Annotated in this window: 56 protein-coding genes, 2 pseudogenes, 1 riboswitch and 1 other annotated feature; of the genes and pseudogenes, 12 read left to right on the plus strand and 46 right to left on the minus strand. The window is 41.5% G+C overall.

The features are described 5' to 3' along the window. The 24 genes and pseudogenes from safA to CHH58_RS06075 form a co-directional block, all read right to left on the minus strand. Window positions 1–591, minus strand: a 591-nt coding sequence (gene safA, locus CHH58_RS18165; protein ID WP_141235087.1) for a LysM peptidoglycan-binding domain-containing protein, incomplete at its 3' end; no start/stop codon positions are given. Window positions 592–680: 89 nt separating this feature from the next. Continuing rightward, on the minus strand, window positions 681–1,544 hold the full coding sequence (pheA, locus tag CHH58_RS05965) for a prephenate dehydratase (RefSeq protein WP_095226823.1): 864 nt from the start codon (window positions 1,542–1,544) through the stop codon (window positions 681–683). 18 nt (window positions 1,545–1,562) lie between these two features. Then, window positions 1,563–2,012 carry an ACT domain-containing protein gene (locus CHH58_RS05970; protein WP_038561641.1) on the minus strand — a complete coding sequence of 150 codons (450 nt, stop codon included), beginning with the start codon at window positions 2,010–2,012 and terminating at the stop codon, window positions 1,563–1,565. A 28-nt stretch (window positions 2,013–2,040) separates the two neighbouring features. Continuing rightward, window positions 2,041–3,321: a GTPase ObgE gene (gene obgE / locus CHH58_RS05975; protein ID WP_095226822.1), complete on the minus strand. Its 1,281-nt coding sequence runs from the start codon at window positions 3,319–3,321 to the stop codon at window positions 2,041–2,043. 9 nt (window positions 3,322–3,330) lie between these two features. Beyond that, window positions 3,331–3,864, minus strand: coding sequence for a Spo0B domain-containing protein (locus CHH58_RS05980; RefSeq protein ID WP_170937539.1), 534 nt, complete (start codon window positions 3,862–3,864; stop codon window positions 3,331–3,333). A gap of 129 nt (window positions 3,865–3,993) precedes the next feature. Then, on the minus strand, window positions 3,994–4,284 hold the full coding sequence (rpmA, locus tag CHH58_RS05985; RefSeq protein ID WP_038561650.1) for a 50S ribosomal protein L27: 291 nt from the start codon (window positions 4,282–4,284) through the stop codon (window positions 3,994–3,996). Window positions 4,285–4,298: 14 nt separating this feature from the next. Further along, complete coding sequence (locus CHH58_RS05990) at window positions 4,299–4,628, minus strand: ribosomal-processing cysteine protease Prp (RefSeq protein ID WP_095226820.1); 330 nt, start codon at window positions 4,626–4,628, stop codon at window positions 4,299–4,301. A gap of 8 nt (window positions 4,629–4,636) precedes the next feature. Beyond that, window positions 4,637–4,945, minus strand: coding sequence for a 50S ribosomal protein L21 (gene rplU / locus CHH58_RS05995; protein WP_038561656.1), 309 nt, complete (start codon window positions 4,943–4,945; stop codon window positions 4,637–4,639). Window positions 4,946–4,956: 11 nt separating this feature from the next. Then, window positions 4,957–5,025: a sequence feature (ribosomal protein L21 leader region), on the minus strand. 36 nt (window positions 5,026–5,061) lie between these two features. Then, on the minus strand, window positions 5,062–6,474 hold the full coding sequence (locus CHH58_RS06000) for a ribonuclease E/G (protein ID WP_095262179.1): 1,413 nt from the start codon (window positions 6,472–6,474) through the stop codon (window positions 5,062–5,064). Window positions 6,475–6,482: 8 nt separating this feature from the next. Then, window positions 6,483–7,337: a M50 family metallopeptidase gene (locus CHH58_RS06005; RefSeq protein ID WP_095232891.1), complete on the minus strand. Its 855-nt coding sequence runs from the start codon at window positions 7,335–7,337 to the stop codon at window positions 6,483–6,485. Next, window positions 7,324–8,088, minus strand: a complete 765-nt coding sequence (locus CHH58_RS06010) for a M23 family metallopeptidase (protein ID WP_095262180.1) — start codon at window positions 8,086–8,088, stop codon at window positions 7,324–7,326. The genes CHH58_RS06005 and CHH58_RS06010 overlap by 14 nt, the downstream gene beginning before the upstream one ends. Window positions 8,089–8,187: 99 nt before the next feature. Then, window positions 8,188–8,936 (minus strand): annotated as a pseudogene (locus tag CHH58_RS06015) (class I SAM-dependent methyltransferase). Window positions 8,937–9,092: 156 nt separating this feature from the next. After that, window positions 9,093–9,698 carry a trimeric intracellular cation channel family protein gene (locus tag CHH58_RS06020; RefSeq protein ID WP_095262181.1) on the minus strand — a complete coding sequence of 202 codons (606 nt, stop codon included), beginning with the start codon at window positions 9,696–9,698 and terminating at the stop codon, window positions 9,093–9,095. 75 nt (window positions 9,699–9,773) lie between these two features. After that, on the minus strand, window positions 9,774–10,571 hold the full coding sequence (minD, locus tag CHH58_RS06025) for a septum site-determining protein MinD (RefSeq protein ID WP_095260737.1): 798 nt from the start codon (window positions 10,569–10,571) through the stop codon (window positions 9,774–9,776). Beyond that, the gene (minC, locus tag CHH58_RS06030; RefSeq protein WP_095226814.1) at window positions 10,564–11,250 is read right to left on the minus strand and encodes a septum site-determining protein MinC; all 687 of its coding nucleotides are present in this window, start codon (window positions 11,248–11,250) and stop codon (window positions 10,564–10,566) included. Before minC ends, minD begins: the two co-directional genes overlap by 8 nt. Before the next feature lie 35 nt (window positions 11,251–11,285). Next, a complete protein-coding gene (mreD, locus tag CHH58_RS06035; RefSeq protein ID WP_095226813.1) occupies window positions 11,286–11,825 on the minus strand; it encodes a rod shape-determining protein MreD in 540 nt (179 codons plus the stop codon). Beyond that, the gene (gene mreC / locus CHH58_RS06040) at window positions 11,825–12,721 is read right to left on the minus strand and encodes a rod shape-determining protein MreC (protein ID WP_095226812.1); all 897 of its coding nucleotides are present in this window, start codon (window positions 12,719–12,721) and stop codon (window positions 11,825–11,827) included. The genes mreD and mreC overlap by 1 nt, the downstream gene beginning before the upstream one ends. 12 nt (window positions 12,722–12,733) lie before the next feature. After that, window positions 12,734–13,774 (minus strand): rod shape-determining protein, encoded by a 1,041-nt coding sequence (locus CHH58_RS06045; protein ID WP_095226811.1) that lies wholly within the window; start codon window positions 13,772–13,774, stop codon window positions 12,734–12,736. A 246-nt stretch (window positions 13,775–14,020) separates the two neighbouring features. Then, window positions 14,021–14,695, minus strand: a complete 675-nt coding sequence (gene radC, locus CHH58_RS06050) for a RadC family protein (RefSeq protein ID WP_038565854.1) — start codon at window positions 14,693–14,695, stop codon at window positions 14,021–14,023. A gap of 165 nt (window positions 14,696–14,860) precedes the next feature. Next, window positions 14,861–15,688 carry an SPOR domain-containing protein gene (locus CHH58_RS06055; protein WP_095232894.1) on the minus strand — a complete coding sequence of 276 codons (828 nt, stop codon included), beginning with the start codon at window positions 15,686–15,688 and terminating at the stop codon, window positions 14,861–14,863. A gap of 228 nt (window positions 15,689–15,916) precedes the next feature. Further along, window positions 15,917–16,675 (minus strand): prepilin peptidase, encoded by a 759-nt coding sequence (locus tag CHH58_RS06060; protein WP_095260739.1) that lies wholly within the window; start codon window positions 16,673–16,675, stop codon window positions 15,917–15,919. Between the two features lie 278 nt (window positions 16,676–16,953). Next, the gene (locus tag CHH58_RS06065; RefSeq protein WP_095226739.1) at window positions 16,954–17,481 is read right to left on the minus strand and encodes a YceI family protein; all 528 of its coding nucleotides are present in this window, start codon (window positions 17,479–17,481) and stop codon (window positions 16,954–16,956) included. Window positions 17,482–17,587: 106 nt separating this feature from the next. Then, a complete protein-coding gene (locus CHH58_RS06070) occupies window positions 17,588–19,327 on the minus strand; it encodes a sensor domain-containing diguanylate cyclase (protein ID WP_095262182.1) in 1,740 nt (579 codons plus the stop codon). Between the two features lie 53 nt (window positions 19,328–19,380). Beyond that, a complete protein-coding gene (locus CHH58_RS06075) occupies window positions 19,381–20,616 on the minus strand; it encodes a bifunctional folylpolyglutamate synthase/dihydrofolate synthase (RefSeq protein WP_095262183.1) in 1,236 nt (411 codons plus the stop codon). 113 nt (window positions 20,617–20,729) lie between these two features. On the opposite strand from CHH58_RS06075, the gene CHH58_RS06080 reads away from it, so the two are divergent. From CHH58_RS06080 to CHH58_RS06100, 5 genes are all read left to right on the plus strand, one after another. Further along, window positions 20,730–21,623 (plus strand): ATP-grasp domain-containing protein, encoded by an 894-nt coding sequence (locus CHH58_RS06080; protein ID WP_095262184.1) that lies wholly within the window; start codon window positions 20,730–20,732, stop codon window positions 21,621–21,623. Then, window positions 21,620–22,483, plus strand: coding sequence for an ATP-grasp domain-containing protein (locus CHH58_RS06085; protein ID WP_095262185.1), 864 nt, complete (start codon window positions 21,620–21,622; stop codon window positions 22,481–22,483). The genes CHH58_RS06080 and CHH58_RS06085 overlap by 4 nt, the downstream gene beginning before the upstream one ends. Further along, window positions 22,471–22,983, plus strand: a complete 513-nt coding sequence (locus CHH58_RS06090) for a 2'-5' RNA ligase family protein (protein ID WP_095262186.1) — start codon at window positions 22,471–22,473, stop codon at window positions 22,981–22,983. Before CHH58_RS06085 ends, CHH58_RS06090 begins: the two co-directional genes overlap by 13 nt. Before the next feature lie 119 nt (window positions 22,984–23,102). Continuing rightward, the gene (locus CHH58_RS06095; RefSeq protein ID WP_095262187.1) at window positions 23,103–23,894 is read left to right on the plus strand and encodes an ABC transporter ATP-binding protein; all 792 of its coding nucleotides are present in this window, start codon (window positions 23,103–23,105) and stop codon (window positions 23,892–23,894) included. A 301-nt stretch (window positions 23,895–24,195) separates the two neighbouring features. Next, window positions 24,196–24,465 carry a phospholipase gene (locus CHH58_RS06100; RefSeq protein ID WP_095232901.1) on the plus strand — a complete coding sequence of 90 codons (270 nt, stop codon included), beginning with the start codon at window positions 24,196–24,198 and terminating at the stop codon, window positions 24,463–24,465. A gap of 166 nt (window positions 24,466–24,631) precedes the next feature. Here CHH58_RS06100 and CHH58_RS06105 read toward each other — a convergent pair whose 3' ends face one another. The 4 genes from CHH58_RS06105 to CHH58_RS06120 form a co-directional block, all read right to left on the minus strand. Beyond that, entirely contained in the window at window positions 24,632–25,264 is a 633-nt protein-coding gene (locus CHH58_RS06105) for a response regulator (RefSeq protein ID WP_095262188.1), read from the minus strand. Window positions 25,265–25,277: 13 nt separating this feature from the next. Next, window positions 25,278–26,078: a sensor histidine kinase gene (locus CHH58_RS06110; protein ID WP_249275051.1), complete on the minus strand. Its 801-nt coding sequence runs from the start codon at window positions 26,076–26,078 to the stop codon at window positions 25,278–25,280. Between the two features lie 250 nt (window positions 26,079–26,328). Then, entirely contained in the window at window positions 26,329–27,105 is a 777-nt protein-coding gene (gene liaF, locus CHH58_RS06115) for a cell wall-active antibiotics response protein LiaF (RefSeq protein ID WP_095226729.1), read from the minus strand. Window positions 27,106–27,119: 14 nt separating this feature from the next. Then, window positions 27,120–28,385, minus strand: coding sequence for an MFS transporter (locus CHH58_RS06120; protein WP_095262189.1), 1,266 nt, complete (start codon window positions 28,383–28,385; stop codon window positions 27,120–27,122). Window positions 28,386–28,611: 226 nt separating this feature from the next. Here CHH58_RS06120 and CHH58_RS06125 point away from each other — a divergent pair, with 226 nt between their 5' ends. Together CHH58_RS06125 and clpP are read left to right on the plus strand one after the other, a co-directional pair. Further along, complete coding sequence (locus tag CHH58_RS06125; protein ID WP_095226727.1) at window positions 28,612–29,250, plus strand: sigma factor-like helix-turn-helix DNA-binding protein; 639 nt, start codon at window positions 28,612–28,614, stop codon at window positions 29,248–29,250. 81 nt (window positions 29,251–29,331) lie between these two features. Continuing rightward, complete coding sequence (gene clpP / locus CHH58_RS06130; protein ID WP_095226726.1) at window positions 29,332–29,913, plus strand: ATP-dependent Clp endopeptidase proteolytic subunit ClpP; 582 nt, start codon at window positions 29,332–29,334, stop codon at window positions 29,911–29,913. An 89-nt stretch (window positions 29,914–30,002) separates the two neighbouring features. On the opposite strand, the gene CHH58_RS06135 is transcribed toward clpP, so the two are convergent. The 7 genes from CHH58_RS06135 to CHH58_RS06165 all read right to left on the minus strand — a co-directional run bounded on the left by CHH58_RS06135 (window position 30,003) and on the right by CHH58_RS06165 (window position 35,075). Further along, window positions 30,003–30,257 (minus strand): hypothetical protein, encoded by a 255-nt coding sequence (locus CHH58_RS06135; protein WP_249275052.1) that lies wholly within the window; start codon window positions 30,255–30,257, stop codon window positions 30,003–30,005. Window positions 30,258–30,276: 19 nt separating this feature from the next. Next, window positions 30,277–31,620, minus strand: a complete 1,344-nt coding sequence (locus CHH58_RS06140; protein ID WP_095262190.1) for a TRAP transporter large permease subunit — start codon at window positions 31,618–31,620, stop codon at window positions 30,277–30,279. A gap of 48 nt (window positions 31,621–31,668) precedes the next feature. Further along, entirely contained in the window at window positions 31,669–32,562 is an 894-nt protein-coding gene (locus tag CHH58_RS06145) for a DUF1932 domain-containing protein (RefSeq protein ID WP_095262191.1), read from the minus strand. A 12-nt stretch (window positions 32,563–32,574) separates the two neighbouring features. Further along, on the minus strand, window positions 32,575–33,246 hold the full coding sequence (locus tag CHH58_RS06150) for an RraA family protein (RefSeq protein WP_095226723.1): 672 nt from the start codon (window positions 33,244–33,246) through the stop codon (window positions 32,575–32,577). A 146-nt stretch (window positions 33,247–33,392) separates the two neighbouring features. Beyond that, entirely contained in the window at window positions 33,393–34,244 is an 852-nt protein-coding gene (locus CHH58_RS06155) for a MurR/RpiR family transcriptional regulator (RefSeq protein ID WP_095226722.1), read from the minus strand. Window positions 34,245–34,422: 178 nt separating this feature from the next. After that, the gene (locus tag CHH58_RS06160; RefSeq protein ID WP_095226721.1) at window positions 34,423–34,737 is read right to left on the minus strand and encodes a DMT family transporter; all 315 of its coding nucleotides are present in this window, start codon (window positions 34,735–34,737) and stop codon (window positions 34,423–34,425) included. Then, on the minus strand, window positions 34,737–35,075 hold the full coding sequence (locus CHH58_RS06165; RefSeq protein ID WP_095262192.1) for a DMT family transporter: 339 nt from the start codon (window positions 35,073–35,075) through the stop codon (window positions 34,737–34,739). Before CHH58_RS06165 ends, CHH58_RS06160 begins: the two co-directional genes overlap by 1 nt. A gap of 67 nt (window positions 35,076–35,142) precedes the next feature. Then, a riboswitch (guanidine-I (ykkC/yxkD leader) is annotated at window positions 35,143–35,239 on the minus strand. Window positions 35,240–35,396: 157 nt separating this feature from the next. Between CHH58_RS06165 and CHH58_RS06170 the strand changes: the two genes are divergently transcribed. Then, window positions 35,397–36,035 (plus strand): DUF1349 domain-containing protein, encoded by a 639-nt coding sequence (locus CHH58_RS06170; protein ID WP_095262193.1) that lies wholly within the window; start codon window positions 35,397–35,399, stop codon window positions 36,033–36,035. Between the two features lie 253 nt (window positions 36,036–36,288). On the opposite strand, the gene CHH58_RS06175 is transcribed toward CHH58_RS06170, so the two are convergent. The 4 genes from CHH58_RS06175 to CHH58_RS06190 form a co-directional block, all read right to left on the minus strand. Further along, on the minus strand, window positions 36,289–37,140 hold the full coding sequence (locus CHH58_RS06175) for an aldo/keto reductase (RefSeq protein ID WP_095262194.1): 852 nt from the start codon (window positions 37,138–37,140) through the stop codon (window positions 36,289–36,291). Window positions 37,141–37,344: 204 nt separating this feature from the next. After that, window positions 37,345–37,944 carry a histidine phosphatase family protein gene (locus CHH58_RS06180; protein ID WP_095226717.1) on the minus strand — a complete coding sequence of 200 codons (600 nt, stop codon included), beginning with the start codon at window positions 37,942–37,944 and terminating at the stop codon, window positions 37,345–37,347. Between the two features lie 213 nt (window positions 37,945–38,157). After that, window positions 38,158–38,415: an HPr family phosphocarrier protein gene (locus CHH58_RS06185; RefSeq protein ID WP_095262195.1), complete on the minus strand. Its 258-nt coding sequence runs from the start codon at window positions 38,413–38,415 to the stop codon at window positions 38,158–38,160. Window positions 38,416–38,576: 161 nt separating this feature from the next. Continuing rightward, a complete protein-coding gene (locus CHH58_RS06190; protein ID WP_095226715.1) occupies window positions 38,577–39,617 on the minus strand; it encodes an NAD(P)-dependent alcohol dehydrogenase in 1,041 nt (346 codons plus the stop codon). 257 nt (window positions 39,618–39,874) lie between these two features. Between CHH58_RS06190 and CHH58_RS06195 the strand changes: the two genes are divergently transcribed. Both CHH58_RS06195 and CHH58_RS06200 read left to right on the plus strand, forming a co-directional pair. After that, entirely contained in the window at window positions 39,875–40,291 is a 417-nt protein-coding gene (locus tag CHH58_RS06195; protein WP_095226714.1) for a MerR family transcriptional regulator, read from the plus strand. Window positions 40,292–40,490: 199 nt separating this feature from the next. Continuing rightward, complete coding sequence (locus CHH58_RS06200) at window positions 40,491–41,237, plus strand: SDR family oxidoreductase (protein WP_095226713.1); 747 nt, start codon at window positions 40,491–40,493, stop codon at window positions 41,235–41,237. Between the two features lie 60 nt (window positions 41,238–41,297). Here the strand turns inward: CHH58_RS06200 and CHH58_RS06205 are convergent, their stop codons facing one another. Next, on the minus strand, window positions 41,298–42,194 hold the full coding sequence (locus tag CHH58_RS06205; RefSeq protein WP_095262196.1) for an AraC family transcriptional regulator: 897 nt from the start codon (window positions 42,192–42,194) through the stop codon (window positions 41,298–41,300). A 183-nt stretch (window positions 42,195–42,377) separates the two neighbouring features. Between CHH58_RS06205 and CHH58_RS06210 the strand changes: the two genes are divergently transcribed. Then, window positions 42,378–43,358 (plus strand): aldo/keto reductase, encoded by a 981-nt coding sequence (locus tag CHH58_RS06210; protein WP_095262197.1) that lies wholly within the window; start codon window positions 42,378–42,380, stop codon window positions 43,356–43,358. Window positions 43,359–43,710: 352 nt separating this feature from the next. Here CHH58_RS06210 and CHH58_RS06215 read toward each other — a convergent pair whose 3' ends face one another. Then, window positions 43,711–44,559: an STAS domain-containing protein gene (locus tag CHH58_RS06215; protein ID WP_249275053.1), complete on the minus strand. Its 849-nt coding sequence runs from the start codon at window positions 44,557–44,559 to the stop codon at window positions 43,711–43,713. 171 nt (window positions 44,560–44,730) lie between these two features. Between CHH58_RS06215 and CHH58_RS06220 the strand changes: the two are divergent. After that, window positions 44,731–44,973: pseudogene (locus tag CHH58_RS06220) on the plus strand (IS3 family transposase); the annotation flags it as partial. Window positions 44,974–45,098: 125 nt separating this feature from the next. Here the strand turns inward: CHH58_RS06220 and CHH58_RS06225 are convergent. The 5 genes from CHH58_RS06225 to CHH58_RS06245 form a co-directional block, all read right to left on the minus strand. After that, window positions 45,099–45,902 carry an ABC transporter ATP-binding protein gene (locus CHH58_RS06225; protein ID WP_095262198.1) on the minus strand — a complete coding sequence of 268 codons (804 nt, stop codon included), beginning with the start codon at window positions 45,900–45,902 and terminating at the stop codon, window positions 45,099–45,101. After that, entirely contained in the window at window positions 45,902–46,933 is a 1,032-nt protein-coding gene (locus CHH58_RS06230; RefSeq protein ID WP_095226708.1) for a FecCD family ABC transporter permease, read from the minus strand. Before CHH58_RS06230 ends, CHH58_RS06225 begins: the two co-directional genes overlap by 1 nt. After that, window positions 46,930–47,901, minus strand: coding sequence for a FecCD family ABC transporter permease (locus tag CHH58_RS06235; RefSeq protein ID WP_430980828.1), 972 nt, complete (start codon window positions 47,899–47,901; stop codon window positions 46,930–46,932). Before CHH58_RS06235 ends, CHH58_RS06230 begins: the two co-directional genes overlap by 4 nt. 49 nt (window positions 47,902–47,950) lie before the next feature. Further along, window positions 47,951–49,012 carry an iron-siderophore ABC transporter substrate-binding protein gene (locus CHH58_RS06240; protein WP_095262200.1) on the minus strand — a complete coding sequence of 354 codons (1,062 nt, stop codon included), beginning with the start codon at window positions 49,010–49,012 and terminating at the stop codon, window positions 47,951–47,953. Between the two features lie 274 nt (window positions 49,013–49,286). Next, window positions 49,287–50,651 (minus strand): amino acid permease, encoded by a 1,365-nt coding sequence (locus tag CHH58_RS06245; RefSeq protein WP_095226705.1) that lies wholly within the window; start codon window positions 50,649–50,651, stop codon window positions 49,287–49,289. Between the last annotated feature and the right edge of the window lie 243 nt (window positions 50,652–50,894).

A 50,894-nucleotide genomic window follows, 5' to 3' on the forward strand; every position in this document is an offset into this window, starting at 1 on the left:
GTTCCAGTCACCTTGCATCTGGCCTGGATGCATTCCTGGCATATTCCCGCCCCCATGCATCGGCATGCCGCCATATCCTGGCTGCTGTATCAGCCAGCTTCCGTGCTGCGGCTGCTGCCAGGCTCCTTGATGGGGCTGCTGATAAGATGGAAAGCCTTGCATCTGCTGACCTTGATGCATTTGTTGAATCGGCTGCATTGGAAGTGCTCCCGTATAAGCCTGCTGTTGCGGCATATTAGGATAGGAGCCTCCCCCTTGACCTGGCATAGAGATTTGCGGCATCTGCGGCATAATAGGATATGGAGTAGCAGACATGTCATCTTCTTGGATGGCCGGTGTATTATGGAACGTTTGAGCAGGTGTTTGTTGTCCTGTGTTTGCAGGCGGCGTGCTTCCTCCAGCTTCAGAGCGCAGAACCGCTTCCTTTGCTACTGCTTTTGTTGTTGACGGTATCTTCAGCTTCATCCCTGGCACCGCAAGCTCCGGCTCACGGATATGCCCGTTCAATTCCCGCAATTCGTCAAAACTGACACCATATTTTCTCGCGATACTCCACATCGTATCACCTTTTTGTACAATATGAATCTTCAAAACTGAAACTCCCCTTTCATGAACTCACGCACTACTCCACCATCTTATGCAGCAGATTCAAAAAGGTTGAAATAGAAAAAGCCGGCACGCTATAAATTCGCGCCGGCTTTTTTCTCATATTGATGAATCGGGTAGCTCCCAAGTACCGTGAGACTGCAGCCTAAAGCTGTTAGCTCCTGTTGTACACCTTGGAAGAGGATATCCTCCGCTTCACACGTAACATCCATAATGAAGAAATAATTCCCTAGTCCGGTTTTCATCGGTCTGGATTCGATTTTCGACATATTGATATTGCGCCAAGCAAAAGCTGCCAACACTTGATGCAGCGCACCTGCGTAATCACGAGGAAGAGTTACATATAAAGACGTTTTTCTGTCAGTACTTGAAACGATCGTTTCAGGTACTTTCGCTGCAGGGTCTGCCAAAATGAAGAAGCGCGTATGATTATTTGCATAGTCATGGATATCTTCTTGCAGGATCGTCAGACCGAACTCTTTTGCAGCCAGTTCATTGCCGATTGCCGCTGCAGGCTCTTCCATATCAGCAACCATCTCAGCCGCTGTACCAGTGGAGGAAGTTGCATGGGTAACTGCTCGTGGGAGCTTTGTATGCAAAAACTGATGACATTGTGCAATTGCATGACTATGCGAGTACACCGCTTTAATCTCACTTAACTCCAGCTCATTCTTCGTCAGTAAATGCTGACGTATCGGAATGACAATCTCGCCGACAATCGGCAGTTTCGCTTGATGGATCAGATAATCCATCGTAATAGGCACTGTACCTTCAATCGTATTTTCGACTGGAACGACACAATAGTCCATTTCCCCATTTGTGACAGCATCCATGCATTGCGGGATTGTCGCATAGCTATATGCTTCTTCACCAGGGAATAACGCATCTACAGCCATTTTCGTGAATGTTCCCTTTGGTCCTAGATAACTGATCTTCATCTTCCTCTGCTCCCTTGCCTAAGCTTCCGAACTCAAAATCTCTACTTTATCTACATATGCTAATGCTCTCAGTTCATCCAGCAACGACTGGATATCTGTATGCATGCCAGCTGTATTCAATGATATGGTGACGTTGGCTCTTCCTTGCAAGGGTATCGTCTGATGAATTGTCAGGATGTTACCCCCTGATCTTGCTACGATGGCCAATAGCTCGGACAGCGTACCAGTCCTATCCTCTAAGTGGAAGAAAAGAGTGATCATCCGCTGCTTCACCATGGCGCGGAACGGGAATACAGCATCCCGATACTTGTAAAACACACTGCGGGAAAGGTCAACCTGCTGCACTGCATCGAAAACAGAAGCAACCTTTTTGCGCTCCAGCAGTTCCTTTGCCTGCAATGTTTTTTTCATCGATTCCGGCAGTACATCACTGCGCACGAGATAAAATTGTTCTTCCTTCTCTGCCATGCTATTTCCCACCTTGGCTCACACAGAATCAATCGATAAATTCGAACTCTAATTCCAATAGACGGATAATATCGCCGTCTTTGGCTCCGCGCTTGCGCAATGCCTCATCTACGCCCATAGCGCGCATTTGTCTGGAGAAGCGTCTGGCAGCTTCATCTCGGTTGAAATCTGTCATCTTAAACAGCTTCTCGATCGGTTCTCCATACAATACATACGCTCCATCCGGATCACGAGTGATTTCAAATTGTTTCTCTGATTCTTCAAAACGATACACAACACGCTCTGTTTGTTCCTCAACCGGTTTTTCGTTTTTCGGAATCTGATCGAGCTTGTCCGCAATAGCGTACAATACATCCTGAAGACCATCACGAGTAATGGCAGAAATCGGAAATACATCAATATCTGCTGGTATTTTCTCTTTGAAAACGACCAAGTTCTCTTCTGCTTCTGGAATATCCATTTTGTTGGCAATGATAATTTGCGGACGGGTTGTTAGATCCTCATTATATTTCAAGAGTTCTTCATTAATCGTCACATAGTCATCGTACGGATCACGGCCTTCAGTAGAAGCCATGTCAATCACATGGACAATGACACGAGTTCGCTCTACATGACGCAGGAACTGGTGTCCCAGTCCAATCCCTTCATGCGCTCCTTCGATCAATCCTGGTAAGTCAGCTAATACGAAGCTGCGCTGATCTTGCGTTTCTACAACACCCAAATTAGGAGCAAGCGTTGTAAAATGGTAATCCGCAATTTTCGGTTTTGCCGCACTTACGACAGATATGAATGTGGATTTACCTACACTTGGGAAGCCGACTAAGCCGACATCAGCAATCAACTTAAGCTCAATCTGAAGATTACGCTCTACACCTGGTTCACCATTTTCAGCAAAGTCAGGAGCAGGATTACGCGGTGTTGCAAACCGTGAATTTCCACGACCGCCGCGGCCACCTTTCGCTATAACTGCTTCTTGTTCATGTTTCGTCAAATCCGCAATTACTTCACCTGTGTCTTCGTCACGAACGATCGTGCCTGGTGGTACCGGCAAGATAAGCGGCTCTGAATTTTTTCCATGCTGCCCTTTACTCATACCATTTTCACCGCGTTTTGCTTTGAAATGGCGCTGATAACGGAAATCCATTAATGTGTTTAAACCTTCGTCAACCTTAAAAATGACATCTCCGCCATTTCCGCCGTCCCCACCTGCTGGACCTCCAAGTGGAATATACTTTTCTCTGCGGTAAGCAACTATACCATTACCGCCATCGCCTGCTTTTACAAATACTTTGACCTGATCTACAAACATGGTTTCACCTCATATATTGCACGCCAGTACGATAGTACAGCGTGATTTCTTCTCTGGCAATGATTCAATTTTCACTTCTCGGACATAATCTTTCTGACCGATCAGCTGTAAATTATCCCAGCCCGTAAACGTTCCGACAAACGACATTTCTATGACTGGCTCTTCCTCCCGCGTCTTTATATGGAGCAAGCCTTCATACAATTCCATCTCCTGCGCACTTTCAGTTAATGCATCCACTACTGCTTCTAAGTTTTCTCGAATTCTCTTGTCATATTCCCAAATCTTCGGTATAGACTCTTCCACTTGGAATTTAATTCGAAATTGAGAGTAGGTCCAGTTGAAAGAAAGAATCCACACAAAAGTCTCTGGAATGTTCAGATTGGACAGCTTTCGCTCTTCATCTGCCAAGTGAATGGCTTCCTCGATTTTTTCCTGTACCTTTTCATCCTTACCTAATTTGGAATAGCTATGTAGGAGTTGGAGCCGATTCATCCATTCATGGCGTGTAAATCCTAACAGCGTTATCACTTCATGATATTCCAACTGTATTCCTCCTTCACGAAAAAGCAGTTGAGAGGGCAACTCCTTCTTCATACTCAACAATATGTGGTGCAAATAGATGTGGATTAGAAAAAAGACTCTAACCCGAAGGCTAGAGTCTCTCTACAAACATTAAGCTTCTTGAGCTACCGGATATACGCTGACCTTTTTACGGTTACGGCCATAGCGTTCGAATTTAACAACACCGTCGATCTTAGAGAACAATGTGTCGTCTCCTCCTTTTCCAACGTTTGTTCCTGGGTAGATTTTCGTACCGCGTTGACGGTAAAGAATGGATCCGCCAGTTACAAACTGACCATCAGCGCGTTTTGCGCCTAGGCGTTTGGATTCAGAGTCACGTCCGTTTTTGGAGCTACCAACACCCTTTTTGGATGCGAAAAACTGCAAATCTAAACGTAGCATAGTGGTGCACCTCCTTATTGTTCGATGATTCTTATATGCTTCCCATAGTCCTGTTCAATCGTTTGGAGCGAGACGAGCATACCTTCAAGCAGAAGAGAAGCTTTATCAAGCTGCTCCTCGGACAAATGATCGGGAAGTACTACTCGTAGATACCCACCGTCGCCGCCCTGCTCTACCTCTGGCTCAAACTCCCCGAGAACGAAAAGGCTGTTCACTGCTCCGAAGCTGACTGCCGAAACAGCTGCACACACAAGATCATAGCCATAAGGGCCGCTCTCCGCATGTCCACTAAGCTCAAAGCTGTGAATATCCTCTTCAACACGGTTTATTGTAACAGTTATCATGGTTCGCCTTACGCGTTGATTTTGCCGATTGTCAATTTAGTGTAAGGTTGACGATGGCCTTGTTTGCGTTTGTAGTTTTTCTTCGCTTTAAACTTGATCACGTTGATCTTTTTAGCGCGGCCTTGCTTCTCAACAGTTGCAGTAACCGTCGCACCTTCAACGAATGGAGCACCGATTTTAACATCGTCGCCACCAACTACCAATACTTTGTCAAAAGTAACTTCTGCACCGTTCTCTCCGTCCAATTTCTCAACGTAGATAGTTTGTCCTTCTGTTACTTTAACTTGTTTTCCACCAGTTTCAATAATTGCGTACATAACGCACCTCCTCTTAAACTCAGACTCGCCATCACAGGCGCACTAGGCTTGTAACCTGATCTGCGCGGTTGTAGCACGGGTGCTAACCTCGTGTAACATACTGATGTTATCATACATCAAAAAAGATTGTCAAGACTATCTAACCCATCTCTTCTTACAGTTTCCGTATCTGTCTCCCTCAGCTTGATCTCATTTGTATCCTGGAATTTTACAAATACGGCTGCATTGGCAGAATTGCAGCCTGTCAGCTTAAGAAAATGCTTGATGTGTTCCATTTTACCAGAGAGTATATATGTTTTTTCTGGTGACAGACTGATGATTTCTCGCTCCAGCTGAAAGCATCTCGTCTCAAAGGAAAGATTCTTGTGAATCGGCGCTTGCAGCTGCTCCATCAAAGACGGTCGTTCCCGTTTCCGCGACATTTCCAAAAGTCCAAGCTTCGTGAATCCATAGACTTCTGTCCGCTGCGTATCCTGCTGAAGTGCTTGGCGGAAAGTTTGCAGAACAGCGCGCTGCTGATCCGACCGTTTCATGGACACAAAATCAATCAGTATGATTCCGGACAAATTGCGAAATCGAATTTCCCGGGCAATTGCCTTTGCAGCCAGCTGATTGACCATAACAGCTGTCTGGTTCTTATCGGAATGCCCTGTGTAGCCGCCACTGTTCACATCAATCACCGTCAACGCTTCTGTTTGATCGATATGCAAGGTGATCCCTCTGTCAATGTTCGTAACCGGCGCAACTAGCTGCTCCCAAATCGCAGACAGCGGCTGAGGCAGAAGTGTTTCTGCCCCTCGTTCCCACCTGACCTTCTCGCCAAGCTCTGGAAACTGCTGGCGAATCTGTCCCGCTTCAAATCCATCATCCACCACGATTTCATCTAAATGTCCTGCAGGCAAGCGTCGGAGCAGCTGATCCGGGATAAGGGCATCCTGGTAGATAACCGCAGGTGGGGCAGCATTCTTTACTGATAAAGTGTGCCACTTTCCTCGAAGCCGCTCCAATTCTTCTAATAGTACTTCTTCTGGTAATTTATCCGCTTCCGTACGTACAATGACTCCCTCTCCTGGGGTTAGCAGGTCCGTCATCTGCTCTTTCCATTTCGCTGCTCTTTCTTCCGGCAATTTCCTAGAGACAGCTACATAGTTCCCATTCGGCAAATAAACGAGAGCATTACCTGGAATAGTGATAATAGCGGAAAGCTTCGCCCCTTTTGTACCATAAGCGTCTTTTTGGACTTGAACGAAGAGTGTCTGCCCTTCCTGGATCGCCTGCTCGATACGGAGAGATTGATCTTGTTTGCACGCCGGAACTTCTTCACGCTGCAAAAATCCTTGCCGCTCGTCTCCAAAATCGACGAAGGCCGCCTGCAAACCATGATCCACATGTCGAACGATACCTTTAAAGATGCTTCCCACTTTCGAATCCATTCCAGGGCGGTCCAAGAACACTTCCTGCACTTGCCCACGCTTCACTGTTAGAGCTACTTTTTCTGTTCCTCTGAAAAACATATATAATGATAGCATTGCTTTCCTCACTGTCTGTTTTGTTGCAGAATATCCGCTACTGTACAATGTGCCTGTTTCTGCTTAAAGTACATATCACTGCATTGCTGTTCGTCCAATAATGCATTTTTCCCCTTCACTACAATTATATGCCGCCTGTTTCTCCTGTATTGGGACAGTACGTCCAGAAGAGCCGTTTCCGATGTAGCGAAAATCGGAGTGCTGATTCCAGCATTCGTTCCGTATGTAGCACGTTGCAGCAGGAACCGCAGAAACACATAATAGCGTCGTTTCCATTCTAGCCGATTTTCCCACAATAGAAAACAGAGAAGGCTGACTGTACTTAATGTAAAAGGCATGGCTATACACACATACAGAAGAACAGCTGCCCCGATTATCCAGCTGACAATGATAAGAATTGTATGAGCCTTCCGGTAAGGCAGCTGCAAGGAAAGTAATAATCCAATTAGTTTTCCGCCATCAAGCGGCCAGATAGGCAGCAGGTTAAAAAGAAGAATGGTCATATTATACATATAAGCTGTCTCCAGCACTGCTTCCGGTGTGGACGTGGCAGAAAGGCCGTATAGAGCCACAAATATAATAAGGTGGACGGCTGGTCCTGACAAGATGACGATCGCTTCTTCCAGAGCTCGTCGATTTCCCTGTTCATCGGTTTCCATTACGCCACCGAAAACCCATAGCATGATACGGCGGATACGCCAGCGAAAATGGCGCGCCGCCAAATAATGCCCCATTTCATGCAGCAGTACAATGATGAATAAGATAAGTACTTCCATGAGCATCCCGGTCAATACAGCAAGCAGCAGAAACCCCCAGAATACCGGATGTAAGTGAATAGGCGGGAGCCAATTAAGGCGCGTCAACTGGCGCCTCCTGGATTGGGTTCAAATACTTGCTCCCCTGCTGCAAGGCGAAATAGACAGACTGGGCATTTTCTGCATTCGGTACAAATTCACCAATCTTTTCATTGGCTCCGATCCGCTGGTATTGGTTTACCTCAATAGCATGCAGGTGACCATAAATGCTCTTGCTCTTATCTGCGTGCTGCAGAATGATAGTCTTCCCCGTTTCCTGATCATTGCCTGCGAAAATGACAATTCCTTCGTCTACCGCTACCACATCTGATTGCTGCGCTGATTCAATCAAAATACCTTCTTTTGATTCCTCAAATGGCTGTACTACTGTTCCATTTACCGGCATCGCCTGAGCTTCTGCTGTATCCGCACTATCTCCACCAGGGCTCAGTGCCACCGGATCGCCGAATCGCTCCTGGTACCAGCTATTCACGGTAGCAAAGGGAAACTCCTCCGTCAATGCTGTCAGTACAGTTCCCTTCGTCTTTTCGATAATTGGATGGTCAGCTTGCAAATAGATGGCTGTACCAAAAAACAGACTGGCAGATACTATCAGCCGGAACATGAACCGTGAAGCAAACTTCGAATTTTCCTGCGAACTAGGCGGTTCATATTTTGGATGCGGCGGAAACCCATGAGATTCTTCTTCATCTACATTAAAAGGCCTAACCGTATTGGCCATACCTTTCTGAATTTGTTCCCCTTTCAGACGTTTCCGTTCAGCAATCCCTTTCCGTACCGAATGCAGATTCTTGCCCATAATAAGAACCCCTCTCTCCTTCTTTGTACAAGTCTATGAAGAAAGAGGACGAGTTATTAAAACAAGCGAAAAAAGCCTCCCAGTAAAGGAGGCGGTAATTCACTTCGGTCTAGCAGCTAAAAGGAACCGATGCTGTCGCACGTCTAAGAACCCCTTTTTCTCTATAAAAAGATGCAATTCATATAAAGCTTCCCGGTAAGTATCTGCTGTGAACTGCGGCACTTGCCAAGGAATTGCCTTCAAATAATAGATAACCGCTCCAATGTCATAGAAACGCATGGACGGAAATGCTTCTGTCGACTCTAACACGTTAAACTGACCTTCCAGTTCCTCAGCCGCTGTCTGGAGATTCCAATTCTGGTACATTGGATTGAGCGACGCACCCAACAGCTGATTGAGTTCAACACAATCTGTTCCTCCTACTTGCTGAGTGAGGAAGACAGCATTTTGTTTCAACACTCGTCTTACTTCGGTTACATCGTAAGATTCATGTTTGTTTAGAATAACTTCAAATGACTCATCCATGAATGGTAATTGATCGTCTTCCTTGATTTGGACGACTTCTACTCCTAATGGAGCAAGTCTCTCCCTGGCAATTGGCACATTCGGCAAGTAGCTTTCTGTCGCCAAAGTGTAATCTGGTAGTGGCAGCAGCTTAGACAAAAATTCCCCGCCGCCCGTTCCCATATCAAGCATACTTTTTGCTCCGAAAAGATATTTCCGCGCTTTACTGCCATATGACCAGGGCAAAAGTTCAGATTGTACCTGCCAGTATCCTCTATAAAAGAAAAGTCCCATCCTGTAAAGGCTTTGTTGCTGTCTTCTAATAACTGATCGAATAGATTCATCGTTTTTCCTCCTTTTACTTGTTAGTTAGAGTTCAAGTAAAGCGGGAGGAGAGCGTATGTTGTACTCGTCCCGTTGTTATGGATGATGCTCCTTGTTCATAACCATTCTCCTTTTTTCCTTATTATAACAAAAAAAGATCAGCTATTTGCTGATCTTCATTGATAGTGCATTTTTGGTACCGGCAGCTGCCATTTCTGATGGAAGGAAAAAATACGCAGGGAAATGATGGCTGCAAACAAAACATAAAGCAAGATAGGATGATCAGAAGCTCCAAGCCCAATGACAAGTCCCGCCAAAGCTGCCCAAGTTCCGTATATCTCAGCCTTGAACACATACGGTTTCCTGCCAGCCAGCACATCCCGAAGTATGCCTCCTCCGCTTCCCGTAAGGAATGCAGCAACCATTATTGCAAGCATGCTATGATCCAGACTGGCGGCATGCAGCGCTCCTTGTATGGCGAATGCAGCCAAACCGATTGCATCCGCATACAAACCAGCCTTTTTCCATGAATAAGTCATCAGCTTTGGAAAAATCAAGATGATAGTAATGGAAATAAGTGATATATAGAATAAAGTCGTTTGAGACCATAAATAAGAGACCGGCAATCCGATTAATAAATTACGAATCGCCCCTCCTCCAAATGCAGTCACAAAACCTAATATATAAACGCCGAACACATCATACTTCTCGTCCATGGCGACGAGGGCACCACTGATCGCGAATGCCGCAGTACCAATAATACTGAAAATATCCCATGTCATGTTGTACATTCCCCTTGTTTATAATGGACATAAAAAACTCGCAACTCTTTCCAGAGCTACGAGTTTACCATAAGTTCATTTACTTTTGGAAAAAAGTTTTTTCAAACGGCTGAACATACCTTTATCACTCTCAAAGCTCATAAGCGGTACTGATTCACCAAGAATACGTCGTGCGATATTACGATAGGCAATACTCGCTTTCGTATTCGGATGAAAAGCAACTGGCTCCCCGTGATTGGAAGCTTTGATGACTTCGTCGTCGTCTGCAACAATACCGAGCAAATCGATCGACAGCACTTGGACAATTTCATCGACTTCCAGCATGTCGCCTTCTTGCACCATATGGTTACGGATACGGTTGACGATTAGTTTTGGAGGTTCGATATCCTCCTGCTCCAGCAAGCCGATAATGCGGTCCGCATCACGTACACTCGGTTTTTCCGGTGTGGTGACGACAATCGCTTTATCCGCTCCTGCTACAGCATTTTTATAGCCCTGCTCGATACCGGCCGGACAATCAATGATGATGTAATCGAATTCCGGCTTCAGCTCGGCTACGATTTTCTCCATCCCATCGGGTGTCAAGTCCGTTTTATCGCTTGTTTGGGCAGCTGGCAGTAAGTAAAGATGATCGAAACGCTTGTCTTTGATCAACGCCTGCTTCAGCGCGCATCTGCCGACAATTACATCGATAATGTCATAGATGATTCTATTTTCAAGACCCATCACAACATCCAGGTTCCGTAGACCGATATCCGTATCAATCAAACATACTTTTTTCTCCATCAGTGCAAGCGCTGTTCCCAGATTGGCAGAAGTTGTAGTCTTTCCTACTCCTCCCTTACCGGATGTAATAACGATTGCTTCACCCATTTAACATTCTCCTCTCGAAACTGCTGATGCCCGGACGTTTGCGAATCACTGCCTGCAAACGGTCAATGATAATCTTTTCCTGTTCATCATCGATATGTCCGCATTCCATATAAACACCATCTGTCTCATGATCGGGAGCGCGGCTGATATAATCCGCTATTCGAAGCTGCGTCGGATTCATATATGAAGCAGCGATGACAGCATCAGCGTTGCCATCCTTGCCGGCATGCGCTATCCCAAGCAGATTCCCCATGACGAAAATATTTCCGGTAGCTGTCACACAGCCCCCGGGATTCACATCACCAAGCAGCAGTAAGTCACCCTTTACTTCCAGTACCTGACCAGAACGGACGACGCGGCTGACAGCCTTCACTTCTGCTTCTTCCTTCCACTCATTTGCCGCTTGTTTCGTAATGACATCAGAATGGATGGATTCAATTCGTAATCGCTGTTTACTCGTAATCATCTTACAGAGGATATCCTCCTGCTCCTTGTACAAATACCTGTTGCCTAATTGAATATGTACACCTACTAGGTGATCAGCCGAATCAATACGATTAGCATCAAGCTTCTCTTCCAATTCCTTCAGCAAATCCTCGAAAGAGCAGGCATCATCCATATGCAAGGATAACCCTTCACGGGTACCTTTGATCGTGATGATTTGTTTGTTTCCAATCAAGATGGTCACCTCCGTTCGTCGTCTGATTTTCTTCTCTATAAGCTAGTCGTTCTTCTAAGCTGCGAATCGGACCATTTCTGCAGAGGCTTGTTGAAAATCAGATACAAGATTACAAGCATGATAAGGTTGGCGCCAAGCGTCGGCAAGAGACGGTGCACTAGATATGTACCGAATCCAATAGGCGTGATGCCAATTAAATGATAGATAAAATAGCCGATCATATCGGCAAAAACAATCGACAGCATCCCCAGTAATGCAGCTACAAGAATATTACCATGCAGCACTCTGCGCAGTTCCAGGATCAAATAGATACTGAATCCATATGTGAACATATAGACGCCAAGCATATCTGTATAGACGATATCTTTCAGCAGCCCGAAGATAAGTGCGTATAACAGACTGTAATACGAATTATCCAAATCATAAAGCATAGCAATCAGCACAAGGAACAAAAGGCTCCAATGCGGAATCAGCCAAGTGTCACCGCCAACGAACTGCTCTGGCAGCATGGCGGTGGCAACTCCTTCAAAACAAACGATCAAAAGTATGATCAGGGGCAAGTATAGCTTTTTCATCACAGACCCTCATCTCCGTTACTCGAAGAAGCGTCTTCAGAAGCAGCATCTATAACTAAAACCTTATCGATGTCATAGAGGTCTGCAGTAGGTTTAACGTGAACCGTTTGAGATAAACCATACTCATCCAGTTCGACCGAGTCCACTTCTCCGATAGAGAGAGCTTCTGGGAATACTCCACCAAGACCAGAAGATGTAACTAATGATCCTTTTTTAACTTCTAAATCTGGTTTTACTCCTGTAAATAGCAGCATGCCATCCTTCTCATCATAGCCTTCAATCAAACCGAATATGGGATCCTGAGCGTCTCCGTCTTCATTTTCTCCTCCGTCAATCTTAGCAGATATGCGGTTGGTTTCATTAAACCCACTTAATAATTGGACAGATGCCGTGCTGCGGCTTACGTCTTCTACTTTTCCAACTAAACCGCTCGCTGTCATGACTGCCATGTTCGTGTCAATGCCGTCGTCGGATCCTTTATCAATTGTCAGCTGATCGAACCATCCCTCCGGACTGCGGACAATTACATCAGCCGGAATCGGGTTGTAATCCATCGAAGTGTACTGATTAAACTTGTCGATTGTCTGCTGCAATTCATCGTTCTGGTGTTCCAGTTCCTGATTGCGGGACATTAAGCCTTTGTAATCGTCCACTTTCGATTTAAGCACCTGATTTTCTTCATAAGTGTTCTTAAGATCTTTAATATTTGTCATTACCGTAGAGGTGAATTGTGCAGGTTTGGAGAAAATATTCTGCACGAACCCTACGGTATCACTAATTATTTGTTCTGGTAATGTTTGGCTGCTCCGATCCCTGGTTGAAAAGCCGATTAATCCGACTAAGATGATGATTGCAATCAGGAATAAGAACATCCTTTTTTTCTTAAAGAAATTCATAACTCACCCAACTTAATTTTTAATAGCTTTGGAAAACACATGTGGATGTGAACGGAAATGCTCGATGAACTCCAGTGATTTACCTGTACCGATAGCTACACTGTCAAGCGGGTTTTCCGCAACAAAAACTGGCATTTTTGTTTCTTCGCTGATAACACTATCCAAGTTACGAAGCAATGCGCCGCCACCTGAAAGAACAATACCGCGGTCCATAATATCAGCAGCCAATTCAGGCGGTGTTTTTTCTAATGTAAGTTTCACAGCATCTACAATCGCGCTGACTGTATCTGCTAAAGCACCAGAAATTTCCTTTGCGCTCACACTGATTGTCTTTGGAAGACCAGTCAACAGATCACGTCCGCGAATTTCTGTTTCTTCATCTGGCTCTGGTACTCCAGCATGACCAAGATCCATCTTCAATTGTTCCGCTGAGCGTTCACCGATCATAAGGTTGTAAGTTTTGCGGATATAGTGGATGATAGCTTCATCCATATCATCTCCGGCTGTGCGGATAGACTGACTTGTTACGATACCACCTAAGCTGATAATAGCAACTTCTGTTGTACCACCGCCGATATCAACGATCATACTTCCAGTTGGTTCCCATACAGGAAGTCCTGCACCGATTGCAGCAGCGAATGGCTCAGCAATTGGGAAAGCATCCTTTGCACCTGCTTGTTTTGTTGCATCGATAACCGCACGTTCCTCAACCATTGTGATACCAGAGGGTACACATACCATTACGTTCGGCTTTTTCGCGAAGGAAGAACGATTACGCTGTGCTTGCTTGATGTAATACTTCATCATTGTAGCTGTTGTATCGTAATCCGCGATGACACCATCTTTCATCGGACGGATAACACGGATATTTCCTGGTGTTCTGCCAATCATATTACGAGCGTCGCCGCCAACTGCCTCTACCTGGCCTGTTTCTACATTTGTCGCCACGACAGAAGGCTCACGGACGACTACGCCTTTTCCTTTTACAAAAACTAATGTATTCGCTGTGCCCAAGTCGATGCCCAGGTCTTGTGAAAAACTGAATTTCGCCACAATTAATTCTCCTTTTCCGAGTCCGTTCGTGTTTCAGCAAAGCTGCTATTCAGCAGTGCATACTTTTCATATATTGTCTCATTATGTTGTACTTTATCATATCAGATATCAAATCCAATAGACATAGTTGTAAGGTAATAAAGCATACCATCAGAAGAAGCGCCAGCTAGTAAGGTGTACCATGCTAGGCGCTTCTCTACAAAGCTAGTTCCAATTATACGAGAAAACCAAAAAAATAGATAGTAATTACAGGTATCCTTTTTCCTTCAATGAAATAAACTTTCGATCACCGATGACAAGATGATCCAAAAGCTCGATTCCAATCATCTTGCCGCACTCCAGCAAACGCTTTGTAACATGAATATCTTCCTGCGAGGGTGATGGATCACCGGAGGGATGATTATGTGCACATATGATGCTAGCAGCGGAACGACGGACAGCTTCGCGGAAGATCTCGCGGGGATGAACAATGGAGGCATTTAGGCTGCCTATGAAGATCGTCTGACGATGGATGATGTGATTCTTCGTATTGAGAAATAAGACGACAAAATGCTCCTGGCTAAGATTACGCATTTCTTCCATTACATAATCTGCCCCATCCTTTGGGCTACGGATTGTATAACGTTCTGCCGGCTTGTATCGATACAGCCTTTGCCCCAGCTCAATTGCAGCCAAAATAAGCACTCCTTTAGCCGTCCCGATTCCTTTAATAGCAGTCAGCTCCTCAATGGTCGCATCACGCAGGAGCTGCAAACCTTCGAAATGCATCAAAAGCCGCTGTGCAAGTAATGTAACAGACTCATCCCTTGTACCGCTTCCTAACAGGATAGCGAACAATTCCGCATTGGACAAATGAGCAGGACCTAGCTCCAGCAACCTCTCCCGCGGACGATCTTCTTTCGGCACCGATTTTATCGCCATTTCAGTATGCAACAAAAAACCGCCTTCCTTCTGACTCGGATTCCTGTGTGGCAGACAGGTTACGAGAAGCTTATCGGAAGACGGCGCTCTATTCAAATTGATAAATAGAAATTTTATTAAGTCTCTCTGTAGGATAATGAAGAAATTAGATCAAAGAAATCAAATTCATTGACTGTCGGCTGCTAGAGTAGCAGCTTCCTCCCATACCGGCAGCAGCATACTAGCTGTGAACGTTCCTTGCTCCATAGCATTTACTGCTTCATCAGATGCCGTTTTAACGCTCTCTGCTCCCGCTGGGATTTTTTCCTGCCAAGCTTTCCAAAGAGCCGGATCCTGATTATCCCCTGCAGCAAGCAAAACAGCCAGCTCGTCCAGCCAAGCACTGCTAGCAGCTTCCACTCCTGGATCCCATTGCTTTACATAGCTTTCATAGCCCTGCGCTTGAAGCTGGGATCCTAGTGTATCAGCTTCTTCTTGTGATCCTGCCATGCCTGTCAGCAGGAAGAATTGACCGTTCTTTTCCCATAAGACAGCCGGAATACCAGCATCTGCATACTTTTGTACAACATCCTGTCCGATATCTTCCTGATTATAGACTCCACCCTGCACAACATAAGCTGTCAAATCACTAAAAGCTCCAGCGTTAGCAGCGGCTTCCTTTGTCGCTACCGGAGCTGCCACGCCACTTGTCTCAGATTCAATACCCGCTGTATAACGAAGCAGCAAGAATCCTAGCACAACACCTATAATCGCAGCACCAAGTGCAGCTGCAGCCAGTTTCTTCGCAAAAGGAGACAAAGATGCCGAATTTTTATCTGTTTTCTTCTTATTCAGCTGTTCCAACACCGGAACATCCTTTTCGACCGTCGCTGCCGCTTCTTCGTCATAAAGTGTGTAGCTTCCCTCACCGATCATCTCTTCTTTTGGCTGCTGCTGTTGCTTCTTCTGCTTTTTACCGCCAATCTTGACGGAAAAACCCTTTTTCTCTTCCATCCTGGCACCTCTTTTATGATTGATTGGCTCAACTCTAGCACAGCTAGAAATAGAAGTAAGAGAAATGCTGTCGAGACAAAAAAAGATTGTTCGACAGGATGAACCTATCAAACACTCTTTTCTACCAATTAAGAAGCAGGATTATAAAATACACGCAAAGATATCGTTGCAATATAGCTATTTTCCGAAGCATTTGTCACGTCAATTTGTTCTATTTTATCCCTCAATTTATATATAGATTAATTGACTATACCAGCTTATAATTGTATCACCATGAAAAAATGTGAATAGTGCTCCGGCTAAAATATATGGACCAAACGGAATTACTTGGTTTCTTTCTAAAACCTTTATATAAAGAAGGAAAAGACTAATTACAGCACCCAATACAGACGCAAGGATAAAAGTTAGCAAAATCCCTTCCCAGCCAAGTATACCTCCAAGCAGTACAAATAATTTCAAATCTCCTCCACCCATTCCACCACGGCTCAGTAAAATGACAAGGAAAAGAAGGATAAACGCAATAACAGATCCGATTATGGAGTCCCACCACGGATCCAATGGAGTAATAATTCGAAGAAAAATGAAAAGAGGGAGGAAAAACAGAAGGATTTTATTTGGAATGAGTAAAAATCGCATATCCGTCACAAATAAAATTGCACCGATTGAAACCAATAGAAGAGCTAATGCGAGATCCCATCCTATTCCGAACCAATAAAAGCTATAACCGAAAAGCAAACCGGTAGCAAGCTCATTTAAAGGATAGATAAGCGAAATATGCTGTTTACAGTTTCGACATTTACCATGTAATATTACATAGGAAATAATTGGAATCAGATCATACGATTTAATTTGCTGCTTACAGTCCGGACAAATTGAACGTTCTGTCTTGAACATATTCTCCTCAAGTATCCTCATGCCGACAACATTGTAGAATGACCCGAACAAAGCTCCTAGAACAACGAAATAAATCAAGAAAAAAATCGACACAGACCCACTCCTTTACAGAAATTCACCCGATAAATACTTTCTAATTATTATCGCCGTACCTCCTTTAGTAATTTTACTAGGCTGTTCGCCTATCACTTCCAATAAATTGTACCAAATCTTATTTAAGGATTTTTATATTAAACCCAGTTTTTACATTAACTACACAACTTAAGTTGAACCAATCCTAGAAACAGTGAGCATAAAGCCATAGATCACTAGAAATTTACATCAAAAATAAAAGACCTATCCCCCAGCGATAGGTCTTTCCTATATCTTTCTTATTCCACTACAAACTCAAAGTCAGCAGTGAACTTAACGTCTTTCCCGATCAATACGCCACCTGTTTCAAGTGCTGCGTTGTAAGTCAGGCCGTAAGCTTCACGGTTGATTTTGCCTTCTACTTCGAAGCCGGCGATTGTGCTGCCGTCCATTGGGTTTTTGGAAGTGCCGTTGTATTCTACTTTGAATGTTTCTTCGTTAGTTACGTCTTTAATTGTGAAGTCTCCAGTGATTTCGAATTCATCATCGGATAATTTCTTCACGGATTTGCTTTTGAATGTCATGGCAGGATGGTTCGCTGCGTCGAAGAAGTCTCCGGATTGCAGGTGGCCGTCACGGTCTGCATTACCTGTGTTGATTGTAGCTGCTTGAATTGTTGCTGTGATGGAAGCACTATTCAAATCATTCAAGTCTCCGTTGAATTGTACGTCGAAGTCTTCGAATTTCCCCTTTGCTTTGGAAACCATCATATGTTTTACCGTAAATGAAATACTGCTGTGTGCTTTATCTAATTTCAAAACTGCCATGTTTGTTCCTCCTCAGTGGTATTTCTTTATTAAGTTACTTTACGTAAGTAACTATATATTAATCACTTCGTTACGTCAAGCATTACTTTATAAAAAAACATTCCTTTTACATAGGAATGTTTTCAGTTCTTTGATTCAGTTCGTGGTATATGCTTACTCGATTCCGGCCTTTCTGTTTGGCACCGACGTACATCGCACGGTCGGCATGCCGGACCAATTCCAATTCATCTTCACTGTTCTCCGGATATGATGCGACCCCGACACTGACTGTCATTTTTAATAAGACGTTCTGATCGAAATCTAATGTATTTTTCGTTTGGAAAGGTTGTGCAGTAATGCTGCGCCATAATGTATCAGCTACTTTGGCAGCTCGAGCAGAACCGCAATTTGGTAGGATAACTGCGAATTCTTCTCCGCCGTAACGGGCCAGAACCGCATCCTTATCCTCTATCTCCTGGCTCAATCTTGCAGCCACTTCTCGCAGCACATCGTTACCCGCTTCATGTCCATACGTGTCATTCACTTGCTTGAAATGATCCAGATCCATCATGATTAATGACACAGGATTTTCAAGTGCACCCTCCTGAAATAGTCCCTTAAGTGCCTCATCAAAGTAACGATAATTATATAAACCAGTTAATGCACATCGCTCACTTATCTGTTTTTTCTGTTCGTAATGCTGGGCGTTTAGCAGACTTACGGCCATGAAGTTCGCTAGTAATTCGATCAACATGAATTGATATTTCTCATATACATTCCGCTGTTCAGATAAAAGGACGAGGATACCAACGATTTGATTATTGCGTTCAATCGGGAGGCACATAAGACTTTCACTATGGGATTCCGTCAAATTCCAATTACTTTTCCATTGTTTTTGTTTACCATAGCGGACACCGGCCCCTTTCTTCCAAACGGAACCCGCCACACCTTCTCCTTTTTTCTTTTGGTCACCTTGTTTATAAATAGAACGCTCTTTTGGGTCATAGAGACGAATCAATTTCAGCTCCTCGCCATCTGTTACATCGTACAGATAAGCCTGATCAGCTGGTACTAGCGATACAATTCTTTCCATAAATAAATCCAGTGTTTCTGTCACATTCAATTTGGCAGTTAATTCATGCCCCACCTCACTTACGATGCGGAGATGTTCATTCATACTGCGGCTTCTATAATAGAGTCGCAATATAAAGGATGTACTTACAATTGAAAAACCAATAAAGACGACGGCGACTGCACCAATCTTGTGATAAAGCAGATGCAGCAGCAGTGCAGCTGGCAGTATATATATGGTTGTCATGAATTCCCAGAAAAAACTGCGTTCAAAAATCTTATCTCTCTTACCATAAATATACCTTCTGGACAACGTAATCAGGATATGATTCATTATAAACAGCGTCATAGAGTAAACTAGGATTCCAATAATATGCATCGGTGTTTCCAATGCTTGAGAAGCGTTTCCTGGAAGATCAAATAAACTGTATACTCCTGCTGCAGAGACACTCATCAGGAAAAACATCAAATAATTCAGTGGTATGCGAAACAGATCTTGTTTCGTCATACGCACTTGCAGCAGCACGATTGTGACACTGATTGTCGTTATGATCAATTCCACAAACAAACCAAAATTCAAATAAATGACAAGCGTAATACCGTTTAGGAAAAAGACAGGAATTTGGTTCACCATGATTGGAAATAGCGCGACAATGATGGCCAGCGCGGTAAATGAACTTAGATCAAGCCATTTTAGATTGTCCAAATTTGTCTGTTGATAGATTAGAATCATAGAAACCGGCCAAATGATAGCCCAAGCCGCCCAGATCCATTGTTTCTTGCTACTGTTCACCATCTATCTTCTTCCTTCCTATCAGCCCACGCACATAAAGATTCAGATAATTTAAATTACCACATTTTTCTATTTTGAACAATATAATTTCTGACTTGGTAGATAAAATGCAGGGAACCTGTTACGAAATAGACAGTATCTGTTTTGTAATCTTTATAGAGCTGCTTAACCCATTCCTGCCAATCTCCTGTAACTTCTACTGCCGTATATGCTTCTGACAATGACTCTATATCGGCTGCACGCGGATGATCGAAAGTTGTCAAAGTAATATCAGTAGTAATCTCTTGAAGCTGCCGAATCATCTGTGCAAACGGCTTGTCCTGAAAAGCACCGAATAAAACTTCTATTTTCTCTTCAGGATAATTTTCTTTGACCGTTCCAATGAAAGCAGCTATTCCTTCTGCGTTATGAGCGCCATCCAGAATAATTGCGGGTGTGTTTTCCACAAGTTCAAATCGGCCCGGAAGCTGAGCCACTCTTATCGCTTCTTTCACTTTATCCATGTCTAATGAGAATCCCATCTCCTGCAGCAAATGACATGCCTGTGCGGCAAGTGCCGCATTCACTCGTTGATGGGCTCCTTTCATTTGCGGATTTATCTGGAGTCGGTCAGCATCCTTTACCTCTATCCAAGTTATCGGCACTGCCGCAGCTTTTGCCTGATTTTCTATGACTGCTCTTGCTCCGTCCTGTGTCACTGCACTAAGCGCTGGGGCTCCAGCTTTGATAATCCCAGCCTTTTCCTCGGCAATCTTTTCAATCGTATCCCCGAGGAAACGTTGATGGTCGAGCCCAACATTGGTAATAATGCTGAGTAAAGGCTCATGCAGGACATTCGTCGCGTCACCGCGTCCGCCCATACCTGCTTCTATCACGCTAATGTCCGCTTGCTTTGCAAGATAGGAAAAAGCGATACACACATGAATTTCGAATTCACTCGGATGATTGTCCTGTTGATCCATCTCTTCTATAGGAGAAAGAAGTGCATTACATTCCGCGACGAATGATTCCTCGCTTATCCAATGGCCATCTACTTGAATGCTCTCCAGAAATCCGCCTGGAGTCGGGGAAATAAAACTGCCTGCTTTATATCCGTTATATGTTAATGCTTTGGCAAGATATGTCGACGTCGATCCTTTGCCATTCGTTCCAGCTATATGTATACTTTTCATTCGACTTTCGGGATTGCCACATGCTTGCAGCAGCTGCTGCACCCGATGCAGTCCCGGCTTGATGCCAAGATGTCTGCGGCTGGTTAAAAAAGCTTCCGCTTGTGCTAGGTTTGCAAACATAAAGCATCTCCTTCCATGTATAATTGACTATTATATCAAACTAGTTTGTGCTGCCACTATAGAAATAATTTCTTCATTTGTTGGGCAGTCACCTAAAGAAAGGAATTACAGTTATGGCTACACCAAAACTTGGCTGGGTCATTTATAATGGCCATCTTGGCGGTAAGAAATTTCTTGATTTCGCTGAATGGATACAGCGTGCTGCCACAGCCCATGACATTACTATGAAAATCATAAAAAATAACGCGTTGCTTGGTATGGTCGGAACAGACAATAGTCTGCTAAAGGAAGAACAGCAACTGCCGGACTTTGTCGTTTTCAGCGACAAGGATATTCCGCTTGCCCAGCAGCTCGAAGCAATGAGAATTCCCCTTTATAATTCCAGCAAATCGATCGCAGTATGCGACAATAAGATCCTTATGTACCAAGCATTAGCTGCATCAGGCATAAGAATTCCAAAGACGATCATCGCACCGAAGATATTCCCTGGTACAACGCTGATTCAACTGGATTCTTTTGAGCCTGCCATTACAGAACTTGGATTTCCGATGATCGTCAAGGAAGCTTTTGGTTCATTCGGAGAACAAGTATATCTGGTTCATAATAAAGAGGCATTACACCAGAAGATTAGCGAGATAGGAACGAATCCATTCGTCCTGCAGGAATATATCCAAACAAGTCATGGCAGAGATATACGAATCAATATCGTCGGCGGCAAGATTGTAGCTTCTATGATCCGTACCTCTGACACAGATTTTAGAGCAAATGTGTCACGCGGAGGCAGCATGCAGCAGTATACGCCAACCGAAAAAGAGTCCAAGCTAGCCATTGCAGCTGCTGATGCTGTCGGAACTGATTTTGCAGGAGTGGATTTGCTATTCGGTCCCGGAGGCGAACCGCTTGTATGTGAAGTGAATTCCAATGCGCATATTCGCTCAATCTACGACTGTACAGGGGTGGACGTAACTGAATCAATCATCTCCTATATTAAAGAGGTGCTTTCATGAGAGGCTGGCTGATCTATGATCGAATGGACGCAGAACGCAATTCCGCTTTTATCGATTGGTTCCTTGAGGAAAGTGTCTCTCTTAACATAGACTTACAGTTAGTCTATACAGACAACCTGCATGTCACACTCCGAAATGGACAAGTATCTGTACATACTAAACAAAAACAGGAGACCCCGGACTTTAGTATCGTGCGGACAATTGATCCTCTTTTGACCGCACAGTTAGAGCAAGCGGGTATCACCTGCTTTAATAATGCCGAGATTGCTGCTCTTGCTAACGACAAAATCAAAACACATCTGGAAATAGCAAAACTGAATATCCCAATGGTTGATATGCATTTTCAGACAAGTGCACCTCTACCTCAGCCGCCGCTAGCTTTTCCTTTTGTATGGAAAACAGCCAGTGGCCGCGGTGGAAAAGAAGTACATCTAGTCGAAAATGATGCCCAATATCGGCTTTTACAGCAGCAATATGCAGATCAGTCTGTTCTCATGCAGCAGTTAGCTACGACACCTGGTAAGGATGTGCGTGTTTTTGTAATTGGCAAAGACATAATTGCTGCTGTTCTTCGCAGCAGTGACCAGGATTTCAGAGCAAACTATTCACTGGGTGGAAGTGCATCTCTTTACACATTGAATACAGCTGAGCAAAAGCTTATCCAACGTATCATTGATCATTACGACTTTGGCTTTGTTGGCATCGACTTTCTATTCGATGAGAACGGCAACTTTCTTTTCAATGAAATGGAGGATGTTGTCGGAAGCAGAACACTTAGTAAGGTAAGCGATGTAAATATCGTCCGGCTTTATTTGGAGTTTATAAAGAAACGTATGGAGGATACCGGATGTACGCGATAGTTGGCTATTTTGATGAAATAACAGAAAGTAAGCTAGTGACGTTGTGGGAAGAACTGTGGGAAAGAGCTATCACAGATTACCCTTTTCGGCGTATGGGGCACCGCCCACATCTCACCTTCTCATCCTTTCCTGAACTTAATCCAGACTTATTGCAAAAGCTTGAGCGATTAGTGAATTTTTCAGAAGCCCTTCCCTTACGATTCCTTTTATTTGGTAGTTTTATAAAAAGCAATTCGTTTTTGCTGCTTCCAGATCCGAGCAGCATGTTAACAGAATTCCAACGGGAAATCTATGCCCTGCAAGCTGCATCTTCTATTTATACGCTGGAAAATTGGATTCCGCATATGACAATTGCCAACCATCTAAATCCAGGTCAACAGTCAGCTGTTCAGCATCTAGCCCAGCAAAGATTGGATCCTTTTTCAGGTACCTTGTCTAAAATCGCACTTATACAAATTACTGAACATGCTGTGATAGAATTACAGGTATATTCATTATAGGCGGCAACTTGCAACTTTAAGCATTCCGCCACACGCTAAATTATCTCAATGTTTTGAAAATATACGATATCTCTGATTTAATTATCATAATAGCTAACAGTCTGTAGGAGGTAATAGATTTGATAGTAGAGTTGGACAAGGTTTCACTAAAAAGAGGCGGTAACTGGATATTGCAGGATCTTGATTGGAAAATAGAAAAGGGGCAAAATTGGGTATTATTCGGGCTGAATGGCTCTGGCAAAACATCTCTGTTGAGTTTACTGAATGCCTACACCTTCCCCACAACCGGAAACATGTGTGTTTTGGGTATGGAGTTCGGAAAGACCTATCTTGCCGAAAAACTGCGAATACAAATTGGCTTTGTTTCCTCTTCGCTTCAACAAAAGTTCGACTTCGGTGATAATGCTTTTGAAGTTGTACTTAGCGGTGCTTATGCATCCATCGGGCTTTATGAAACACCTACAGACGAAATGAGAACAAGAGCTGCACAGCTGCTGCATGATCTGGGCTGTTTCGCTTACGCAAATAGACGATACGAAACACTTTCACTCGGAGAAAAACAGCGTGTTTTAATTGCACGAGCTCTAATGGCAGATCCTCCTCTTCTTGTTTTAGATGAACCTGCTAACGGATTGGATTTTTTAGCGCGTGAATCATTATTGGAATCCATTGAAAGAATCAGTAAAAAACCTGACGCACCTACTATTATTTATGTAACCCATCATATTGAAGAGATATTGCCTACTTTTGATCAAACACTTCTGCTTAAGGATGGGAAAGTCTTTGCTTCTGGAAGTACAATTGACATGATTTCAAGTGGGCGGCTCTCAGAGTTCTTTGGTATACCAGTCAACGTAATGTGGACTCAGAATCGCCCACTTCTTTCCAGAGTAATTGCGACAAATAAGTAAAGCTGACTTTTAAATATATGTCCCCTTTTCTAAAAGAATATCTCTGTATTATTGCAATGAACTATAATCAATATAATTTTCGACTAAAAGCTGCTGATTAGCGGCTTTTTTTTATAGGAGCATTTGTACTTCAAAGATATATGACTATATCGATGTCAGTTAACCTGCTTTCCTCCCATAATCAACGGTCAACATAGTAGCAAAAGCACCAAGAATTTGTTGAAATATGATAACCGCTTATACAATTTGAATGCAATCTGAATAGGTTGGACTATAGAGTTTCTTATAAGGAGGAATAATAATGCCGCGTTTCTGTATTTTCCCGGGATATAACTGGTGCGGTCCCGGCTGCAGCGGCCCTGGTGCTCCTGTAAATAGGGTAGATGCTGCGTGTAAACAGCATGATATGTGCTATAGAAAACATGGTAACCGATGTGAATGCGACCAAGTTTTTTTGAATCGGCTGCGTCCTCTGATTAATTCCCGTACACAAGAAGGACGACATGCACAAACTATCTATAACTATATGAAGCTTCAAACAGCAATAACATGCAGGAGATATAGAAAGTAAGATCATTCCTATCTTCCTGTTCAAAAATCGGCCTGCTGCAGAATCATTAAAAAGAATGCTACATTTAACATATAGCATTCTTTTCATTGGGATCGAAGTTAAATATTCCATCTCCTAAATTCGAATGTAAAACCAAAGTTACAGCAAATGTCAGCATGCTATTGTGTTAATACTTCAGCAATTTATTCTGATGCACATACACCGCTGCCTGCGTGCGATCGTTTACTTGCAGTTTCGCCAATGTATTACTCACATGTGTCTTAACTGTTTTGATGCCTATGTACAGCTTATCCGCAATTTCCTGGTTCGTCATTCCCTGGCCGATACAACACAGCACTTCAAATTCCCTTTCGGTCAATTGATCATGCAGGAGCTGTTTTTTCTGACGGAAACTGTTCATGACTTTCGCGGCAACAGCTGCTTCCATTACTGTCTCACCATTTGCTGCTTTCCTAATAGCTTCGGCAATTTGCTCGGCTGTTGATGTTTTCAGCATATAACTGAATGCTCCCGCCTCCAACGCGGGAAACACTTGTTCATCGTCATAGAAGCTTGTGAGAATGATAATCTTAGCCGCAGACCCCTCTGTTATGATTTCTTTCGTCGCTTCTATCCCCGTACCATCTTCCATGATTAAATCCATGAGTACGACATCTGGCTTCTCCGTTAGAACTAGTTGTATACCTGCCCTGCCGCTGCTCGCTTGGCCGATGACGTCGAATCCGTCCTCTGTTTCTAAATAGGCTATCAGCCCTTTTCTAACAATATCATGATCATCTATCACAGCAATTCTTATCATCGTGCCAACTCCTTCACTTCGTCGGTATTCGGAGACCTATTTGTGTACCCACACCTACGCTCGCCCTCAGCATAAACGTGCCTCCTAATTCTTCGCAGCGTTCTTGCATGGATTTTAACCCGAACGATGTTTTTCGCTGCTGCATAGCTGTTTTATCAAATCCTTTTCCGTTGTCCTGGATAGTTACAGCCACATCCATTCCTCTCGTTAACAATTCAACTGTTACTTCACTGGCTTCTGCATGACGTAGTGTATTCGATAAAGCTTCTTGAATAATTCGGAACAGATGCTCCTCGACCGATTTAGACAACTCCATTGTTTCTTCGATATGTATATGAAAGGTAAGTTCAGTACGTTGTTTCAACTCATCAATCAGCTTCCTTACTCCACTGCTTAAAGTGTCACCAGAAAGATGGACAGGGCGCAAATGCAAAAGTAATGCTCGCATTTCTGTCTGTGCCTGTTGTGCAATTTGGGAAACTTCTGCGAACTTGTCTTTTGCTGCTTCTGAATTTTCATCAAATAACTTCATGCCGGCTTTTGACATCATCGTAAGCGCGAATAATTGCTGGCTAACCGCATCATGCAAATCTCTAGCAAGACGCTGGCGCTCTTCTATTGCAGCTGCTCGATGCGCACCTTCTGCAAGCTCCACCTTTTCATCGGCCAATCGTTGAAGTGATTTTACCTGCGTATGCATCTTATCTGTCAGCTCGTTTAAATCTTTACCAATTCGCGCAATCTCATCGTTGCTGTTGTCTACAATCTTCGCTTGATAATTACCATTAGCAACCATTGTTATAAATAAAGACATATAGTCCATGCGATCCTTTATTTCTTTACTATCTTGAAATCCAATAAAAATGGATGTAATAAAATGAAGAAGCATATATAGGAGAAAAAAAGTGAAAATTGCTTGTACACTAAGCCACATAGGTTCCAGCAAAACATAGATAGACAGTAGGATACCAAGGAGTAGAATTGCATTTAGAAACAATGTGCGTAAATTAGTTTTAATATATGAGTATCGAATACTATTAAGTTTTTTTAGCATCACTGCCACCTCAAATCCGATCCACTCGTATTCGACCGGCCTTATAGTTGACGTAAATATCCAGCTTACGGGTCGCATCTGCATAATCTGGAGTTTCATAATACGTGCTGCGGTTGATGCCTTCTGAAAGTTCTCCGAAAACATTTATCTCTCCAGCCTTAACCAATGCTTCTAAACGAAATTCTACGTTATCGGGTAGGATTATACGTACTTCCCCGGCCCAGCCTTTAATATGGAATGGTATTTCATCATTCGGGATAAGTGCTTTCGTAAAATCTATATAGTATTCCCCTACAGCATTCTTCACCTGGGTAGGTTCTACTATCCAACCTTCACTTTCAAACCGATGCTCCCCTATTGCATAGTTATGGTTCTTCTTATACTTTTTTTTGTCCTTCTTTTTTTTACTGCCAGCTTCCCATTCAATATTCACACTAGATTTACGTTTCTTTCCCTTCTTGCCAAAGCGAAGCAGACTAAATCCAAAGTAAATGATAAGAAGCGGCCAAAGCTTGAACACATCTTTAAATTCAAATGCAAGTACTTCAAAACGATCAAGAATAAGCAGTCCGCCAAACAGTATACAAAATATGCCGAACCAAAATCCTCCTTCTCCCCGTAAGAAATCAATTAATATTTTCAGCCCTAATAAAAGGATAAATACAGGGTAGAGATAATGCCAGCTCTGACTGTAATTCCAATCAATTGCACCTATGTTAGACAAGATCAGCACTAGACCGATCACTATTATTCCGATTGCAAAAAGATTACTCCATATTCGTTTCATATTATCCCACCTGCTTATAACATTTCTTGTTGCTCTACTTTATTATAACTGTTAAATGCAGTCAGTTGTTTGTTCCGCAAGCATAAAATTCCAGTAATCATCACGAGTATCCCACCAGTTACACATAGAACCTGAATGCTGATACCAATTCCTAGCAATGCTGATGTAACCATATAGGACACTGGAATAAGACCTGTCGAAGCCAGTGCCATGATACTCATCACCCGGCCGATCATCCTCCGATCGGTTGTTTGCTGAAGCATAGTTGAAATAGGAATATTGGTGAATTGGAGACAAATACCAATAACGAAAATAGCAGCAGCCGATGACCAGAAATTAAGAGCAGAACCGTAGAGGATGAAAAATGCACTCATGATGATTAAGCTGAAGATAACAGTATGACCTGGACTTTTTAAGTTTTTTAGTAATACCAGACTGAGAGCAGCTGCAAGAGATCCAATTCCTAATGCCCCTTCCAAAATTGTCAGACCTAATGCATTTGTGTGGAACACGTCCTTTGCCAGCAGTGCGACAGATAATGAAACAGGACCTGTAAGGAAGAAGTTGATAAAGAAACTTACTGTCATTATTGTTCGGATCAGCGGGTTATGTTTTACATAGTGGAAACCTGCTTTCACATCTTCTAACGGGGATTTCTTCACTTCAGCAGATTCCTCACGGTTTGAAATGATCCGCAGCAAGGATATAGACAGCGTGGCTGCACATAACATGAGAATAGCAAGCGTAAATACTGCAGAAAAACCACCTAACACTATGAGACTTCCGCCAATTGCTGGTCCCAGAATAGGACTGATCATATTCGTCATCTGCACCATTGCATTCCCTTGCTGCAGGTTTTCCGGTTTAAGTACTTCCGGTAATAACGACCCTGCGGCCGGGTAAGAAAAAGCATCAGAAACACCAAACAGCGCAGACAGAACCAGCAAGTGCCAAGGCTGCAGCATATCTGTCAGCAAAAGCCCGATGACGATTCCAACCAAAATTGCCCTGGAGCCATCAGATAGGAGCAGAATTATTTTTTTAGAAAAACGATCGGCAGTTATACCGCCAATAACAATGAATAATAATCGAGGAACTGAGGCTGCAAAAAAGAGCATCCCAAAATAAAAGCGATTATCCGTAATGGAAAGCATCAGCCACTCCGCTCCCATTAAGTACACATAATAGCCTGGAGCAGAAAATAACATGCTTATAAATACGAGCCTGAAATTGCGATTGCGAAACAGCTGCCACTTGCTTTCTGTTGCTTCTTCTATCATTCTTTCAACCTTCTTTCCATTTGTTATTTAAAGTATAAACAAATGGAAATACCCGGAAAACAATCTATAGAATGGACTTGTATCCGCCTTAAGGCGGAGTCTCATTTCCGACTGACAAAACTGTTGAAGTTGTTGCTTCCTGCAAGAAATCTTCTTATAGTAAAATAAATGAATACCCGTATCCTTCTAGAAGTTAAAAACGTATAAGGAATAAAGGGGTGAAAAAATGGAGCAGCCCAAACAAGTTGATCGTCAATCACAGATAGAGGAAACACTGGATAAGTTATCGCATTACTGTTTGTATCTGACAAAGAATAAATGGGATAGTGAAGAAATAACGCAGGAGGCAGTCTTAAAGACGCTGACAAAATATCCCGAAGACACCTTTCCCCCGCCTGTTAGTCTGTTGAAAAAGATTGCTTATCACGCCTGGATAGACAGAATACGTAAACAGAAGAAAGAAGAGCTTGTTTCTGAGATTCAGGATACAACGTTAGCTGAAAGACAAGACAACGCGCACCAAATGGAGCAACTACGAAAACTTACTCCAAAGCAGCTGATTGTGTTTGTCTTAAAGGAAGCTTTTCATTATCAATCTGCCGAAATTGCAGATCTGCTTGAATTAAATGAATCAGCTGTAAAAGCGCTCCTGCATCGGGGACGCATAAATATTCAAGTTGATACGATACATCCCCTCGTGTGGAGTTCATGGGATAACTTAGAACAGGAAGAGTTTTTTGAGCTGATAGAATTGTCTCTCAACAGAGGCGATCCAGCAGAAATAATTCGCATTCTCCCTAATGTGTTTCGTACTTCCAAGCCCTACCTTCAAACAAATTCGAATCTATACATGGCTGCAGCCTAAGGTTGCAGTTATTTTTTTGCCCGTATCGTATACAACTCTCCTTTCGTTCTAATTATGAATAACGAAAGGAGAGTGTAAGTAATGACAGCAATACCTTATGTAGTGGAGCAATCGAATATGGGAGAACGATCTTATGACATTTACTCAAGACTGTTAAAAGATCGAATCATTATGGTGAGTGAAGAAATCAACGATAGTATGGCTAACGCAATTGTTGCGCAGCTGTTATTTCTAGCAGCAGACGATCCTGATAAGGATATTTCGCTGTACATCAATAGTCCTGGAGGTTCAATTTCAGCCGGTTTTTCAATACTCGATACGATGCAGTTTATCAAACCGGATGTGCAGACAATTTGCACAGGCATGGCCGCTTCTTTTGGCGCTATGCTGCTGCTTGCCGGTACGCCAGGGAAAAGATATGCTCTGCCAAATAGTGAAATTATGATTCACCAGCCGCTTGGAGGCGCAAGAGGTCAGGCAGCCGATATTGAAATCACTGCAAAGAGGATAATCAAACAAAGGCAGCATATCAATCAATTGATTGCAGAATTTACCGGACAGCCTATCGAAAAAGTAGCTGCCGATACTGACCGGGATTATTTTATGAGTGCAAGGGAAGCGAAGGATTACGGGATTATTGATCAGGTTTTATTGCGGAAATAGGGAATTATCGATTTGAAGGCTGTCTTTCTTTCAGCCCCAAAAATAAAAAGACCTGAGTCATTAAAAGCTCAGGTCTTTTTTGTGCTATATCAACTGCCGGACATACTTTTATCTTGGTCATTAACATTTTTCTTATTCGGCAAGTAGTTCAATGAGAAACCGACGAGGCTGAATATTGCACTCAAAATAATTGTGGGATTTTTAAACCATTCCGCACTTTGGATGATAAGGTCTCCATTTTGCAGGATTAAGCCCAGAATCTGTCCGAACACAAGCAGTGTACCGCATGCCAGGAATGCTACAAGAAATACTTTAAACAACAATTCTGCAAGCTTTCGCATCATTACCAACTCCCTATCCCTTTTATACTGGCAGTATCTCCATTCCGATTAGCCAGCCAATTCCTACGATTGGCAGCATGTAATATAAGATTAATGGTATGAATGTTTTTTCCGGTCTTGCTCCTGCTAGTCCGGATGCAATGAATATCGACCCCGAAGCTGGAGGAGATGCACCTTCAGTTGAAGAAAATGCCAGTATGGCTACTACTGCCACCAACGGGTCTACTCCGGCAGATGTTAAAGCAGAAAATGAAACTAAACCAACTGCAGTAAGTGTGGCTGTAGAGGATAGCGGTCCTGCTACTAATGTAACCAATATACCTACCATCAGTACCATCAGCCATTTTGGTATATCAAGTGAAGAAGTAATTTGACTGAGATCATTCGCAAGTCCTAGTTGCGAGAGGACTTCACTGGCAGCTACTGCGAATAACATGAGTGCGCCAATTGTTGTAAATTGCGGAATAGCAGATGATAACATTTTAGACCAATTTGCCAGCGATCCAGGTGTTTTCTTCCGACCGATTATTAAACTGATGAGCATAATTAAAATAGGTATCCAAGTAATCAATGAGATCTCGTCCATTGCCTCTGGTCCAATTCTAGGATTGTTCTCTAATGCTTCCGCAAGGGGACCAACAGTAACAAGTATAGGAATCAATGCACCTAAGAATATGAAGATAGATTTCCACCCTTGTTTAAGAGCTTCCCTGAAGCCAAGGATATCCTCCGACGGTAGAGCCTTGATACCATTTTTCTTAACTAGCAAGAACACTAAAATCATTCTGTAGATAACTTGGTAACCACCTCCGATTAAAAGAGCAATATACAGATCCCCCTCTGCCACTACAGCTCCTATCGGTGCAAATCCAAGCATGATGAACATGGAAGAATTCGGTGGTAATGCTGCGCCTAAACCGCCATTTCCAGCCAGGATCGTCGCAGTCGTCTCGCGGCTCCATCCAGATCTAATCATCCATTGTGCAGTGATTGATCCGGTTGTCGCGGTATTCGCTGAATTGGATCCTGAAAGAGCGCCAAGAATAGCAGAACCTACCGTACTCATATAAGCTGCACCACCTGGCAGTTTTCCAATAAGTGAGTTGAGTATACGTAAAAGAGCTTGAATTAAGTTGAGCCGATCAACTAAGAATGCCATGAAAACAAAGGCTACAGCAGCGTATAATACTTCATAGGTTGAAGCAAATACTAAACCGTCCCAAAATAATCTTGGTGCCTCTGTTCCTCCAAACAATACAGTGGCAAGGAAACCTAGAAACATCGCCTCCCCCATGTTGCGCTTCACTATTACATTCCAGATGATAATAACTCCTATAAACACTACTAGTGCGATAAAACCCGTCATTTGTTCTCCCTCCCCTTCAGCTCTCTCTTTATTAAAACGCTTACATTTTTAGGTGTGATATACCTCATCTTCCTTCATTAACAATGCAACGATTTCTTCCCAAGTATCTGGTTTTTTTCCTTTATATTTTTCAGAAATATTTAAATCAGCTAGACGTTCCAATTTCTTCTGTGCAGCAATCGACATGCCCGCATCTAAGTTGGATTCTTGCAGCATCTCGATGCTACCACCCAATTCCACCGCGCGTCTTTTTGCATGGAGTGCACTTCCTGTTACAAGTCGATTCATTGTTTCAACAAAAGTCTTAGCATTCATTGTTTCGTTAATGGAGTGAATGGCCGTATCTTCTACTCCATATGTCTTGGCTGCTTCTAAAAATTCAACCATCAAACCAACGACACCTTTCATATAGATGCTTCTTATTAGTTTGAGTGCTGAAGCATCACCAGGATTGTCGCTTATTTTAGTGATTTGCATGCCGTATCCAGCTAATTGTTTTATAAATGAATCTGTACCGTTTCCACTTGCTGAGATTGGCACCTTATGTTTATAAACTGGTAATGGCCCAAGCATAGCTGCATCTACAAACAGAGAGCCTCCATCCTCTACTACACTGGCTACCTGTTTTTTTATATCAGGGGTAGCGGCAGATACATCCACATAAACTAAATTATCCTTAAAACTATTGGTTAGTGATCGCGCTGCTTCTAACGTCTTGTTGGCAGGCACTGCAGCGATAACAATCGTACATAAATCCAAAACTTCATTAGCGCTAGCCAATAGCTCTACATTTGCTTTGGAAGCTCTATCTCTTATACGTTTAGAAAGATTCGGTTCATCTAAAAGCGGATCAAATGCATAGAATCTATCGATGCCTTCACTATGCAATCCAGATGCCATTTCATAAGCAGCTTCTCCAAACCCAACAAAACCTAATTTCATAGCTCTCATCCCCTAATCTTGGTATTGTTTCATTTTGCTTTCTAACCATTTCGGTGCTAAAGACATTGGGTCAGGGTGTTCCTGATGAGAATACTGTGCAATTGCTTCCAGACGTTTTTTTTCATATGACAATTTTTCTGACGCCATACGAAGCACTTCGTCGATTTTATTGACCGGTACGACAACTACACCATCATCATCTGCTACAACTAAATCACCTGGCGCAACACGGATACCCCCGCAAGATATGACTTCGTTTATTTTTCCCGGACCATCTTTGAAAGGACCATTTGGATTAAAGCCTTTACTGTAAATAGGAAATTTCAACTCTTCCAGTGCTTTTTTATCCCTTACAAGACCATCAATCACAATACCTTCTACTCCGATGACTTGGGCTGAACTAGCCATAAGTTCTCCTAAGTAAGCATTATTTGTGTGACCTTTTCCATCGACTACCAAAACATGTCCCCTCTTTGCTGAATAGATAGCTTGATGAAGAAATAAATTATCTCCGGGTCTTAAACTTACTGTCATTGCTGTTCCTACAAATTCCATACCAGAGTTTACTGGTTTGATACGGTAATCCATAGAACCTGTACAACCCATAACATCAGCAAGAAGCGTAGTATTTAACTTTTTTGCTCGCTCGATGAGTTCAATTGGTAATAACGGTACGCCTTCCATATCTAATCCCCCTACGTAATGTATATTACTATAAAATTATTTAAGGTAACGTTTATTACCTTGATGCTGTGATCATACCACTTTATCCCATCACAGTAAAGCGCTTTCATAAGAAATTTTCAAAATAAAAATAAGTTACCGCACAATTAACGTTTTGTGTGATAACTCATTTTTGTAAGAATTTCATTGATTTTATCAAGTCTAGGCTTGGTTATTTCAGGATAATTGATAGGTAAAGCACTTAGAATATAGTCAACGATAAAAATGGCTGACACTATGGAATTATGTGAAGCTGCACTTGCTGAAGAACAAGGTAAAATGAAATCAGCGTACTTTGTCATTGGTGAAGAATAACTATCCGTTATCAAGATGATTTCAGCACCGCAGGACTTGGCTACTTCTAACATATTTGCGATTCGTTCAGCATATCGTGGATAACTCACCGCTATTATTAAATCTGACGAAGTAAGACCGATAGATTCATCAACCCATTCACTTTTATCCGCATCAATATACCTGCAATTCCCTAAAATCCTATTTATCCCAAAAGATATGTATTCTCCTACTGGTCTTCCGCTTCGCACACTTGTGCATATAATGTTATCTGATGCTGCTATCTTTTTTATAATTTCTTGTAATGTATCCTCAGCAATATTGTCTAAGGAATATTGGATATTATCTAATTGTAATTCAACGTGCTGCTGCAATAGTTCACTTTTATTAGCATCTTTTAAATTGGCTTCTAACCTAGTTTGAGGAGCAGCTTTATGCTTCATGTTTGCTTGGAGTTCTTTCTGTAGTTCTGAAAAACCTGAATAGCCTACTGCTGCAGAAAATCTCATAATAGTAGCTGTACTTGTACCTACCGTTGAGGCTAATTTATCAACTGTAAGAAATGCAACTTCCATAGGGTTTTGTACAACATAATCAGCAATCCTTCGCTGTGCTTCTGTTAATTCAAATGCTTTGGTTTGTAATCTTTGAATAAGGTCATCCAATGTATCACCTACTCCTGCAGAGATATAGAAATGAGATCAATCGTCATTATTATTTATGATAACACTTTTTTAAAATTTTCCCAAAGTGGGATTCTGCTTGAAAAATAAGAGATTATCATAATACTTGAGAAAAAAGGCATCTCCAAATTGGTATGATACCCATTTGAAGATGCCTTTTTTATGAGACTAGCTTTAATCCTACCGCTGCTCCCAATACCATAGCGATAAACAAGATTCGTTTCCAATCCTTAGATTCATTAAAGAATAACATTCCAATTATCGCACCGCCTGATGCTCCAATCCCCGTCCAAACGGCATAGGCTGTGCCCATTGGTAAGCTCTCCATCGCAATGGAAAGAAAAAGAAAACTTGCTCCAAATCCAAGAATCAGTAGGGCTACTGGTTTCCAGCTTTTATCCTTATGCAGTTTACTTATCATTGCTACACCAAACATCTCAAACAATCCAGCCAAAATTAAGAATGTCCACGCCATTACTCTGCCCCCTCTGCTTCTTTATCTTTCGTAACAAGTTTCAGACCAATTACACCTGCAAGTAATAGAGCTACCAACAAGAACTTATTAAGAACGAATGGCTGTCCAAAGAAGAGAATCTCCGAGAAAAAGGTACCCGCTGTTCCCAACCCTACAAATACAGCATAAACCGTTCCAACCGGTATATAGCGCCCGGCTCTTATCATCAGGTAGAAGCTAATCAAGATCGCCATTATAGTTCCAATCCATTCCAAAGAACCAGTTGCATGTTTTAATCCAATAACCCACAAGACTTCAAATACTGCTGCCACAATAACCATGAACCAATGTTTGTTCAATTTTCCCACCTCCGTATTTAGTATGTCCTTGAAAAGAAAAAAAGCCTGAGAGTAACTGTTAAACAGTTTCTCCCAGGCTTTTATCCTTCCGTGACACAGTGAATACTGTGAGTTTTCTCTCGGACCAGACCAGCTGCAGCTGCGGAACCCTAGAAAACATTTTCAATATTCAATTCACTACATTGTATAAGGTCTCTCTTTACAAATCAAGTCATAAAAGAAAATTGTGATGTATTCAGTTAAAGAAGTATATTGCCCTATTCTTAGAGCATGACACAAAAAGTATAATGGTAATGAAATATAGAAATTGGAGGGATTCAAGTGGCGAAACCAGTGCTTTTAGGAGAAAAATTTGAAAGTGAAGAATTAAATAGCTTACTCCAATGGCGTTATGAACCTCAAACATGGTTTGTTGATAAACAGAACTCTCAATTAGTTTTAAAAACAGATCCGGAAACAGATTTCTGGCAAAAAACACATTATGGCTTTGAAAATGACAACGGGCATTTTCTTTATTTGAAAACAGAAAAGAACTTTAGAATGACCACTAAGGTGAAAGCTCAACCTAATTCAAAGTATGACCATGCAGGATTGATGATCCGCTATTCAAAGGATGTATGGGTGAAAAGTTCTTTAGAATATATTACAGCTAGTTTAAGTAAGTTAGGTGTCGTAGTTACAAATCAAGGATTCTCTGATTGGTCAACTCAATACGTAAAGGATAAAGAAATCGATTTATACTTTCGGATATCAAGGATTAATCAAAATTGCTATATGGATTTCTCCTGGGATGGTGAAGAATGGATGCAAATGCGCATTGCTCATTTGGACATTTCCGCTGATGCTCCAATCTCAGCTGGATTATTCGCATGTAGTCCTCAAGGAAAGGATCAAACTGTACGGTTTGATTTTCTTACTATCGAAGAGCTTTCTTCTGATCCAAACGAAGCTTACTTATAATCAACTTTAATTGTATTCTCGTGTCATAGTGTGGAGCGCCTGATAAAAAAGAATGTAAAAAAGATTGCAAACGAACTATGTGCAGTCTTTTTTTGTGCTACATAACGCCTTAGTCTGCTTTACTTTTTTATTCCTGCTGCAAACAAAGGACTATGCACAAAATGAGAATAAAGTAAAAGCCGTTTCCTAATAGAAAGCGGCTTTTACTGACACAAGCGTAACCCTTCTTCAAACTTTAATTTGTAGAAGTCACTTAAATATCAAGTATCCTTGTGCTGATTCCTTTCACCATTTCTGGATCGCGGTGTGAAAAGAACAAACTTTGTTTCGTGTCTAATTCAGTAATTTTTATAATGTCTTCTTCAGTTAGTTTAAAATCAAAGATATCGAAGTTCTCGATGATTCTTTCCTTACGAACTGACTTCGGAATGGCAACTACACCTCGTTGTGTTAACCAACGAAGAATAACCTGGGCAACAGACTTTCTATGTTGTTCGGCTATTGATGATAAGATTTCATTCTGGAACATATCATTTTTACCTTCAGCAAATGGTCCCCATGACTCTATTTGAACGTTGTTATCCTCCATAAATTTATGACTTTCTGTTTGCTGGCAGAAAGGGTGCGTTTCAACCTGATTTACTGCTGGAACGACTTCATTGTGAAGGATCAAATCGATTAAACGGTCAGGCTGAAAGTTACTAACTCCTATAGCTTTTACTTTACCTTCTTTGTACAGTTCCTCCATTGCACGCCATGATCCATGCACATCCCCAAATGGCTGATGAATCAGGTATAAATCTATATAATCCAATTGTAATCTTTCCAAGGATTTAGCGAATGCTTTCTTTGTGCTCTCATAACCAGTATCCTGCACCCAAAGTTTTGTGGTAATAAATAACTCTTCCCTTGCTACACCACTCCGTTTGATTGCTCTTCCCACTGCTTCTTCATTTAGATAAGATGCTGCTGTATCAATTAGACGATAACCAGCATTAATAGCTTCATATACGGCTTGCTCACATTCATTTTCATCTTGAATTTGAAATACTCCAAATCCTAGGATTGGCATTTCTACACCATTGTTTAAGATTGTATTTTGCATATAACATCCTCCTAGCTTAAACTTTGTTTCTTAGGTGCTTTTTCACCACCCATACCCCTTATTATGCATTAGTTTATTAATAACCCGGTAGCTCATTCATGTCAGATAACTGCCTAATCCTCTCACGAGAATTCATTGGAGGTATATAAAAAACCAAAAGACACCTACATGAGTGTCTTTTGGTTTTCATTTATAACATTAAGATTAAGAAACTACTTTAGCTCCTTTTATTAAGTCGTTAAAATCATGATTAATGATCTCAACCAGTTTAAATTCTTTGTTCTCGTATTCAAACTTTAAAATGCAGCAGTTCCCGATTCTTTCTTGTTGCACGATGGTACTTTTATGTTCCCAGTACCTCATAAAGTTCCTGCAAGCCCCACCATGAGATACAGCTAGAACAACCCTATTGCCTTCCTCCATTATTCTTTCACAGGCAGCAGCAACTCTTTCCTGTAATTCTTTTTGATCCTCTCCTCCATACTTCACAAAAAAATCATTATAAGGAAGTGGCGGATTCAAATCTTCACTTTCTCCTTCAAAAGTACCGAAATTCCATTCCTTTAGTCCTTTTAATCTTTTATAAGGAATATCCGTAACTAATTCCAATGTGTCACTTGCTCTTTCTGATGTTGAACAGTAGGCGTGGTCGAAGATAATATTACGTTCTTTAAAATACCTTCCAGCAGTCTCTGCTTGTTTAACTCCTAATTCTGTCAGTGGTGAGTCACACCAGCCTTGCACCTTTTTTCTTTGGTTAAATAATGTTTGCCCATGTCTCATTAGATACAATGTCTTTTTCATCTGTATCCTCCTCATCCATTGTTAAATATATCCTTATTTTGAATGAGAACAACAAATGCCAAAAATGCAGCATTTCATAGTCCAGGATATTAAATTAGATAGAGACCTCTTGACTGCGGTAATAAGTTCTTAAACATCAAAAAAGAACGCTTCGATTACCTCACTTAGTTTTCGAATCGTTCTTTTTGTATTAGCTTTCGTAATACTATGCTCTTATAATTGATTCATAAGGAAACTCTTTAACACTTTAAAAGTTACATGTTCATCACACCCATTTACCATCAGCATGATTTCATCCCCATCCTTGATGTTCAAATCCATAACTCTCATGATCTTTTTACCATCACTGGATATTCCGCTTTTAGTAAGAATCACATCACTAGTAAATGAGCTTGCTTTATCAACAAATAATGCAGTGTTTCTTGCTTGCAGTCCTCTATGAATTTTCACCGTTAACTTTGTTACTAACATAATTTCCACCTTCCTTAGGAAATTTCCGTTAGTTTATATACTAACAAACAAGTTGATTTTTTCCGGGCTGACACACTAATTTATTTGAAAGATAGCTTATGAGAAAAGGATGCCCTAAAACTAAATATTGGGACATCCTGGATGAATGGAGGTTACAAATGTTACAACGTACTATTATCAATAACAAAGCGATACTTTACATCTGAAGCAAGAACGCGTTCATATGCTTCGTCGATTTGGTCAGCAGCTATCACTTCAATTTCCGGAGCAATATTGTGTTCTGCACAGAAATCTAACATTTCTTGTGTCTCACGAATACCTCCTATCAAGGAACCTGCAAACGAGCGACGATGACCGATGAGAGACATCACGTTTAATGACAACGGATCAGCTGGAGCGCCGACATTAACCATAGTACCATCAAGATTCAGTAAAGAAAGATATGCATTCAGATCAATCTTTGCACTTACTGTGTTAATGATTAAGTCAAAGGATCCCGCAAGCTTGTCGAATGTTTCTGGATCGCTTGTGGCATAGTAGTTGCTTGCTCCAAATTCTAAACCATCTTCTTTTTTCTTCAATGATTGGGAAAGAACAGTCACTTCTGCACCCATAGCATGTGCAATCTTGACAGCCATATGGCCTAGACCGCCTAAACCAACAACTGCAATTTTTTTACCTGGTCCTGCTCCCCAGTGGTTTAGTGGAGAAAATGTCGTAATACCAGCGCAAAGTAATGGAGCTGCAGCATCAAGTTCAATATTATCAGGGATACTTACAACGAATTCTTCCGTTACGACGATATGAGAAGAATAGCCGCCTTGCGTAGGTTCACCGTATTTATCCACGCCAGCGTAAGTAGGAATATTTCCTTTATGACAATATTGCTCTTCACCTTTTACGCAATTCTCACATTCTCCGCATGAGTCAACCATGCATCCGACACCTACTCGGTCACCGACCTTATACTTCGTAACTTCGGAACCAACCTCTGTAACGATTCCGGCAATTTCATGTCCAGGAACAAGCGGATAGTTTACTGCTCCCCACTCGCCATGAGCAGTATGTATGTCAGAGTGGCAAATACCAGCATATTTAATTTCTATTAAAACATCTTGTAAATCAAGATCACGTCTTTTAATTTCTGCAGCTCGAAAAGATTTATCTGGACCGTCAACAGCTCGTGCTTTAGCGATTACCATTTAAGAATCCTCCAATAAGTATATTTTTTGAGAGAATACAGATGGACAAATTCCATCCTTTCTTCTCTTGCAAACAATTGTAATCTTTAGAGTCAACTCTAAGTCAAGTATATGGTTAAATATTTACATCAATTTATATTTATTTAATCATTGAAGATCGCTTCTTCATTTTGACGTTCAGCCAATCCTATGATAGAATCCTTCCTATTCATAGAGTGAACTCGAAGTCTATCTAAATATAGAAAAGGAGAGATACGATGAAGACATATTCTATCAGTGAAGTAGCAAAAGAATTAAATGTCACAGCATACACCTTGCGTTATTATGACAAGGAAGGACTTATGCCTTTTGTTGAACGTACAGCAAGCGGCCAACGTTTGTTTAAAGAATCCGATATTGCCGCTTTAAACATAATTGAATGTTTGAAATCCACTGGTATGCCAATAAAGGAAATAAAGACCTTCATTGACTGGTGTACTGCTGGAGATATCACTTTGCAGCAAAGATTCGACATGTTTATGGAACGAAAATCTGTGGTGGAAAAACAGATGAAAGAACTTGAAGAAACAATGAAACTCATAGAACATAAATGCTACTATTACAAAACCGCCTTAGAAGCTGGAACTGAAGATATTCATAAAAACGATAAGATTGAAATTCCAGTTACTACCTAATAGAAAGAGCCCTATGTATTTTAGTTAAATATACAGATGGCTCTTTTTATGACCATTCATTTAGATGGAGTAAACCCCATTAGTCGCAGTTGTTGTAAGATTAGCTAGTCATCGCTCTCAAAAAAACATTAAACTTCTCTCTTGCTTTAGAGTTGACTCTAGGGTGTAGACTCAACGTATTCACAAGGGAGGAATAGATATGACAATCGAAAACAAGGTAGTTATCATTACTGGAGCTTCATCTGGAATTGGTGAAGCAACTGCAAAATTATTGGCTAGCCAAGGAGCTAAAGTTGTTTTAGGAGCTCGCCGTGAAGATAAACTTAAAGCATTGACTGAAGAAATTCAAAAATCTGGCGGTCAAGCTGCTTATCGCGTCACAGATGTGGTTAATCCTGATGATAGTCAGCAACTTGTTCATTTAGCAAAGGACACTTTTGGTGGTGTTGATGTTATTTTCTTAAACGCAGGATTAATGCCTAATTCACCACTTTCCCAATTGAAAACGGATGAATGGAACAGTATGATCGACGTTAACATTAAAGGTGTATTAAATGGCATCGCAGCAGTACTGCCGACCTTTACAACTCAAAAGTCTGGACATATCATTACTACTTCATCAGTCGCTGGACTTAAAGCTTACCCAGGCGGTGCAGTATATGGTGCAACAAAGTGGGCTGTCCGTGATTTGATGGAAGTGCTGCGTATGGAATCTGCTCAAGAAGGCACAAACATCCGCACGGCGACTATTTATCCAGCAGCAATTAACACAGAATTACTCGATACAATTACAGATAAAAATGTTTCTGAAGGTATGACTGCAATGTACGAACAATATGGTATTACACCGGATCGAGTTGCCAATATTGTAGCGTTCGCGATGGATCAGCCCGAAGACACTAATATCAATGAGTTTACAGTTGGACCAACAAGTCAACCTTGGTAAGTTAAATAGGCTTAACCAGGCAAAATAAAACAGGTTGTCGAGAAAGTCTCGGCAGCCTGTTCAATTTTCTTCTCTAAGTCTCTTTATATCTGCTCTAGGTGAAAAACCAAACATCCGGGCATATTCGCGAGTGAATTGTGATTGACTTTCATACCCCACTCGGAAAGCGACATCAGCTATATCGGGTAACTCCGCCAATAACAAACGCCTGGCTTCCTGCAATCTCAACTGCTTTTGAAACTGAATCGGACTCATAGCAGTCACCTCTTTAAAATGTCGATGAAGTGAAGACACACTCATATTCGCTATATCCGCTAAATCTTCTATTCGAAATGACTTTTCAAAGTCACTAATGATATATTCAATTACATCTCTAATTCTCATAGCATTACTGCCTACTACAGCCATTTGTTGCAGCGCATTTCCATTTGGACCTTGCAAAACCCAATACAATATTTCTTTCTTATATAGTGGGGCTAGTATTGGAATATGCTTTTGTTTGTCTAACAAACTAGCTAACCTAATTACCGCATCTAATAAAGAGGGCTCTGACTCACCGATAAACATGGCTCTTTTCGTATCTTGCCTCTTTCCAGATCGTATACCAGTTTCATCTAAAACCTCTAATATATCCTTCGGCGTAAATTCAAGTTTGAGGGCCAAATAGGGAAAATCATATGAGGCATTAATTACTTGCCCGGTTACTGGCAGTTCCACTGATGCCACAATAAAATTACCCGGTCCATATTTAAAGCATTCCTCACCCAGCAATACTTCCTTTTCTCCTTGGACAATAATGCAAAAAGAAATTTCGTTAACTCTAGCGACAGGTTCACTGATAGTGGATTCACGGATAAGAAATAACGATTCTATAGATGTAGGATGAACACCGTCTAAATCTGTATACTTACTAATAAGCTTGCCTAGTTCTTGTTGCTTGTCAAAATCACTGATCATCTCTTATTCGTCTTCTCTCGTTTTAGTTTAGTTGAGTTTATTTTAATTCATATTCTTTCATCTAGAAAGGTCTTTGATAGTATTAGGCAAAGATTTGAGACGAATGAGTTTATAGTCTATATAGAATTTATGAGACAATGAAAGAGGTTACAATGAACGAGCGATAAAGGGAGGATCTTATAAATGGAATATGTAAAACTAGGAAATACAGGTTTGGATGTATCTAGATTTTGTCTTGGCTGTATGAGTTTTGGTGAAGCAGAAAAATGGATTCATCAATGGGTACTTGATGAAGAGCAGAGTCGCTCTATCATTAAAAAAGCACTTGAACTTGGAATCAATTTCTTTGATACTGCAAATGTGTATTCAATGGGAACCAGTGAAGAATTCCTAGGACGTGCTTTAAAGGATTATGCCAATCGAGACGAGGTTGTGCTGGCAACAAAGATCCATGGACGTATGCATCAAGGTCCTAATGGTGCGGGTCTTTCCCGAAAAGCCATCATGAGTGAAATTGATAAAAGCCTTAAGAGACTAGGTACAGATTATATAGACCTTTATATCATCCATCGCTGGGACTACAATACCCCTATTGAGGAAACAATGGAAGCATTGCATGATGTGGTGAAAGCTGGAAAGACAAGATATATTGGCGCCTCTGCCATGTATGCTTGGCAATTCCAAAAAGCATTACACGTAGCAGAGAAAAATAATTGGACACGCTTTGTATCGATGCAGAATCACTACAACCTTCTCTACCGTGAAGAAGAGCGGGAGATGCTGCCTCTCTGTAAAGAAGAAAAAATTGGAGTGACTCCTTACAGCCCGCTTGCATCAGGAAGATTGACACGTGATTGGACGGAAACAACACATCGTTCTAAGACGGATCAAATTCAAAGCGCCAAATACGATGCAACTGCTGATGCAGACCGATTAGTTGCAGAACGAGTAGCAGCGATATCGGAAAAACATGATGTCCCTCGTATCCATGTCGCACTTGCTTGGCTGCTATCAAAAGAAACAATAGCAGCACCAATTATAGGTGCTACTAAAATATCCCATCTCGAAGATGCTGTAGGCTCTCTATCAGTTAAGTTAACTACTGAAGATATTGCTTTTCTCGAAGAAGCCTATGTACCGCATTCTGTAGTGGGACCCAATTGAATTATCGAAGAATGCAGCAACTCAATCTTTTTTAAGATCAGATTGAGTTGTTTTATTTTTATCCGTACTTGAATATGTAATGTTTCCCTCAATTAGAAATAAAGGTTTAAGATAATGAAATATCGGGCAAAGTAGTTTAGTTGAGGGGGACAGCAATGACGTGTACTTAAATGAAAAGAAATTAATTTATAGGGAGCTAGCCAGATTAATGCATGATTTCGACAGATGCCCAGATGAATCTATAAAAAAACATATTACACAAGACATAGCACTTTTAAATGAAGCAATTCAATATAAAGCAAAAAAATAACTCTCCATTTTTCATTACGAAAATGGAGAGTTTCTTTCTGTCTCACTTCAATATAAATCGATCGACGGCTGCTTTCAAAGAATGTGTAGTTTTAACATCAAAACCAATTCCTAATTGCGTTGCAGTCTGTGCTATTTCAGGTCTTATTCCAGACAAAATAGTTTCTACACCAAGCAACTTCAAAGAGTTGACTATATTAAATATACGGTGAGCAACCATTGTATCAATAATTACCACACCTGACATGTCGATGAATAAGTACTCTACTCCCAACTTCGCACATTGCGATAGAACATTATCCATCATATACTTAGCCCTATTCGTATCAATATCCCCTACTAGGGGCAGCAGCGCAACTTCTGGAGTTAATGATATAACTGGTGTACTTAGCTCCAAGATCATTGCTTGCTGAGCAGCTAATTTAAATTCAGCTTGTTTTGCATTCTCTCTAGTAAACCAGACAATAATCTGATTAAAAGCGCTTGTTATCTTCCTCGTATAACTAAGTGTTTCCTTACCACATAAATCATGTTCTGCTACAAAGTCTTCTAATAGCTCTAAATACAATGATTCCGTTCGATTGAATTCATCTATTATATCATCAATTGGCGTTATTAAATGCTGCTCATCCTTGGATATCTCCACTATCCATTCTTCGAATAATTCGTAAGATAAAGGACTTTCAGGATCAAACAACTCACAAAAACGCACATGGAAGTCTTTATTTTGTTCTTTTAAAACGTCTATTACTGCTTGATCATCAGAACCATAAACCCCTTCTGCCTTTGTAAGTCCAGCAAACCATTCATCATTCAATTTATCTATATTGTCACAAAGAAATTCATGTAAATCTTTATCTGCTGCTATTTGCAGTTTTTTTTCGATCGCCATTACTTTATCTCCTTAGTCTATATATGCTCAACACCTTATTTTACCACGTGATATAACAGATACCTATTTATTATAATTTAATAATAATAATCGTCCTTATTGTAGAATGTATTTAATCTGAATATTAAGATTATTATACCTGGTGAGAATATGCATTGAAAAACTTTCCCGAAAGAGCAAGGAGTCACCCAAAGTATGTTTCGATAAGGTAACTGTTACGATAACGCAGTTGCCGAAAACTTCTTCGGCATTATGAAGTCGGAATTCCTTTACATAACCGATTTAACAAATATGGAGCAATTTCAGGAAAAGCTTGAGGAATACATTGATTACTACAATAATAAGCGAATAAAAACAAAATTAAAAGGAATGATTACGGTAAAATACCGGAATCATTCCCAGAGTGCTGCCTAATGAAATAACATGTCTAACTTTTTGAGGTCACTTCACTATGCGTGCTACTTTTTTAATTAATCTGTTAGAGTACCGCTTTACTGAACTGAACACTTTGACTTAATAACTATTAAGAAAGAATTAATTTAACTACAAACGTGGTAACGTCCCCGCGGTATTATCATTGGAGATTTAGAAACGGGATCCTCAATTACAGTACAATTTAGCTCAAATATTTCTTTAATCAATTCATCCGTAATGATCTCGGATGGCCGTCCTTCGGCTATCAGTTCGCCTTTTCGAAGAGCAAAAATATAATCAGCATAGCGAGCAGCAAGATTGATATCATGGAGAACCATTACAATCGTCGTACCGTATTTCCTATTAAGATCTGTAAGCAGGTCCAAAATCTCTACTTGATACGTTATATCCAGAAAGGTTGTTGGTTCATCCAGGAACAGTATATCCGTCTGTTGAGCCAATGCCATAGCAATCCAAACGCGCTGTCTTTGGCCGCCAGACAGTTCATCTAAATGTCTGTTAGCAAGCTCTGTAATTCCCATCATATCCATTGCTTCCTCGACCGCTTGATAATCCTTCTCTGACCATCCGCTTAACAATGATTGATGCGGGAATCTGCCTCTGCCGACTAAATCAGCCACTGAAATACCTTCAGGTGCGATCGGTGACTGAGGCAGCACTCCTAATACTTTTGCAAGTTTCTTCGGAGGAATTTTGTGAATTGATTTTCCATCTAAAATGACATCTCCAGCTATTGGCTTGATCAGTCTTGCCATCGTCTTCAGCAAAGTTGATTTACCGCATGCGTTAGGACCAATAATGACGTTAATCTGATTGTTGGGAATAACAACATCAATCCCGTGAAGGATTTTTTTACTTTCATAACCGGCAACAATTTGCTCTGTTTGAAGTTTGTGAGTTGATTTCATCATAAATATCCCTTTCGATTCATCCTTATAAGTAAATAAAGCAAATATGGCGCCCCAACTAATCCTGTTATTATACCAACCGGATATCTGACTTCAAAAGCAAATTGTCCTATCAGATCTGCCCCAAGAACTAGGTTTATGCCTATAAGACCCGCTGGCAGGACATTTGAAAACCCAGTCCCTACTAATCTTTTCGCAATCGGGCCAGAAAGGAAAGCAACGAACGCTATTGGACCGGTTGTTGCAGTTGCAAAAGCTATCATGAGTACAGCACTCAGTATGAGAATCAGCCTGATTTTGTTTGTACTCAATCCAAGTGATAATGCAGACTCTTCTCCGAGTTCTAATATGTCTAAATGCTTTCCTAAAATAATTAATACTGGAGCGAAAATTACTACTGTACAAATAAGCGGTAATAAAGTTTCCATTTTAGCGCCGTTTAGACTGCCGCTTAACCATCGAAGTGCTGCAGGCAAGTCTTGTTGGCTGCCAACCATTAAAAGATAAGAAATAACAGCGCCAAGAGCTGCCTGAATACCGATTCCAATCAGTATAAGCCGGCCAATGGAAAAATGACTGCCTGATGATAACAAGTAAATGAGTAAGACTGTAACAAGTCCTGCAATTACCGAAGCTAAAGAGACAACCGTAGTACTCGTTTGAAGGATAAGTATACTGAACAAAGCTGCCGCACTGGAACCAGTAGTAATCCCCAGTACATCCGGATTAGCGAGGGGATTCCGCAGCATTGTTTGGAATATATGTCCTCCCATTCCAAAAGCCAAGCCGGCAAAAAGACCAGCTATCATCCTAGGGAGCCTTATAGTATTGACAGCAAAATAAGCTCCTGGGATTCTTTCACCCATAAGCACTTGAATAACCTCTGAAATTGGATAGATTGTGTTACCTAAAAGAAGCATGGCCATACAAAGTCCAACAGCAAGTGCTGCCAGGAGGATGTTAATGACCAGCCATTTTCTGAATCGACGTTGTCTGCCTTGTTTAATAAGAATTGTTGAACTGTTTATCATAGTGACCGCACTTTCAATTTAGTTGCGAGCAGTATTAATACTGGAGCACCAATAAAAGCGGTTATAATCCCGGCTTCTACTTCACCAGGACTCCCTATTAATCTGCCAAGTACATCAGCAATCGTTAGTATGGCAGCACCTGAAATGGCTGACATAGGTATAATAAGACGTAAATCCGGACCAAAGATGAGCCGCATCAAATGTGTCGCCAGCAAACCAATAAAGCCAATAGGACCAGCCAATGCTGTTACCGCTCCGCACAAAATGACTCCGGTAAATGCAGATAGTAATGTCAATAATCCAGTACGAACCCCTTGACCTGTTGCAATTTCATCCCCAAGCAACAACGCATTAAGCGATGGTGCCATTATGAATGCCAGAAGGATTCCAGAAGCTAAAAACGGCAAAAAAATTACAATGAAATCCCAATTTGCAGCACCCACACTTCCTACTTGCCAGAACCTGAATTGATCCATCACAAAAGATCGAGGAAGCATGATAGCACTGATCAGGGAAGATAATATTGCACTTGTTGCAGCACCAGCCAGTACAAGCTTAAGAGGCGTATTGCCAGTACGCCCCATTGAACCAATTCCGTATACAATGATAGCTGTAAGAATTGCTCCTACTATTGAAAGCCAAATATACTGACCAGCTGTGCTGATATTAAAAAATGCTATACCTATAACGACAAATAACGATGCACCTGTGTTAACTCCTAATATACTGGGATCGGCCAGTGGATTTCGGGTTACTGCTTGCATGAGAGCGCCAGACACACCTAGCGCTCCTCCGCATAGCAAACTAAATACCGTTCGAGGTATTCTTTCGCTGACAACAGCTGCAGCGTAAGAATCTGAGCTGGATAAAAACAATCCTGCCATTAAGTCATCTAACGTCACAGATCTTGATCCGAAAACCAATGAAGCAACTATACTAACACACAGCAATAGGAAGAAAATAATCATAATGGCTGCGTAGTAGCTACGTTTATGTCCCACTGGCCTCTTTGCTACATTACTGTTCATTGTTACTTAAAGCATCGTCAATCTGAGTTACATAGTTATCAATTGTATACTCAATCGCAAGCGGATTAGGAGTTCCAGCTGCTGCTAGATCAGAGTTATTAGCGATGAATACCACAGAACCATTCTGAATCGCTTTAATCTGACCTAAACGTGCATCGTTTTTAACCGCTTCATACGTGCTGTCATCACCGTATCCAATAATTATATCAACATCATTAAGGACGTCTGCATTCTCTGCACTCAGGTTTAGTGAGTAAGCAGCATCATCTTCAATTAAATCAGAAATACTTTCAGGATATTCCATTCCCATTTCTTCTAAGAAAGCAACTCGGGAATCAGCTGGTGTATATAGATGAAACTCGGATAGATCTGTTGCTGAGAAGTTGACCCAAGCAACCTTTTTGCCTTTGATTTCAGGGTGCTCGTTTACTTTTTCTTCAATTGTACTCTCCGTATCAGCAATCAGCTGCTCGCCTTCTGCTTCCATTCCCATACCTTTTGCATTCATTGTTACTTGATCACGCCATGACGTTGTCCAAGGAGAAGTCGGATAAGCTACCACAGGCGCGATCTCGCTTAGCGTATTATAATCCTCTTCTGTAAGGCCAGAATAAGCCGCAAGAATGACCTCTGGTTGTGAATCTGCAATAGCCTCAAAATCTAGTCCATCTGTATCTTGAAATACATTGGGATTATTTTCACCTAACTCTTCTAATTTTTCTGCTGTCCAAGGAAGCAGACCGCTGTCGTCCTGCACACCGAAGTTCGCAGCAGAAAAACCAACTGGCACAACACCAAGTGCAAGCGCAACATCTTGGTTACCCCATTGTACAGTTGCTACACGTTCAGGCTTAGATTCGATAACCGTTTCCCCGAAAGCATGTTCAATCGTGATAGGATAACCTTCAGATGAAGCAGAATCTCCGCCAGATGAATTGCTTCCTTCAGTATTCTCACCTGAGTTAGATTGACTGGAACATGCTGAAAGAACTAGTAGGAACAATGCCGAAAAGATTGCCATCTTTAATATCGATTTATGCTTTTTGACCATTTGTTTTTCTCTCCTTTTATATATACAATCTATTAGTGCAAGACTAGCTTACTCGAGTTATGAACTCTTTCGTTAAGAAATTATGTAATAGTTAGCCCTTTCTAATTGATATTGGTTCTCATTATCAATGATACAATTAGTTATATTAGTTAATCAAGGTTTTTTTACGACTTTTTAGACTATTTGGTGAAAATTGCCGCATTTTGTCTCCTTTTCGAAAAAACAGATTAAAAAAAGAGTCACATAAAGTGACTCTTAGAGAATGCCGATACATTTATTGAGCATTTTTAAATCTGGTTGCTTCTTCTCTTTTTTTCCGTCCCATAATCAGAGCCAGTACAATAAGTACTGCTAAAGCTGTAAAACAAACAACTGTTCCGACTGAAATGCCTTTACTGAATGTTGACCCTAGCAATATGATGCCCAGCCCTCCAATTCCGACAATTGTCGTCGCAGGAAACAGCTTCATTTTAAAATGTGGCATTTCAGCATATTCCGGCCGTAATTTCAGCTGCGCTGCGCAAATGCTCAGCCAAAGCAGCAGCATAGTGAATCCAGGAATGGTCATCATCGTACCTATGATACTATCTGGAGCAAAGTATGCTAATCCAGCACCTATTAATAAAAACAGACCATTCAACGAGATAGCGTTAATTGGCGCACCTGATTTGGAAGTCTTCGTCAACAGTTTTGGTGCCTCTCCTTTTTCAGCCAATGAAAACATCGTTCTCGAAGTGGCAAACATACCAGAGTTAGCAGCAGACAAAACTGCTGTCAATAAAATGAAATTCATGACGTGCGCTACTCCCGGTATTCCGATTGCATCCATGACTTGGATGAATGGACTTTCCGTTCCGGCAACTTGATTCCAAGGGATAAGTCCGGCAATGATTGTGATAGGCGCAATGTAAAACAGCAATACACGCCAAACGACACCTTTGATTACTTTAGGCAATACCTTTTTCACATCTTTTGTTTCAGATATAGCTACCCCGATTAACTCAGATCCTCCAAATGAGAACATAACAATCAAACAGGCTGCGAATACTCCTTGTATCCCATTTGGGAAGAAACCGCCATGACCGAATAGATGCTGTGTTGGTGTATCTGGAGAAAAATCCGTTAATCCTAATAAAACTGCTCCGCCTAATACGATAAATAGTACAAGAGCGATAATTTTAATGCTGGCAAACCAAAATTCCATTTCTCCGTAGAATTTAACTTGTAGACTGTTTATTCCAATGATAAGTGCTGCACAAATTGCGCTCAAGAGCCAAAGCGGTGTATCAGAAAACCAAAACTGTAGAAAGGAACCCGCCGCTAGGATTTCTACAACCGTTACCAGTGTCCAGTTTATCCAGTACAGCCATCCAACGATGAAGGATATATGAAAACCGAACGCCTTATGAACTAAATGCTGCACATTATGATTTGGGTACACAACTGCCATTTCAGCTAAAGCAACCATTACAATCAGCAACAATGCTCCGCCAAGTAAGTACGAAACAACTACTCCTGGTCCGGCAATCCCTAATGTCTCGCCGCTCCCTTTGAAAATACCGGTACCGATCATACCCGCTAGTGCTAAAAACTGTACATGCCTAGGTAAAAGCTCTTTCCGCAAACCATTCTGACTCATTTTCTTCTCCTCTTTCTATAACAAATCTTGTTCTGATTAATTTTGTATAGTAATAGTCATCATCCATGGTTAACCACCTCCTTAACTGCCTAAAAAACAAAACGTCCCTGCTGAAAAAGTATCAGCAGGGACGTGATTTTACGCGGTACCACCCTAATTATCGACATACCTAATATGTCAATGTCTCAATTCTAATAACGGCTCTTCACCGTCTTCCCCTCACCAAAAGGTTCGAAGAAGAAA

Source organism: Terribacillus saccharophilus, from assembly GCF_002272745.1.
In the GTDB taxonomy this organism is placed as follows: Bacteria; Bacillota; Bacilli; order Bacillales; family Amphibacillaceae; genus Terribacillus; species Terribacillus saccharophilus_B.

Excerpts from the sequence above, each read along its gene's own strand:
- CHH58_RS06240 (WP_095262200.1), bottom strand. The coding sequence starts at position 49,012 with ATGGTCAAAAAGCATAAATCGATATTAAAGATGGCAATCTTTTCGGCA.
- minD (WP_095260737.1), bottom strand. The coding sequence starts at position 10,571 with ATGGGTGAAGCAATCGTTATTACATCCGGTAAGGGAGGAGTAGGAAAG.
- CHH58_RS06140 (WP_095262190.1), bottom strand. The coding sequence starts at position 31,620 with ATGACGGGTTTTATCGCACTAGTAGTGTTTATAGGAGTTATTATCATC.
- CHH58_RS06150 (WP_095226723.1), bottom strand. The coding sequence starts at position 33,246 with ATGGAAGGCGTACCGTTATTACCAATTGAACTCATCGAGCGAGCAAAA.
- CHH58_RS06000 (WP_095262179.1), bottom strand. The coding sequence starts at position 6,474 with ATGCTATCATTATATATGTTTTTCAGAGGAACAGAAAAAGTAGCTCTA.
- obgE (WP_095226822.1), bottom strand. The coding sequence starts at position 3,321 with ATGTTTGTAGATCAGGTCAAAGTATTTGTAAAAGCAGGCGATGGCGGT.
- CHH58_RS06135 (WP_249275052.1), bottom strand. The coding sequence starts at position 30,257 with ATGATGCGAAAGCTTGCAGAATTGTTGTTTAAAGTATTTCTTGTAGCA.
- CHH58_RS06105 (WP_095262188.1), bottom strand. The coding sequence starts at position 25,264 with ATGATAAGAATTGCTGTGATAGATGATCATGATATTGTTAGAAAAGGG.
- clpP (WP_095226726.1), top strand. The coding sequence starts at position 29,332 with ATGACAGCAATACCTTATGTAGTGGAGCAATCGAATATGGGAGAACGA.
- CHH58_RS06090 (WP_095262186.1), top strand. The coding sequence starts at position 22,471 with ATGTACGCGATAGTTGGCTATTTTGATGAAATAACAGAAAGTAAGCTA.
- CHH58_RS06075 (WP_095262183.1), bottom strand. The coding sequence starts at position 20,616 with ATGTTTGCAAACCTAGCACAAGCGGAAGCTTTTTTAACCAGCCGCAGA.
- CHH58_RS06175 (WP_095262194.1), bottom strand. The coding sequence starts at position 37,140 with ATGCAAAATACAATCTTAAACAATGGTGTAGAAATGCCAATCCTAGGA.
- CHH58_RS06085 (WP_095262185.1), top strand. The coding sequence starts at position 21,620 with ATGAGAGGCTGGCTGATCTATGATCGAATGGACGCAGAACGCAATTCC.
- radC (WP_038565854.1), bottom strand. The coding sequence starts at position 14,695 with ATGGCGATAAAATCGGTGCCGAAAGAAGATCGTCCGCGGGAGAGGTTG.
- CHH58_RS06210 (WP_095262197.1), top strand. The coding sequence starts at position 42,378 with ATGGAATATGTAAAACTAGGAAATACAGGTTTGGATGTATCTAGATTT.
- rplU (WP_038561656.1), bottom strand. The coding sequence starts at position 4,945 with ATGTACGCAATTATTGAAACTGGTGGAAAACAAGTTAAAGTAACAGAA.
- CHH58_RS06080 (WP_095262184.1), top strand. The coding sequence starts at position 20,730 with ATGGCTACACCAAAACTTGGCTGGGTCATTTATAATGGCCATCTTGGC.
- CHH58_RS06230 (WP_095226708.1), bottom strand. The coding sequence starts at position 46,933 with ATGATAAACAGTTCAACAATTCTTATTAAACAAGGCAGACAACGTCGA.
- CHH58_RS06245 (WP_095226705.1), bottom strand. The coding sequence starts at position 50,651 with ATGAGTCAGAATGGTTTGCGGAAAGAGCTTTTACCTAGGCATGTACAG.
- CHH58_RS06010 (WP_095262180.1), bottom strand. The coding sequence starts at position 8,088 with ATGGGCAAGAATCTGCATTCGGTACGGAAAGGGATTGCTGAACGGAAA.
- CHH58_RS06110 (WP_249275051.1), bottom strand. The coding sequence starts at position 26,078 with ATGTCTTTATTTATAACAATGGTTGCTAATGGTAATTATCAAGCGAAG.
- CHH58_RS06055 (WP_095232894.1), bottom strand. The coding sequence starts at position 15,688 with ATGGAAGAGAAAAAGGGTTTTTCCGTCAAGATTGGCGGTAAAAAGCAG.
- mreD (WP_095226813.1), bottom strand. The coding sequence starts at position 11,825 with ATGAAAAAGCTATACTTGCCCCTGATCATACTTTTGATCGTTTGTTTT.
- CHH58_RS06070 (WP_095262182.1), bottom strand. The coding sequence starts at position 19,327 with ATGGTGAACAGTAGCAAGAAACAATGGATCTGGGCGGCTTGGGCTATC.
- CHH58_RS06225 (WP_095262198.1), bottom strand. The coding sequence starts at position 45,902 with ATGAAATCAACTCACAAACTTCAAACAGAGCAAATTGTTGCCGGTTAT.
- CHH58_RS06200 (WP_095226713.1), top strand. The coding sequence starts at position 40,491 with ATGACAATCGAAAACAAGGTAGTTATCATTACTGGAGCTTCATCTGGA.
- CHH58_RS06190 (WP_095226715.1), bottom strand. The coding sequence starts at position 39,617 with ATGGTAATCGCTAAAGCACGAGCTGTTGACGGTCCAGATAAATCTTTT.
- CHH58_RS06180 (WP_095226717.1), bottom strand. The coding sequence starts at position 37,944 with ATGAAAAAGACATTGTATCTAATGAGACATGGGCAAACATTATTTAAC.
- CHH58_RS05990 (WP_095226820.1), bottom strand. The coding sequence starts at position 4,628 with ATGATAACTGTTACAATAAACCGTGTTGAAGAGGATATTCACAGCTTT.
- CHH58_RS06100 (WP_095232901.1), top strand. The coding sequence starts at position 24,196 with ATGCCGCGTTTCTGTATTTTCCCGGGATATAACTGGTGCGGTCCCGGC.
- pheA (WP_095226823.1), bottom strand. The coding sequence starts at position 1,544 with ATGAAGATCAGTTATCTAGGACCAAAGGGAACATTCACGAAAATGGCT.
- rpmA (WP_038561650.1), bottom strand. The coding sequence starts at position 4,284 with ATGCTACGTTTAGATTTGCAGTTTTTCGCATCCAAAAAGGGTGTTGGT.
- CHH58_RS06185 (WP_095262195.1), bottom strand. The coding sequence starts at position 38,415 with ATGTTAGTAACAAAGTTAACGGTGAAAATTCATAGAGGACTGCAAGCA.
- CHH58_RS06205 (WP_095262196.1), bottom strand. The coding sequence starts at position 42,194 with ATGATCAGTGATTTTGACAAGCAACAAGAACTAGGCAAGCTTATTAGT.
- mreC (WP_095226812.1), bottom strand. The coding sequence starts at position 12,721 with ATGAATTTCTTTAAGAAAAAAAGGATGTTCTTATTCCTGATTGCAATC.
- CHH58_RS06020 (WP_095262181.1), bottom strand. The coding sequence starts at position 9,698 with ATGACATGGGATATTTTCAGTATTATTGGTACTGCGGCATTCGCGATC.
- CHH58_RS05970 (WP_038561641.1), bottom strand. The coding sequence starts at position 2,012 with ATGGCAGAGAAGGAAGAACAATTTTATCTCGTGCGCAGTGATGTACTG.
- CHH58_RS06065 (WP_095226739.1), bottom strand. The coding sequence starts at position 17,481 with ATGGCAGTTTTGAAATTAGATAAAGCACACAGCAGTATTTCATTTACG.
- CHH58_RS06145 (WP_095262191.1), bottom strand. The coding sequence starts at position 32,562 with ATGAAATTAGGTTTTGTTGGGTTTGGAGAAGCTGCTTATGAAATGGCA.
- CHH58_RS06215 (WP_249275053.1), bottom strand. The coding sequence starts at position 44,559 with ATGGCGATCGAAAAAAAACTGCAAATAGCAGCAGATAAAGATTTACAT.
- CHH58_RS06125 (WP_095226727.1), top strand. The coding sequence starts at position 28,612 with ATGGAGCAGCCCAAACAAGTTGATCGTCAATCACAGATAGAGGAAACA.
- liaF (WP_095226729.1), bottom strand. The coding sequence starts at position 27,105 with ATGAAACGAATATGGAGTAATCTTTTTGCAATCGGAATAATAGTGATC.
- CHH58_RS06235 (WP_430980828.1), bottom strand. The coding sequence starts at position 47,901 with ATGATTATTTTCTTCCTATTGCTGTGTGTTAGTATAGTTGCTTCATTG.
- CHH58_RS06120 (WP_095262189.1), bottom strand. The coding sequence starts at position 28,385 with ATGATAGAAGAAGCAACAGAAAGCAAGTGGCAGCTGTTTCGCAATCGC.
- CHH58_RS06160 (WP_095226721.1), bottom strand. The coding sequence starts at position 34,737 with ATGGCGTGGACATTCTTAATTTTGGCTGGATTGTTTGAGATGTTTGGT.
- CHH58_RS06195 (WP_095226714.1), top strand. The coding sequence starts at position 39,875 with ATGAAGACATATTCTATCAGTGAAGTAGCAAAAGAATTAAATGTCACA.